We start from the raw sequence: 47,476 nt of genomic DNA on the forward strand, positions 1-47,476 counted from the left end.
ATTAATTGGATACAACACAAGAATTGATTATCTTGTTTTTAACGCGACTATCGTCGCATGGCTCCAATCGCTCCTGTTCTGTCCCGTCTATCTCATCATGTGCAATCAGCCGCGCTCGGGAGTGTTATTAACCTCCTGCGCAGTGTCGGTCCGCAATATGCCTCGACAGCTGGCGGCTGGCTAATGCGCAATGTGGGGATGAAGCTTCGTGCAACCCGCATTGCGGACCAGAATCTCCAGCTGGCTTTCCCTGACCTGTCGGCGACGGAACGGCAGCAGATTATTCGGGATGTGTGGACCAATCTGGGACGGAACGTGACAGAGTTGCCCCACCTTGCATCGTTTACCCGCACGGATAGCGGGCCGGGCTGGGAGGTTGAGGGCGAAGAGCATATCGATGCCCTGAAAGCGAACGGATCACAGGCTCTGTTCTTCTCAGGGCATCTGGGGAACTGGGAGCTCATTCTGCCCATCGCGACCAAGCTGGGTATGCCTGTTGCGGGCTTTTATCGCGCATCGTCCAATCCGGTCATTGATCTCCTGACGCAGAGAATGCGGCAGAAAGCTCTTGGTCCGACAGGAACCATGTTTCCCAAAGGCCCCAAGGGTGCCCGACAGGCCTTAACGCATCTGCAGAGCGGTGGCTCACTGGGTTTTCTGGTGGATCAGAAAATGAATGACGGGTTGGCCATTCCGTTTCTGGGACGGGATGCCATGACGGCGCCAGCGGTGGCGCAATTGGCCTTGCGCTTTAATTTGCCCATCATACCCGTCCATATCGTGCGACTGGGGAACGGGCGGTTCCGCATGGTGTGTGAAGCCCCGCTTCAGGCTGAACGAACGGGCGATCGTCATGCAGATATCCGGTCAATCTGCGTCGCCATGAACGAGACGCTGGAACGGTGGATCCGCGAAAGGCCAGGAGCATGGCTTTGGCTTCATCGCCGCTGGCCCAAAGAGCAGGTCGCTCTTCCCGCCGTCTGAAAAAAGCCCCGCGGCCGGATGGCAACGGGGCTTTTGTGTTTCAGGGGAGAGGATGTCCGCTGACAGGAGCCTGTGGGCTGCCAATCAGATCAAGGATCTGCTTTTCAAGTTTCGGAACATTGATGCGCAGGACAACTTCGTTCTTGCGTTCGCCCAGACCTGGCTCATAGCCCGGCGTCCAGGACACAACGTCACCATAGCCGGGGCCGAACTGGCTGTTCACATCTACGAACAGATCCTGCTTTTCCGTGATAATGCTCGGGTCCAGCCAGACGGATGCTGCAATTTCATCCCAGAGCGGGAAGCCGCTCAGATGCCACTTCATGACATGCCCGACCGGCGTGCCAGTCGCTTCCAGTTTCTTCAGGAATTCCGGCGTGAGCTCGGTATCCGTTGATGGATCGGCCGGGACCATCACGATGTGCTTCCATGGCGCGCGAAGGGCCGCACTTGCGCTTTCCGGGTCCAGACGGAAGTTGAATTCACGACGGGGACTGTTCAGGAATTCCCGCGCGAACTGGTGTGCCACAACGCCGGGCCGTGTCTGGCGCGGGTTGAGGCCACCGCCCATGTAAACGAGTTCTTTTGCGAGGCCCGCAAATTCAGGATCCAGCGTCTGGGCCAGTGCAATGTTGGTCATCGGACCCGTTGCAATGATGCTGACTTGTCCTGGATATTGGTGAACCATCCGAATGAGGAAGTCAGCCGCGCGCTCGGTTTCCGGCTTCTTGACCGGGTTGCCATATGGCAGATCCGGAACAACATCCGGGCCATGATAGTAGGGAAGTGGCTGCTCGGTCTTTTCGACCCATTTTTTCATCCACACCCCTTTCCAGATCAGCTTTCCGTAAAGGGCTTCCCAGCGGTCCGTCAGCTTTTCCGAGTTCAGGAACGGGTAGGTTGCGCCTGGAACAACGGGAATGTCTGCCCGGCCGGCCACTTCCACGCCACGTAGCGCGTCATTCGTCGCTTCTTTCTGCCAAACGTCACCCGTGACAGTCGTGATGCCAAGCACGCGGACATTGGGGGCCTTGATGATCATCCACTGGGCGATGCTGAAGCCGTCATCGTCGAAAATGACAAGGCGGGGGTCAGCTTTCGCCTGCGCAGAGGCTGCCAGCAGGCCACCAGCGACCAGTCCAAGCGCCAGCGTGCGGCGCAGGGCCTTTCGCGTTTTGCTAAAACGTTCCGGCTTCGGGACGGTGGGGTGAAGGGGCATGGGCAGAGGGTTCCATAGCTGGTGGCAGGCAAGGAAGTGACAATACCGCAAAGGAAATCATTGCACAGAGGCAACAGGACGTTCCATGCGAACGCAATTCTAGAACGCGAGTGGCCCGTTGTCCTTGACTTCCTTGATGACAAAAAACGTCCGTGCCTGTCGCACCCCCGGAAAGGCAATGAGCTTTTCTGCGTGAAGCCGATTGAAATCCGCCATGTCTTCCACGCGGATCTTCAGCAGATAATCGAAATCGCCCGCGACCAGATGACAATCCAGCACCATGGGCATGGTTTTCACAGCATCTTCCAGTTCTGCGAAGCTCTCGGGAGTGGACCGGTCCAGCACGACGCCGACCAGCGCGATCGTTCCCAGCCCGACTTTGACGGGATCAATCTCGGCGCGAACGCCACGGATATAACCGTCCTGAAACAGTCTCTGGGTGCGCCGATGACATGTCGCGGCGCTCACGTTCACACGCTCGGCCAGTTCGGCATTGGACATGCGCCCGTTACCTTGCAGAAGGCAAAGAATGTTCCGGTCGATCGCATCCAGATCTGGTGTGATGGAATCTTTCATTATTTCCTCAAATGATAAGAGAAACATCCATTAAAATTCTATTTTAAGACTAAAATATAGAAATTATTGCCTGAATTAGAAAGCACCTTCGAAGAATATTTCACTACTGCTTTCGGGTGTGAACACCTTGGGAGGCTGTCTGTGAACCTTGAGAAATTTGAGCGCTATCCGCTGACTTTTGGAAAAACGGCTATTGAGCATCTTCCACGTCTGAGCGAAGCCCTGGGTGGCAAAGTGCAGATCTATGCCAAGCGTGAAGATTGCAATTCGGGCATGGCGATGGGGGGCAACAAGCTCCGTAAGCTGGAATATATTGTTCCGGATATTTTGGCCTCTGGCGCAGATACGCTGGTCTCTATCGGCGGTGTGCAGTCCAATCATACCCGCATGGTCGCAGCGACTGCTGCCAAGCTGGGCATGAAATGCGTCGTCGTGCAGGAGAAGTGGGTGCCACATTACGACGCTGTTTATGACCGTGTCGGCAATATCCTCATGACGCGTCTTATGGGTGCTGAGTCCCGCATTGTGGAAGACGGCTTTGACATCGGTATCCGCCAGAGCTGGGAGGACGCCATCCAGTCCGTGAAAGATGTTGGCGGAAAGCCCTATGCCATTCCGGCTGGTGCATCCGTTCATCAATATGGCGGTGTCGGTTACGCTGCGTTTGCGGAAGAAGTCGCGGAGCAGGAAAAGGAACTCGGCTTCACGTTCGATTACATCATCGTCTGTGTCGTGACGGGCTCGACGCAGGCGGGAATGATCGTCGGATTTGCGGCGCAGGATCGTGCAGATCAGGTCATCGGTATTGATGCTTCCGGAACGCCCGAACAGACGCGCGAGCAGGTGCGGGAGATCGTGGACCGTACAGCCGAGCTAGTAGAGCTTGGTCGGACAGTGCGGGACGATGAGATCGTGATTCTTGAGGAGTACGCCTATCCCGCTTACGGGGTCCCATCCGAAGAAACGAACGAAGCCATTCGGCTGGCTGCGCGAACGGAAGCCATGATGACGGACCCTGTCTATGAAGGGAAATCCATGCAGGGCCTGATTGACCTGACCAAGAAGGGATATTTCCCGGATGGATCAAAGGTTCTGTACGTTCATCTGGGCGGCGCACCGGCCCTGAACGGCTACAGCTATTATTACCGCAACGGCTGATGCACCCGTAAAAAACGCCGCGTCCCAGTCCGGGGCGCGGCGTTTCGGGTTTTCGACGATAAAGCCGGATTTTAGCTGTTGTGACCGTTCAGTTCACGTAGCACATCTGCCGGACGCATTGGCAGATGGCGCAGACGCACACCAATGGCGTTGAACACAGCATTGCCGATAGCAGGCGCCACAACCGTCACACCCGGTTCACCAAGGCCCGTAGGCTTTTCGGTGTTCTGGACGAACTCGATGTCCATGTCCGGTACATCCGGAAGACGGACTGGCGTGTAAGTGTTGAGGTTGCTGTCCTTGATCGTACCGTTGACGATCTCGGTGCCTTCAAACAGCGCCATGCTCAGACCCCACAGAGCTGCACCCTCGGTCTGTGCCAGTGCGCCACCCGGATCAACGATCGTGCCAGCATCCAGAACCAGCCAGAGTTTCTGACAGGTGATGACGCCGGTCTTGCGATCAACGTGGACCTGTGCCGCTCCGGCCGTCCAGGTCGGCATACCGCGTTCCTGTCCGAAGCTTGTGGCGATGCCAATGCCGGTATCCGCCGGAAGCTGCGTCTTGCCGTAGTTGATCTTGTCGGCAAGGCGCTGAAGGGCAGCAGCCTGACGCTTTGCACCGCCGACAGCATTGGGGGCGGAGCCTTCGTTCCGTCCTGTTGCTGTGAACATGGACAGGCGAAATGCCAGCGGGTCCTGCTTCGTCTGGTGAGCCAGTTCGTCGAGGAAGGATTCAAGCGCCCAAGGCGTCCAGCCTGCGGACACGGACCGCAGCCAGCCCGGACGGAAAGTCTTGTTGGCCAGATCGTTCGTGATGGCACGGACGCGGGTTGGCCCGGTTTCATACCAGTGATCAGCGCCCGCAATCGCAAACGGATCGTAGGACTTGCCGTCTTCGCCCTTGGCCAGAAAGGCCGGTGCCATAACGAGTGTGGGCCAGCCTGCTGTTGCAGCGTAATCCATCGCCACAATCTTCTTCTGGTCTGCATCAAGGGCGACGCGAACCGTCTGAAGAGAGGGGGAACGAATGGAGTCAAACGCCATATCGTCCGAACGTGTCAGGATCAGCTTGACCGGTGCGCCACCAATGGCCTTGGACGCCAGAGCTGCCGGGATGGAATAGTCACCGTTCAGGCGGCGGCCAAACCCGCCGCCCAGCAGGTAAGTGCGCATGACAACCTGCTCTTCAGGCACCTGAAGCGCCTTGGAGAGCTGCGGCAGAACGAGGGACTGCCACTGGTTGCCGGTATGGATTTCCCACATGCCATCAATATGACGGGCCACCGCATTGACCGGCTCAAGCTGGTAATGCGCGACGGAGGCACAGGTGTAGCTGCGTTCGAAGGAGTGTGCCGGATGGGCAAATGCCTCGTCCACACCCTTATCGTTGAAGACGCGAGCGCCAGTGCTCTGATCTGCAATCAGCTTGCGGCCATGCTCGATGATGTCTGCTTCCGAGACATTGATCGTCGGACCGGGATTCCACTGAACCTTCAGGAGGTCCGCAGCCTTGATGGCGGCTGGATAGGTCTTGGCCAGAGCCACGACCCAGCCCGGAACGATGCCGGAAGGGTCATCCAGAATAACGTAGCGGAGGTAGCCCGGGATCTTTTTGGCTTCGCTGTCATCAACAGACTGAACCTTCGCAGCATAACGTGTCGGCGGCATTTTCGGGCGGCCATAGACCATCCCTTCGAGCTTCACGTCGATGCCGTAGATGGCCTTGCCAGTCGTTTTGTCCGGAATATCCAGAGCAGGAACCGGCTTGCTGATCAGGCGGCGCTCACTGGCGGGCTTGAGCGGCAGCTTGGCCATTTCGTCAGCCGTGAAGCTGCGCGTCGGCTTGGCCTTCGAGACGATCTCACCATAGGAGACGCTCTTGCTGCCAGCCGTGACCGTGCTGTTGCGGGCAACGCACTTGTCCGGCGTTGTACCGAGCAGCTTTGCGCCTTCTTCCAGCATGATCGTGCGGGCCGCGGCACCAGCCTGACGGAACGTGTCCCACGTATCCCAGACAGACCATGAGCCGCCGGTCACGAACTTGCCCGCCCATTTCGGAGCGGTGTCCACTTCCGTGATCTTGATGTGATCCCAGTCAGCTTCCATTTCGTCCGCAATAATGCGGGCGAGGGCGGTGCCGACGTGCTGACCCATCTCGGCACGGACAACGTTCACGTTGATGGAGCCGTCCGGCGCGATGGCGCACCACATGTTCGGCTCGAACGCGGCTTCCGGCGGCATGGCGGACGGGTATGTCTGCGCAGCTTCGGCCTTGCGGGCGAAACCGAACATCAGACCTGCGCCTGCTGCCGTCATCAGAAAACTGCGGCGAGACAGGCGTCCTGCGTCGGATCTCTTGGCGATCTGTTCGATCTTAGCCATTGGTGGCGCCTCCCTGCTGCGCGGCAGCTGCTTCCTTGATGGCCTTGCGGATGCGGACATACGTCATGCAACGGCAGAGACTGCCGCCCATGACGCCGTCAATCTCTTCATCCGTTGGCTTCGGATAATCTTTCAGAAGGCTTGCGGCCTGCATGATCTGGCCGGACTGGCAGTAGCCGCACTGCGGCACCTGCTGGTCACGCCAGGCAACCTGCACGACGTGATTGCCTTCCGGGTCCAGCCCCTCAATCGTGGTGATCGAGGCGCCTTCGATGGAAGACAGCGGGGTGATGCAGGACCGTGTGGCGCGCCCACCGACATGAACGGTGCAGGCACCGCATTCGCCGATGCCGCAGCCGAACTTGGTTCCGGTCAGGTTCAGTTCATCCCGCAAGACCCACAGCAGAGGGGTATCATCCGGTGCATCGACCGAAACGGGCTGTCCGTTGAGTTCAAATTTCGTGGTCATATTTCGTTTTCCCTGTCCTGCCCGGATCAGTGCGAGGCGTTAACGGGCGGTGCGGACAGCGTGGCGCGGGCAGCCGCGGCCTTCTTTTCCAGATCCGTCCAGGGGGGCAGAGTGGTGCGGGTGCGGCGGAGATACGCGGCGATGCGGGCCATGTCATGGTCCGAAAGGGCCGTGTAGAAGCTTGGCATGGCGATATTGTCCTGACCTTCGGCAGCGCCGATGCCATGCAGCATGACCTGGAACAGATTGTTCGGCTCATCCAGCCAAAGCGCGTTGTTCAGAGCCAGTTCCGGGCGGCCAGAGACCGGCATCGGGCCGGAATTGTAATGGCAGGCGCCACAGGCCCCCTGATACAGGCGAGCATCCGCATCCAGTGTCTGCGGGCCAGTCAGATCCTTGCCGGACATCTGCATGGCGCGAGCAATGGCAGCCTGATCGCCCTGAGAACGCTGGGCAGCCTTCGCGACGTCTGCATAATAATGAGCAATGGCATGCACATCGTCTTCCGGAATCTTGGACAGGAAGCGATGCGGCACTGGAGACATCGGGCCAGCAGCGGAGCCATGCAGCGGAGCGACGCCGAAGCGCAGGTACTGGAAGAACTCGTCTTCCGTCCAGACAACCGGCGTTGGGTTGTGTTCGTTCAGCGGTGGAGCAATCCAGCCATCAATGATGGCACCGTCATAAGCATGGCTTAGCTTCTCGGCACCCAGAAGGTTACGTGGCGTGTGACAGGCACCGCAATGGGCGTTGCCTTCGGCCAGATAGGCCCCACGGTTCCATTGTGCGTCGTGCTTCGGGTCGTTCTGGTAGCGGCCCGGTGTGAAGAACAGGAGCTTCCAGAAACCCTGACCGATCAGACGGATGTTGATCGGGAAGGGGACCGTGTTGTCACGCGGCTTCAGGTGTACGGCCGGACGCGTCATCAAATACGCATACAGGTCCGAGACGTCCTGATCGTTGACCTTTGTGAAATGGTCGAACGGGAACGCCGGGTAAAGCTGTGAGCCATCACGGGCAATGCCCTTGTTCATGGCACGCTTGAAGGCTTCCAACGACCAGTTGCCGAGACCCCATTCCGGGTCAGGCGTGATGTTGGATGAGAAGATGTCACCGAATGGGGTGGCCATCTTGAAGTCACCGGCCAATTCGGGGCCGGGGGTGCCATCCACGCGGGTGTGACATTCGGCACAGTATCCACCGGCGGCAACGATTTCGCCACGCTTGATGGCGTCTGCGGAAAAAGAGGCCGCAGCGGGAGGGGAGATGGGGGCGATTGCGGGGTACCACGCATAGGCGAGGAAACCGAGGCCGCCCACTGCACCGAGGCCCACAATACTGGCGGCTATCCGTTTGAGCATTCTTGTACTGTCCCGGCACTGTTTGAAAAACTGCCGTCCACAACGTGACGGATGATTGTTCCCCTCAATATGGCACGGGCGCCAGAAAGGGAAGATTGAGATAACTCAAAATTCGGCCTGCGCGTGGTCAAAGTGCAGTTTTCATCGGGGGTGGGTTTCAATGTCACACAAATGGGGAGGGTGTTCACTCAAATTTACGAGATGATGCGCCAATATTCATATTTCAAAATAGGGATTTTATTGGTCCTATATCGGTGTGTCATTGTCTGTTCACTCTTGAAAAAACGATTCGGCCTGATTGAATATTTTGTCACCCAGTGCCAAAATGAATGGGTTCTTCCAGGACTGTTCGCAATCCTGTCGCATGGAAAGAAAACGTGCCCTGTTTCCGAGGGCGTCTGTGCCGGAGTAGAGTAGGGCAGATCCTGTGTGTGAAAGGGCGGCTCATTTTCAATCGTCCGGCGTATGTCCGGAGCCTCGCGGGCGGGGCTCTTTTGCTGTCCATTGTGTTGGCCCTGTGCTGCGGCCGTTACCCGCTGTCTCCGCATCGTGTGGTGATGGTGCTTGGGCGGTTGCTTCACCTCTGGGGTGGGCATGATCCTGTTGCCGATGCTGTAGTTCAGCAGGTCCGGTTGCCGCGGGTTGTGGCCGGAATTCTGGTGGGAAGTGCGCTATCCTGCGGTGGTGCAACCTATCAGGCCGTCCTTCGAAATCCCCTTGTTTCGCCTGACCTTCTGGGTGTTTTAAGTGGCTCCGCGTTTGGAGCAGCACTCATGATTGTTTGGGGTGCGTCCCCTGCATGGATTCAGATCGGTGCGTTTGCTGGTGGTGTCGTGGCCGTGGGGTCTGGAATTTCCATTTCCCGTCTGTTGCCACAGGGCGGCCTCCTGACATTGCTGATGGGTGGCCTTGTGGCCAATGCCGTTTTCACAGCGCTCCTGTCTCTTGTGAAATACACTGCCGATCCGATGGATCAGTTGCCTGCTGTTGTGAACTGGCTACTGGGGACACTGTCCCAGACGGGATGGAAAGAGCTTTCCTGGCTGACTGTTCCAGTGCTTGTTCTGGTTTCCGTATTGGTTTTACTTGCCCCGTTACTGGATGTTCTTTCTCTTGGGGACGATGAAGCGCGGAGCTTGGGTGTTCCTGTTCAGATTATGCGGCCTTTCGTCATTCTCCTTGCGACATTGGCCTGTGCCATGACGATTTCCATGGCTGGCATTATTGGCTGGGTCGGGCTGTTGGTGCCTCACATTTCCAGAATGCTGGCGGGCGCAGAGCATCGGCGGATGATGCCGGTCTGTGCCTTGCTGGGAGCCGCCGGCGTTCTGCTGGCGGATACCGTGTCGCGCAGCCTGACCTCCGGAGAAGTGCCACTCGGGATCATGACGGAGCTTTTCGGTGCCCTTGCCTTCATTCTCGTGCTCCGTCGTCTCCGCGGGGACGCGACATGAGTGGGGATTTTCTGTCCTGCCAAGGTATTACGCTGAAACGATCGTCTCGATCGGTGGTGCTGAATGATGTCAGCTTGACGTTCCGGCGTGGTGAACTGATTGGACTTCTTGGCCTTAATGGTGCGGGCAAAAGCACCCTTTTGCGCATTCTAATGGGGTTGCTCAAACCGACGTCCGGTGAGGTGTATCTTGAAGGTACGCTGTTATCGTCTCTGCGGCCTTTAGACGTGGCGCGGCGTCTGGCGTATGTGCCTCAGGCACACGCGATGACGTTTCCTTATACGGTCCGGCGGATGGTTGAGCTGGGGCGTATTCCCCATCATGGCGTGGCAGGGCGCCTCGGAGCGGAAGACCGGCTCCGCGTTGATCAGGCCATGGGTCGTCTGGGCCTTTTGGCCTTGGCAGAGCGTCCGGTGACGGAGCTGTCTGGCGGCGAAAAGCAGCGTGTCGTGCTGGCGCGGGCCCTTGCGCAGGAAGCGGTCGGGCTTCTTCTTGATGAGCCAATGAGCGGGCTGGACTATGGTCATCAGCTTCGTTTGATGAGTCTGTTGGCAGAACTGGCCGCTGAAGGACATCTCATTCTCCTGGCGTCCCACCGACCGGAAGAATTCTTTTCTGCCGGTCATCGCGCTCTTATTTTAGAAGAAGCGCAAATTGTGGCGGACGGCCCACCCGAGCTTATTGTGACGGCTGAACGGATGTCCCGTCTTTATGGTGTTCCTCTGGCGCAGATTGATCATGCCGGAAAACGTTTTTTCCATCGTGAGGAGAGTGAATGATGAGACTGTCTCGACTGGCTGGAGGGCTCCTGGGTCTTTCGCTCATGGCCACCACAGCATTCGCTGCTCCTCCCACACGTCTGGTGGAGGGATGGTATGCCCATAACGCGACGCTCATTATGCTTGGCGCGCAGGACAAGATCATCGCGACGGTCGCCAAGCCATCAATCATGCCGTGGATGTTCCGTCTGGTGCCGTCTCTGTCCAAAGCTCAGCCTCTGGACCCGGGAAACCTGAACGGAGAAGAGCTTTTACGTCTCGCGCCGGATCTGGTGTTTGTCACGGCGTCGAGCCATTCCGTCGCGGCGCTCTCCAAGGTTGGTCTGCATGTTGTCCCTGAGGGCTTTGATCGTTTTATAGGGCTGCTAGAATGTGTGGATAGCACGGCCACCCTTCTTCAGACGCCCCTGGCGACGCAGCGTGCGCAGGCTTATCGTGTGGCTTTCCTCAAGGAAATTTCGCAGGCGGCAACTAACCCGCAAGGGCCCAAAGTCCTTCACGTTGAATCTCTGAAGCCTCTGCGCGTGGATGGAGATCAGAGTATTATCGATCAGTGGATCCGTTCTGCTGGTGGACGCAATGCGGCTGTGGGCGTGCATGGGAACAAACAGCCTGTCTCTGTCGAGCAGGTGCTCTCCTGGAACCCGGACATTATTATTGTGGGCGCCAATGCAGGGGATCCTGCCCAGCTTGCCAGCGATGGCGTCTGGTCTCAGCTCGCCGCTGTCAAAGCTGGCCGTGTTTACCGCAATCCGGCGGGAATTTTCCCGTGGGATCGGTACAGCCCTGAATTGCTCTTGCAGGTCGACTGGGCCCGTCAGATTGTTCAGACGGGTCATGTGGATGAAGCCGGAATGATTGCGAAGATGCAGCAGTTCTATCGTCAGTTTTACGGCATTACGCTCCGGACTGAGGATGCGCGTCGCATGCTTGCAGCTCTGCCGCCGGAGTGACACGATAAGGCAGAGTGATACGGTGAAAATCGTTTCAGATACTGATCCGTAACTGCAAGGAAGCCTTGAATGACCCGGACCACGCCTTTCCCTTATGGTTCTTTCTGGAAGAAAGTGTGTCTGGGGAGTGCTTTGCTGGCTGGCACGGTTTTCGGAGGCCTAGCACAGGCAGCACCTGCTCTGATGCCTGTGCCGCAATCCGTCTCGGCGTCCAATGGTGTGGCATCTCTTGCGGGAGGTGTCCGGATTGTCTGGGCCACCCCGCCGTCCCCCCTTTTGCAAAGAGCTGCAGCCCGTTTTGCTCAACGGCTTGGTGCTCTGACAGGCGCATCTTCTGCGCATGGTGGCCCATACGTTCTGCATATCAGTGCATCTTATGATCCGGCCTATCTCACGGTTAGGGCCAAAGAGCATTATGCTCTCACGACATCAGCGGATGGCGCCCATCTGGAAGCTGACGGACCGGCAGGCGTTGTGCATGGGCTGGCTACATTCCTGCAGCTTGTTCAGAAAACATCAGATGGAGTTGTGGTAGAACGGCTGCATATTGATGATGCTCCACGCTTTGCATGGCGTGGCCTTCTGTTGGATGTGTCCCGGCATTTCGCTTCTGTAGAGACCGTCAAACGTCAGCTTGATGCCATGGAGCTTATGAAGCTTAACGTGCTGCACTGGCATTTGAATGACGGGACCGGCTTCCGTGTGGAGAGCCGTGTTTTCCCGAAGCTGACGAGCGTTGGATCGCACGGGCAGTATTATACGCAGGCTGAGGTTCGAGACATTGTGGCGTATGCTGCGGATCGCGGTATCCGCGTTGTGCCTGAATTTGACGTGCCGGGTCATGCGCTTGCGGTGTTGCAGGCCTATCCGGAACTGGCGGCCCAGCCACTGCCGCAGGTCAACGCCATTGGTGAAAACCTGAACAACCCGGCGATGGACCCGACCAATCCCAAGACGCTGACATTCATTCGTGCGCTATATGCGGAAATGGAAACACTCTTTCCGGATCATTATTTCCATTCGGGTGGTGACGAGGTTCTGGGCACTCAGTGGACCAGTAATCCAAAAATTGCAGCCTATATGAAGGTGCACGGATACAAGGATGCACCAGCCCTTCAGGCAGCCTTCACGGCGCAGGTAGAAAAAATCCTGTCCAGCCAGGGCCGCGTCATGATGGGGTGGGACGAAGTCAGCGAAGCACCAATTCCCAAAAACGTTGTTGTGGAAGGGTGGCGCGGCTCAAAATGGACGGGTTCTGCCACACTGGCCGGGCATCCGGTTGTCGTGTCTTCGGGCTACTATCTGGATATGTTGACTCCGTCCCGGACGCATTACGCTATTGATCCGTATGACACCAAGGCCAATGGCATTACACCAGAAGAACTGGCGGAGACACACCCGAAGATCACCCCGCTGCTTCAGGCTTTCATTCAGGACCCGAATGCAGCGCCTTTGACCGATGGCCAGAAGAACATGGTTCTGGGTGCAGAAGGTGCACTCTGGACGGAAGTTGTCTCCGAAAACATGTTGGATGCCCGTTTGTGGCCTCGTACTGCAGCTCTGGCCGAGCGGTTCTGGTCTTCTGAAAACGTGCGGGATGTGGATGATCTGGAGCGCCGTCTGCCTGTGGTCATGGCAGAACTTCAATCAACAGGGTTGCAAGTCGCGCAGCATGAAAATGCGTTGAAGGAGGCTTTGGCACCTGCGCATACCGGTCCTCTTTCCACGCTTCTGAGCGTTACGGTTCCGGTGCGCAATTACGCCTTGAATCGTCTGGCGTCCAAAAGTGGCGATGCCATGTTGTCGGCTCCGGTCGCGATTGCCGATCCGGATGCTTTTGAGGCTATCCGCTTCAATGACATGGCGAGACGGTATGTCGCGGGTGAAAAGAGCCTGAAGAGTCCTTTGAAGGCCATGCTGGCAAGCTGGGCTGCCAATGATGAAGCTTTCGTCACGATTGCCGCAGATGTGCCTGCTCTGGAGGAGGTTACACCCGTATCTCATACGGTTGCAGCCCTCTCCAATGCGGGATTGAATGTTCTGAATGGAGCCTCAGGAACAGCCTGGCGTCTGGATGCGCAGCACCTGATCGCTGCACAGGAAGAACTGTTCCACAATTCATCCAATCATCTGTTGTCCCTGAGGCGCGAGCAGCCTCCCGGGGGGCTTCTGATCGCCATTCTTCCAGGGATCAAAGCGCTGGTTGCAAGCCAGAACTAATGTCCCATGGCGTGCCTTGCCTTCCTGTTTTGAGGGTGGGTCTGGCATAGAATATGCGTTTGAGGTGCAAGCGGTATCTGGCCTCAGATCAGTGTGTGTGTGTGATGGGGTGGATGAAACCCCATCTGTTGGCTCTTTTGTGGGCGCGTGGAAGTAGGCTGTGGCAGCCCATGCTGTCCTGCGTTCCTGAAAGCCGCAGCAGCATTTTCTGGCAGATCCAGAACAGACATGGTTGGTCAGTCTGGGCCTTTTTGTCTCAGACCCTTCCGAATCTGCTCGTAAATGGAAAGAAGAGCCGGTCCAGGGGATCAAATGCAGTCGCGGCGCATCTCAATACCAACTGCCTTGGCTTCCGTCTTGGTCATGTCACGTGTGGGACTAACCATAAAACCTATGACAAGCCTCATGAATGGTGGGTTTTCAGAAAGGGCTTAATGATCTTGCTCATATAAAGAACTCCTTATATGTAATCCCCATGGAGCAAGCGCTTACCATCTTTCAGGCCCTCGCAGAGAAGACCCGTCTGCGAATTCTGGCTCTTCTGCATGAAATGGAACTGTCCATCGGTGAGGTGGCGCAGGTTCTGGGGCAAAGCCAGCCTCGCGTCTCACGGCACGTAAAAATTCTTGCCGATGCTACTCTGATTGAACGTCGCAAGGAAGGAAGCTGGGTTTTTCTGACGTTGGGTGCCACGGACGTTCTGGAGCCTGTCTTCATGGCGCTTGATCGGTGGACAGTGCGTGAGCCTGCGGAAATCCACGCAGATCGTATTCGTTTACAGGCGATCCGAAACGTTCGTGCTACTGCTGCAGAAGACTGGTTTGAGACCCATGCGGCGGAGTGGGATGCACTGCGCTCGTTGCATGTTTCTGAACGGGAAGTCGAAGCGGCCATCGTGAAGAGGCTGTCCGTGTCTCCGGTTGGCAGGCTTGTGGATATCGGCACCGGAACCGGGCGCATGATGGAGTTGCTTGGAGCCGGAGCAAGCACAGTCATCGGGTTTGATCGCAGCCCGGCCATGCTGCGTCTTGCCCGCACGAAACTTGCGGCAGCGGGGCTGGAGCAGGCTGATCTGCGACAGGCAGATTTTCAGGTTCTACCTTTACCGGATCGCTCGGCCGATGTTGCGGTCATGCATCAGGTTCTGCACTACGCGCAGCATCCTGCGGCTGTGATTGCAGAAGCTGCACGCATTCTGGACGCCAAAGGTCGGTTGTTGGTTGTCGATTTTGCCTCCCATAACCGGGAGGAGCTTCGCACGCGGGACGCGCATGTCCGGCTTGGATTCACAGATGCGCAGATTGCCGCGTGGTTTCAGGCTGCCGGCTTAATCTTCGCAGAACCTGTCGCTCTTGCAGGCGAACTGACCGTCAAGCTCTGGCTTGGCCAACGCCCCGACTGATTTGAATTATTGAACAAGGAGCTGGCGTGATGCCTGCACAGACAGGGCCTCTGCCCGCAATTTCGTTCGAGTTTTTTCCAGCCAAGACAGAGAAATCTGCTGCCACTCTGCTTGACAATGCAAAGACACTCGCAGGATTCGGGCCGCAGTTTATGTCCGTCACGTATGGGGCAGGCGGTTCAACACGAGACCGCACCTTGGCCACCCTGAAGGAGATGGTTCGGGAAACCGGCGTGCCCATGGCAGGGCATCTGACCTGTGTAGGTGCATCCAAAGAAGACGTAAACGCAGTGGCGCATGCATATTGGGATGCGGGCGTGAAGCATATTGTAGCTCTGCGCGGCGATCCGCCACCCTCAGCGGGTGGGGTATATGAGCCTCACCCGGAGGGATATGCGGGTGCCGTGGATCTGGTTCGCGGGCTCAAGGATATTGCGCCTTTTGAAATCTCCGTTGCAGCCTATCCGGAGACGCATCCGGCAGCTCTGAGTCCTCAGGCAGACTTGGAGCATCTGCGTGCAAAGATTGACGCCGGTGCAGATCGGGCACTGACGCAGTTCTTCTTTGACGCGGAAACGTTTCTCAGGTTCCGGGACCGCGCTGCTGCAATTGGAATAGACCGGCCGGTCGTTCCTGGTATTCTGCCAGTGGGAAGTGCTGCGCAGGCTTGGAAATTTGCAGAGATGTGCGGCGCGAATGTTCCGCAGTGGATGCGCGATCTGTTCGATGGTCTGGATGAGACGCCGCAGACGCGTGCTCTTGTGGCAGCCACTGTTGCTGACCGCCTCTGCCAGACTCTCAAGGCTGAAGGGGTGGAGCAGTTCCATTTCTATACGTTGAATCATGCGGATACAGCGTCAGCCCTTTGCCGCCTTCTCGGGCGCCGTCCCGAGTAAGGAGGGGAGGGCTGGATTTCCTTTGCGAACAGGGTGACAAAAGGGGATGACAAGATTCCCGATCGTTCTTCTCGACTACGATGGTACGCTGGCGGAAACGCAGCCGGCCATTCTTCGCAGCCTGAAGGAAGCCTTCGAAGCCAGTGGCTACGAAGGTCCTTCATCAGACGTTCTGAAGCATCAGCTTTCAAAGGGTGGGACGCTTCAAACGCTGTTTCAGGCGATCGTTCCTGACAGTGACGCAGATGATGCACAGGCTTTTGTCCGTCATTATCGGACATATTATCCCAAGGCTGATCAGGAAGAGACCGTTCTGTTTGATGGGGTCAAGTCAGTACTTGATGACCTGAAGGCTGCAGGGGCGACGCTTGTCATTCTGAGCAACAAGCATGCTCCCACTGTCCATGCCAGCATTGAGCGCTTTGGTCTGGGTGGCTGGATCAGCAATGTGATGGGTTCCGAACCAGACTATCCTCATAAGCCAGATCCCCGCGTCATGACGGACCGTGTGCGCCCGTTATTCCCCGAAGTCCCCGCATCAGATTTCCTGATGGTCGGCGATACGGCTGCCGATCTCGGGTTTGCCCGCAATAGTGGGATTGCGTCCTGTTGGGCAAGTTACGGGCACGGGTCTGCCACCCAGTGCATCGACCTCAAACCGGATTTCCGGATCGACAGTATTGCCGAGTTGCTGAACGTCGCTCGCTGATGCGGTGTGGTTCAGTCCTTCCGGGCTGGACCAATACTGCCGCGGGTGACGAGTTCTGTTTCCAGAATGACGTTCTTGTTCTGCCCGCCGTCCTGCTGGGTCAGGAGCCGTACAGCTTCCATGCCTTTGCGTTCATGAGGCTGGCGAATTGTGCTGAGGTCCGCCAGGGCCGCGGCGGGAATGTCATCAAATCCAAAAATCGAAACGTCTTCAGGAATGCTGAGACCTGCGGCACGGATCGTCTGCATGGCGCCAATCGCGACGCGGTCACTCATCGCCAGAATGGCGGTTGGTGCATTCTGGCGATTCAGCAGGAAGCGCGCACCTTCCGCGCCGGACTCCTCAGAGTTGATCGGAATTTCCCAGGCCGGCACGTTTTCGGGGGCAATGCCGGCTTCCTGAAGAGCTGTTAGGTACCCCTCAAGACGCATGGCAATCGTGCTGTGGGCAATATTGGCACGACGCTTGGCCGTTAGGATACCAAAATAGTCGTCATGGGCTGTTTTGAGGGACAGGATACCGAAGCGACGGTGTCCTAGCTCAAGCAGGGTCTTTGCAGCGTTGTAGGCTGCCCCCCGGTCATCAATGCCAACATATGGCACGTTGTCCAGACGAGGCTGATCCACCACAACGAGCGGAACGTTTCGCTGTTGCGCCATCAGAACGCATCGACTGTCGGGGGCCACGGAATAGAGGATGTATCCGTCGACCGCAGCATTGCCGAGCGAAACAGGTGTATTCATGTTGCGAAGGCTGCTGCCTGCTGAAATCAGGGCGAGATCGGTTTCCATCTCGTCACAGCTTTTCGCGACGCCATTCAGAACTGCCAGAACAGCCGGATCAGAAAACGCGTATGGAAGATCTTCACTGAAAAGGAAGCCCAGAGCACCGGAATGCCCGGTTGCAAGCTGCTTCGCTGCTGGATCAGGGCCTGTATATCCCAGCTCCTGCGCAGCCGCGAAGATCTTTTCCCTCAGCGCAGCCGAGAGTTGACCCGGCCGGATATAAGCGTTCGAGACTGTCGTATGAGACACCCCGACCTGTGCCGCTACATCCTTGAGCGTAACCTTGCGACGACCGTACTGACGGGTTGTTTTCATATGTTATCCAATAATGAAAACGCTGCCTTCGTGCAATCCTGACTGAAGAACGCGAAGGCTCCTTTGTGCAGGTGCTTTAGGCAAATACTGGTCCGCCCACTCTCCGCCTATCTTCACAATTACGACAAGAGGGTAAGCGTCTCAGTTTTTGGGTTTTGTCGTAGCGGTATTTTTCTGGGGAGCAGGTTCAAACATCGCCCGGCATTTCGGGCTGAGCTGATCCATCTTCTTCCTCATGCAGGCCGTAATTTTGGCTTCGTTGGGGATGGCAAAAGTGCACAGACGGATGGCATCGCCTTGGCACGCCTGTTTCTGCTCATCGCGTGTCGCGGCTGACGCAGTGCCAGACAGGGTGGCAAAACCGGTGAGGCAGGCCAGAAGCATCAGGTAACGGGTCATGAACCTTCTCCTTATTCCGTATAAAAGCGTCTGATAAGCGGGACAGTTTCCGGCTGTTTTTATGTTGAAAAAGAGCCCAATGCGGTCCGCATTCTGATCACCGGGGGAGTGGGCGGACGATGCGGGCAAATCTTGCTCCTTCAAGCGAAGAGCGCTGCGTATTGGATTTTCGTAGTGGAGTGGTTGCAGTTGGTGAGACTGCCAGTCCGTCAGGACGAAGCGTCATGATGAGCATTCTGGCGCGCGCAGCATCTGGCGTATCCGCCATGCAATAGCTGATGGCGCGGGACTCTCGCTGGGACTCAATCAGTCCACTGCGGCGGAGTGTGCCAAGATGTTGGCTCAGGGTCGGTTGGCCTATGCCCGTCATGGTCTCGATCTCACTGACAGCATGGGAGCCATCCAGCAGGGCGGACAGAATCATGAGGCGTTGTGGCTGGGCGAGCAGGCGCAGCCATTCAGCGAGGTTTCGGCTTTCTTCAAGGGCAAGAAGAGTCATGGGCGCGGCTTTTTCGGCTGAAGGAACCAGTTCGGACCTGCTTTCTGAACTGCTTCCTGGGTCTGGAGAGGAGGCGCTATGGCAGCCTGGCCTGGCTGCCAGCCTTCAGGTGTCAGGACGTTGGAGCGATCAACTTCCTGCAGGGCAGAAAGCATACGCTGCAATTCTGCCACTGACCGGCCAACGCTGGCCGGATAACTCAGAATGGCGCGAATGATGCCCGTTGGATCGATGAAGAAGACGGAACGCACCGTGGCGCTGTCCTGTGCTTCCAGATCCATCATGCCATAAGCGCGGGCGACTTCCATGGATGGGTCTTCCACAATCGGAAAGGGAATGCGGACATTGAAACGATCTTCAATGGCCGTAATCCACGCCAGATGAGCGGGAAGGCTGTCTGCGGATAGCCCGAGGAGAACGCAGTTTCGCTCTCGGAAAAAGGTTTCTACCTTAGCAAAAGCAATAAACTCACTGGTGCATACGGGGGTAAAATCCGCTGGGTGTGCAAACAGCATGACCCACCGGCCTCTGAGTGAACTGAGAACGAATTCACCGTGGGTCGTGCGGGCCGTAAAGTCTGGGGCTTCGTCGCCAATGCGAAGGGGAAAAAAGGCGGAGTCTTCAGTGAGGGGGCCTGTCATGATGCTGTATCCAGCCTGTCCGGGTCTTGACTGTTGATAGTTTATGACTTTATTAAACACATAATTGTTTTCTTGGAAACTGTAACTCCAAAGGTGAAAACGTCATGCCTGATGCTGCCATTGAAGCTGCAACTGCCCAGATCGGACGTGTGCAGAGTGGTGAGGTTCCATCTCCTGTAGTTTGCACGTTCTTCGATGAAGCGACAAATACCGCCAGTCACGTTGTTCACTGCCCGGTCACCAGGCGTGCTGCGATCCTGGATAGTGTACTGGACTACGATGCCGCTGCGGGTCGGACGTCTAATGGCTCTGCACAGGCGATTGTGGATTATGTGCGTCGGGAAGGGCTATCTGTTGACTGGCAGCTGGAGACCCATGCGCACGCCGATCATCTGTCTGCAGCCCCGTGGTTACAGGAACAGCTGGGCGGCAAGTTGGGAATTGGCGCGAACATCGTGCGTGTCCAGAATGTGTTTGGAAAGATCTTCAACGCAGGCACCCGGTTTGCACGCGATGGATCTCAGTTTGACCACCTTTTCCATGATGGCGAGACCTTTTCCATTGGTGACCTGCCGGTCACGGTGTTGCACGTACCAGGCCATACACCTGCGGACATGGCGTTCGTAATTGGAAACTGTGCCTTCGTGGGCGACACGATTTTCATGCCGGATTTCGGGACAGCCCGCGCGGATTTCCCCGGTGGGGACGCGCGCCAGCTTTACCATTCCATTCGCCGTCTGCTGTCTCTTCCTCCGGAAACACGTCTGTTTCTGTGCCATGATTATAAGGCACCAGAGCGCGACGAGTACGCTTGGCTAACCACGGTGGCTCTGGAGCGTGAGCACAACATTCACGTTCATGATGGAGTGAGTGAGGAAGATTTCGTGGCGATGCGCACAACGCGGGACGCTACTCTTGCCATGCCGAAACTCCTGATGCCCTCAGTGCAGGTCAATATGCGCGGCGGTCACATGCCGGAGCCGGAAGCTGACGGCATCAGCTACATCAAGATACCCGTTAATCGCCTCTGAGCAGGTTGATCTACCAAGATATTTTTGTCGGAGAGCACGTCATGCCAACCACTTCTCTTACGGATCGCTACGCTGTTTCACCTCAGGTCACGCCGCAGGACGTTGCGGACCTCAAAGCGGAAGGATTTCGGAGCATTGTCTCGTTTCGCCCGGATGGTGAGGCGCCAGACCAGCCCGATGTCGCTGCTGTCGAGGCCGCAGCAAAGGCAGAAGGGTTGGCGTTTCTGGCCATTCCGGTGAAGGCCGGAACGGTGCCGAGTGATGCTCAGGTCTTGCAGGCTAGAGAAGCACTTGCGTCACTTCCCGCTCCAGTCGTTGGCTATTGTCGCTCGGGAACGCGCGCAGCACAGATCTGGGCGCTTGCGGAAGCTGGTACTCGTCCTGCTGCGGAGATTCTGGCGGAAGCCGCACGTGCCGGTATTGATCTGGGTGGACTGAAACCGCGTCTTGAGGCTGTGCCTGCTCCGACTATGGCTGCTCGTGAAGGCGCTCGGCATTTCCAGGTTCTGGTTATTGGTGGTGGTGCGGGCGGCCTTTCCGTTTCTGCCAGTCTGCTCAAACGGAACTCCACCCTCGCTCTTGGTATTGTCGAGCCTTCCGAAGAGCATTTTTATCAGCCGGGCTGGACGCTTGTAGGTGGCGGTGTTTTCAAGGCATCGCAGACACGTCGTCGGGAACAGGACCTGATTCCCAAAGGCGCCGTCTGGCTGAAAACGTCTGTTGAGCTTTTTCGACCCGAGGCGCGTGAGGTCGTGCTGAAGGACGGCACGGTTCTGTCCTATGATGCTCTGATTGTAGCGACAGGCATCTCCCTGAACTGGGATGCTATCCCTGGTCTCAGCGAAACGCTTGGCAAGAATGGAGTGACGTCCAACTATCGCTTTGATCTGGCACCTTACACGTGGCAGCTGGTTGAACAGCTCAAAAGCGGTAAGGCGATTTTCACGCAGCCGCCTATGCCGATCAAATGTGCAGGCGCTCCACAAAAGGCCATGTATCTGGCCAGTGACGCCTGGCGTCGTCGGGGGGTGTTGAAGAATATCTCCGTCGAATTCAATACGGCAACGCCGGGTCTGTTCGGGGTGAAAGAGTTTGTGTCGTCTTTGATGGATTATGTGCGGGATTACGGTATCGCACTTCATCTGGGTTCAAAGCTTGTTGAAGTGAATGGCCCTGCACGGACGGCTGTTTTTGAGCGGAAGACGGATGCTGGCGTGGAGCGCGTGGAGTGTATGTTTGACATGCTGCATGTCGTGCCGCCGCAGGTTTCTCCCAAGGTTGTGCGAGAGAGTGCCATTGCCGGGTCGGACGGTTTTGTTGAGGTGAATCCGGAAACGCTCCAGCATGTCCGGTATCCGCAGGTCTTTGCTCTTGGTGACGTGATTGGAGCATCCTGCGCCAAGACGGCGGCAGCTGTGCGTGTGCAGGCTCCCGTTGTTGCTACAAACGTTCTGGCATTCCTGCAGCGTAAGAACCCGGTGTCTGGATATGACGGATATGGTGCATGCCCATTGACCGTTGAGAACGGCAAGATTGTTCTTGCTGAGTTCGCCTATGGTGGGAAGTTGGCGCCGACGCTGCCGAAGTGGCTGCTCAATGGCCAGAAAGCGACCCGGCTGGCTTGGTGGCTTAAAAAATACATCATGCCGGCTCTTTACTGGAAAGGCATGCTCAAGGGGCATGAGCTCTTTGTGGCTCCGAAGGCTCTGAAGTCCGGCAAAAAGTAAGTATTGGCTGCTTTGATGCAAATCGCGCTTGAACTGTTCTGTGGCGTCATTATCGGCTTTACGCTGGGATTGATCGGCGGCGGTGGCTCTATTTTGGCTGTTCCGCTAATGGTCTATGTCGTGGGAGTGAAAAACCCCCACGTCGCGATCGGGACGAGTGCGATGGCAGTCGCCGTCAATGCGCTGGCAGGGCTTGTAAGCCATGCCCGGCAGAAAACCGTCAAGTGGCGCTGCGCAGCAGTTTTCGCGCCATTTGGTGTGGTGGGAGCCTTGGTTGGCGCCGCGCTGGGCAAGGCTGTTGACGGGCAAAAGCTGCTGCTTTGCTTTGCGGTGCTGATGATTGTCGTGGGTATTCTGATGCTGCGGGGACGGCGGAATCCGGGCATCGCTGGGGCAGCCTGTAACCGCGACAATATGCCCAAGGTCATGGCAAGCGGAACGGTAACGGGACTCCTGTCGGGCTTTTTTGGCATCGGCGGCGGGTTTCTCATTGTCCCCTCGCTGGTTGCCTGCACGAGAATGCCAATTTTGAATGCAATCGGAACATCGTTGGTTGCAGTGGCCGCTTTTGGGGCAAGTACTGCCCTGAGTTATATGTTGTCGGGGTATGTTGACTGGACGATGGGCGCGCTTTTCGTTCTGGGGGGTGTACTTGGTAGTACGCTTGGAACCTCTGCGGCCCGACGCCTGGCTGGAGCAGGGGGTGCGCTTACGACGTTTTTTGCTGGTGTGATCTTCGTAGTGGCCACGTATATGATCTGGCGAAGTCTTACCGCTCTTTGATCTATGAACCGGCTTGTTTCGTGAAACGTTTGTCTGCGAGACTTTCGAAAGAATTTCGCATCTAAATTCATTATAATTCCGTCTGCGGAAAATATTACATCCTGGGTAGGTAGACGGGGGCTGTTTGAAAAAGAACTCTCGCTCAACATGCATACTTCATTGTGTTGGCTCCGGAGGCATCAATGAAAAGGGGAGTGCTGAAAAAGCAGTTTGCCAACATCTCATTGGTGAAACAGTATTTTTCCGTGTTCCATTCCTAAATCGTTATGACATACTGAGATGGAATGTCAGGTGAGTGGGAGAATGAATGGTGACGGATGTTGGTCAGCGGTTGCGGCTTGTTCGTGTTGCAAAAAATCTTTCCCAGCGCGAATTGGCCAAGCGCACCGGTGTCACCAATTCCACAATTTCACTGATTGAGTCGGGGGACATGAACCCTTCGATCGGGACGCTGAAACGCGTTCTGGACGGCATTCCTGTCACACTCGGAGATTTCTTCAGCTTCGAGACGGAAGGGCAGGAAAAATACTTTTATTCCGCCGAAGACCTGACTGAGATCGGGCAGAGCGGCATCTCCCTGCGACAGGTTGGGGGAAACCTGTTTGGTCGCTCGCTTCAGGTCTTGCACGAGCGTTATGAGCCTGGGGCCGATACAGGTGTTGCCTATGCACACGACGGCGAGGAAGCTGGTGTTGTTATTCGTGGTCAGGTCGAGGTGACGGTAGAAAACCAGTCACATATTCTCGGTCCGGGAGACGCGTACTATTTTGATAGTCGCAAACCCCATCGCTTCCGCTGTATTAGCGAGGAAGCCTGTGAAGTGATCAGTTCGTGTACGCCGCCAACCTTCTAATTGATCGGCCCAGTCCGCTCAGCGTCGTGTGTGTCATGCTGTGAGAGGGCGTTTTTCCCTGAAGCCATCGCGAAGATAATGCTGGAGCGCGCCGATCGTATAGTGCTGCTTTACGTCGGGATGGGCTGCCAGATAAGCGTCGGTGTTCCACACCGTCGTCTTCACCTCTGGACCTTCAACAAAAGTAATCGGTGTTGAGCCAACGCCTACGAAGACACGCACGCTGTCATCATACAGATGCATATACTCTTCAGGCGTCACCAGAAGTGCCTCAACAGCATGAGCGCCTTCGGCGTGAGGTTGGGTCAGGTAGGCGCGTAGGGCAGCGTCATCATTCACATCGACAAGCCCGGAAACCTTGTTTTTCAGGCGTTCTCTCCAGTCGGTGTAGGGAAGATGATGGTTATGCAAATAGGTGAAGAGGGTGCTTTTGAACTCATCCCGAACCGCTGATCGTGGTTCATGTTGCCCATCATCACAGATGGAAATTGTCTTGGCCGCTACAAATCCCTTGTGAAAGTGCCTGATAGGAGCATACCAGCCGGGCCGGCCTGGGACATTGAAAAGGGATGTATCAATTCTGAGCGCGCAATCCGTACCCTTTAGCGCGTCAAAAGCTTCATGAATGGCAGTCTTGTCCAAAGAGAGGCCATCTTCGGTAAAGACAGCAAGCAGTTCATCGCAATCCACGGGCAAAGCGAAATCATAATTGTAAAGCCCGTCCCATCCCTGGATGATCCGGGTTAGATGGCCACCTTTCCGATGAAAATCATGAGGCTGGTTCAGATCCCGTCGGACTGTGACGCCTTGCTTTTCAACGGTGTCGAGAATGGAAAGTGTCTGCGGATCGACTGAGCCGTTATCAAGGATGGTGAGGTTTTCGAAACCAAAGAGCCATGCGTAATGCGTGATCCATCGCGCCAGGGCTGTACCTTCGTCCCGCTGCATCATCACAACCCGCACGATAGCCATGTTTCACTCTTCCCAATGTTTCCAGAATTGCAATGCAGACGGGTCGGGCGCCTGATCGCAAAGTCCGGCTCGCGTTGGCAGAAATCTATAAAGAGGTTGGACACACTTCGCTATACTGTCCCAACCAGACAGAAATGAGGTGGCCTTAACTTTCCCGGTCACTGCTCACAATTTCATGAGGGGTGTTTTTTAGGAGAAACGCACCAATCTTAAGGCTTGTGGAAAGCCTCTCGGTTTCGTTAAGGCTAGAGACAAGACCTTATTCAATCAGGGAGGCAGGGCATGTCCCAGTCATCATCTTTAGCGGTAAAGGAAGCTTTTCCGCCGCATCTGGCAGATATGAGGGTCAGTCGCTCACCGGGCAGGCCAATCAATCTTCTGCTGAAGGATACGATTCTTTCAGCGATTGCCGCGGTCCTGACAGAAGAAGGGTATCAGGGCCTCACGATCGGAAAAGTGGCCAAAGAGGCCGGTGTTTCTACTGCTACGGTCTATCGTCGCTGGCCTACCAAGCAGGCCATGTTCTTTGATGCCATTCGTCAATGGAGGTTCAGCCTCACGCCTGAAATCGATACAGGCAGTTTTCTGGGAGATGTTGATCAACTGATCGAAGCGCGTATCCGCTTTCTGGCAACGCCGCTGGGCCGGACATACGGTACGTTGCTGGGTGAAGCCGTGCATAATCCGGAGTTCGGGACTGTGCTACGCGAAGTCAGTATTGAGCCGGCCCGACAGCAAATGCATCGCTTTCTTGAGCGCGCAAAAAAGCGCGACGAAGAAGCTTTCTGTTATCCGGCGGATACGGTTCTGGATGTGATTCTCAGCACTATCCACTTTCGTGCCATGGATACGTTGTGGAGCCAGAGCATTGAAACCGAAGTCAATATCCGGGATCTCAAGGCTCTGGTCCGTTGCCTGATTGGAACGCGCCAATAGGCGGGTTCCAAGCGGAGCGTTTCAGAAGCCACAGGAGACGCGGCCGCCGATGAAGCGTGGTGTGCCGGGAATGTAGAAATACGTTGTTGTCGCCATTCCTCCGCTTTCGAAATACTGGCGGTTCAGAATGTTCGAGGCGTAAATCGTTGCTTCCCAGTGCCCGGATGAGGGGCGAAGGGTCGCATGGGCGCCGAGTAGGAAGTAGGGAGGCAGGCGATAGAAGCCGGTTCCTCCTACGGCAATGGCCTGACTGCCGCGATAAGACCAATCCGGGCCAATATCCAACCCCAGGTGGTCAGTCAGTGCCTGCCGCCACTCTGCCTGTCCGTTCAGGGTGAGTTTTGGCTGGCCGTTATCAACGCCAGCGAAGTTATTGTTAATGGCTTTCCAGACACCGGTCTTGGCATAATAGGCGTTTGTGGCAGCCCGATTGACGTTCGGAAAATCCTGATAATTGCCACGCTGCCAGCCAATGTTCTGCGTGACAAAAACATGCCGAACCGGGTGTATTTCCAGGGTACCTTCAAAGCCCCAGCTTTCGGATTTTAGGACATTGGTGATCTCGCTGAGTGGGCCGTAATTCGGGATCATCACGGTCCCGACAACCTGCTGTCCGTGGAAATCATTATAGAATGCCGCGCCATTCAGGCGGAGCTTTCCCGGGATTGGATCACTTTTGAAGCCAACCTCGTGGGTCAGGACCGTTTCCGGGCCAAACGGATCGAGCTGCGCCTGAATCTGGGTATTATTGGCGCTGAACCCGCCGGGTTTGAACCCTTTGCTCAGCTTGTAATACACCGTCGTGCTCTGCAACATCTGCCAAGATACGCCGACCTGGCCTGCGAACTGAGCCGAGGCAGTGCTTTCAGGCTGGAAGATATGTGTCGAGCCACCAAAAATTTCTGATTTCAGACCTGTGAGTGCGCGGTCGTCGATTTCATGCAGAAGGCCACCAAAAAGCGTGACGTTATGCGGAAGACGATAGCTGATGTGACCGAACTCGGATGTACTTTCCTGATTCATGCCGAAATTGGTGGACATCATATAGCTGCGGGCTGAGTAGTCTGTGTAATCGAACAGGAAGCGCTGTTTCATCCGGCTGCGTTGATAAAATGCTCCAACAACCCATTGCAAACGGCTGTTCGGGTCGTTTGAAGACAGGCGCAGTTCCTGTGTAAAGGCATTCGCACTGATCGTTCGATATGTATCGGCCTGCGAAGCGGCTGTGCCGTCCTGATCCGTATATTCCCCTTGCCGTTCTGTCTCAAAGGCACTGACGGACGTAATTTTTCCAAAGCCGAGATCACGGTCAATATGCAGATCCCAGCCCCAGAACTGATTGTGTTCACTTGGTTTGAGGCTACGGGGGCGCCCGATCAGATCGGCAAACTGAGGTCGTAGAGACCACTCTGCCTGCTGGTGTTCCAGTGAGGGTAGTCCCTGAGAGCCAATCAGGCGGTGCACCGGAACGCCTGCGACGACTTCGCTATTGTCCTGCACAAAGTGACCTGACAGCATGATTGTGGTCCGGCTGTCAGGGCGCCAGCGCAGCTTTCCACGTAAAGCCCAGGAATCTGCATCGCCCAGATGAGTACCCGTCAGGGGATTGGTCTGCCACCCACCGCCCTGTCGTGTCTGACCCGCAAGTCGGAAATCGAGTCCTTTCGCCAGCGGGCCTGACACATAGGCCTCGCTTCGGCTACGGGCATAGGAGGCGATATCTTCGCTGGCGCCGTAATGCCAACTGCTTGTCGGGTCCGCCGTACGGAAGCGCACTTCACCGCCAGTGTCCGACTGGCCATGTGTCGTGCCGACCGGGCCTGGTGTGACGGTCGCGTCTGCCAGATCGAACATCAGGCCGCTGGCCATGGTCGAGAACGCGAAAGGGACGTCATCGAAATACGCCAGAACGGTTGGGATGTTGTTCTGCGTGAAGTCATTAAAGCCTGCGCCACGAAGGTAGAAATTCGTGGAAGCCGTTCCGTTAATGGACTGAATGGTCAGGTTGGGTGCCACGCGCTCGACGTCGCGCAACGTCACGACACCACGCTCGATCAGGCGTTCCGCAGTCAGGCGGGTATCGGCATCCGGCTGTTTCTGGGCAGATTGAAATGCAAAATCCGTTCTCTTGATGCTGACTTTAATGGTTTCGTCCGCATGAGCTTCAAGAGATTTCGGAGCAGCGTGACGCTGTTTCTTATCGTGTTGAACAGGAGGCGCTGCCGCGAGAACTGAAGACGCTCCCAGGAGACTGACGCCAAGAAAAAGAACCCTGCGAAACGCCATGGAAAAAGATGCTCTTCTGAAAGGAAAATGCCGGGCAGCGGCAGAATTGTGGCTTTTATATCTCACCGGGATGCCAGAGCAAACAATCAGGAGGAAAAAGGTCCGCTTCTGCTTGATCTGTTATGATATAACATAATAGAGAGTTGGCGCTGAAAATACCTTTCGTCTGTTGAGGACCTCATGCTGCCTTTTGTGTCTGCCCGATCTTTCCTTGTGCTTCTTGGATGCACGACGGCTCTGTGTGGCGCTGCTCATGCTCAGGAAACAACGGCTGGAACGACAGGTACCGATACGGAAACCTCTCGTTCCAGTTTCGGTCATTCTGACAACCAGCACGGAACGACCGTGACGGAAACGAGCCGGACGGGTGAAGACGATCTTGTCGTCAATGCTCATCTGGAACGGGCCCGGGACGCTCTTCAGTCTTCCACAGGGGCCACGACCTATCGTTTCAGCCGTCAGGACATCGAGATTAATCCGGGTGGCGATAACGCGCCCCTGACGTCTGTTCTTCTTCAGGCACCAGGCGTCGCGCAGGACAGTTACGGTCAGATCCATATCCGTGGCGACCATAACGAAGTCCAATTCCGTCTGGATGGTGTGGCGCTGCCTGAAGGCATGAGTGTTTTCGGTCAGGCGCTCATGACCCGCTTTGCACATTCCATGTCCCTCACGACGGGCGCGCTTCCCAGCGAGTACGGATTTCTTCAGGCCGGTGTGATCGATATCAACACCAAGAATGGCTATTCCGATGCGGGCGGCAGTGTCTCCATTTATGGCGGCGCCCGGGACTATTTCTTTCCGTCACTGCAATATGGTGGCCACAAGGGGAAGTGGGACTGGTTTGCTACCGCTGACTATATTCACAACCGTGTTGGCATTGAAAACACGACCCCCAGCTTCAATGCGATCCACGATCTGACGAACCAGTACCACTTCCTGGGGCATGCTCGGTACACGGTTGATGAAAATACCCGGATCAGTCTAACCGCCGGGGTTTCGAATGCTGAGTATCAGCTTCCGAATAATCCGGGCCAGCAGCGCCAGTTTGCCAATCCGTCCTATACGGGTAGCACTCTGTCCCAGAACCAGTATGGAAACGGCGATAGTAACAGCCTGAGCGAGCACCAGAAGGAAATCACGGATTTCGGCATACTTTCCTTGCAGAAGGATATGGGGCGTCTCAGTTTCCAGACGTCCGCCGTGCTGAGATACAGCTCTCTGCGATACTCACCTGATCCGCTAGGCGATCTGGTGTATAATGGCATTGCACAGCGTGCTGCCCGATCCGTCTTCTCAACCGGAACACAGACGGATGCAACCTGGCAGGCTGCAAGAAATCATACCGTTCGTTTCGGTTATCAGATCTATGTTGAGCGTAATACGTCCAAGTCTGACTCAACAGTTTATACGCAAACTGGTGAGGACGAGGACGGCAACGCTGTTTACTCCGGCGATACGGCGAACATCCATGATGGCTCCGGCCGTACGGGTTGGATGTACGGGCTGTACGCTCAGGATGAATGGCGTCCGATCAAGAACCTGACCATCAATTATGGTCTGCGTTTTGATGGTGTGGATGAATACACACATTCAAAGCAGGTCAGCCCGCGTATCAATATCGTTTACAAGCCCTGGCACGGTGGAACCTTCCATGCGGGCTATTCCCGTTACTTCACGCCGCCGCCGTTTGAACTCGTGACCGGAACGGCTTTGTATAAATACACGGGAACCTCTGCTGAGCCTGCCAATTACAAGAACAGCACGGTCAAGTCTGAGCGCGATCACTACTTTGACGCCGGTTTCTCTCAAACGATCCTGCCAGGCTGGCACGCTTCGTTTGATGCCTATGTCAAACTGGCGAAGAACATGATTGATGAGGGGCAGTTTGGCTCGCCTGTTATTCTGTCAGTGTTCAATTACCGTCGTGGACAGGTGCACGGATACGAGTTCTCCACGGATTACACGCGTGGCGCCTTCAGTGTTTATGGCAATTTCTCCTGGTCACGTGCCATCGGTAAGGACGTGGTGTCGGGTGAGTGGAATTTCGATCCTGAAGATCTGTCTTACATCAAGAACCGCTGGGTGCATCTTGATCATGACCAACGTTGGACGGCGTCTGCGGGGACAAGCTACACGGCTTTCTACAGAACCGGCCACCCGCTGCGCCTGTCTGCGACAATGGTTTATGGAAGTGGTCTGAGAGCTGATGGCGCGACGCCGAATGGTGCTTCTGTGCCGCAGTATGCGACATTCAATCTGTCTCTGGTTCAGTCCTTCAAGGATCTGTTCCACGTTCCATTCCTGAAGCAGACGCAGCTTCGTCTGGATGTCACCAATCTGTTCGACAGGACGTACCTGCTGCGTGATGGCAGCGGCATTGGCGTGGGTGCGCCACAGTATGGCCTGCGTCGTACCATCCTGACCGGCATTGATCAGCGGTTCTAATTTTAGGGACTGTCTGAAGTTGAAGACGGGGGCGGTTGCGAAAGCAGCTTGCCCCCGTTTTTGATATCGAGAGGTGGGACGACCTATTCTGCGACGTCCATTTCAGGGACGATCGACTCACTTTTGATCCAGGGCGGTCCATCCATGTTGAGAACATGTGGAATCTGGGACAGTGGAACCGCCTTTGAAAAATGCCATCCTTGCAAAAAGTCACATCCCATCAGGCGCAGTTCTTCGGCTTGCTCGGCCGTTTCCACGCCTTCGGCCACAACGACACGGTTCATGCTGTGAACAATATCGATAACGCCGCGGATAATGGCCGTATCAATGCCGCGCTCCGTAACGCCTGACGTAAAGACCCGGTCAATCTTGATATGATCGAACGTCACGGTGCGTAGATGGGTCAGCGACGCAAATCCGGTACCAAAGTCATCTAATGAGATCTGAACACCAGCACGATGGAGTTTCTTGAGTTCATCCAGAATATGTTGATTGTGCTGACCAAAGAGAATTTTCTCTGTGATCTCAATGGTCAGTTTTTCAGCCGGAACACCATGTTTTTTCATTTCACGGAAAAGCCGTTCCGTGAAATTGTGATCCCGAAAATCATCTGACGTTACGTTGATGGAAATGCGGTCAAACGGGATTTTGTGCTGCAGAAGATACCGGATATCCGTGAGTGCCTGCCGCAAGACGAAATTTCCGATTGCGATGCTCAGTTCTGCATCGTCAAAAGCATCATAAAAATACTGTGGGCTCAGCAGTCCGCGCTCTGGATGATCCCAGCGCAGGAGAGCTTCGAAAGAGGGCGGGCTGTCCTGATTTAAGGGGAGAACAAGCTGATAGAAAAGTTTGAATTGCTTTTTCTTGAGAGCGGCCTGCATGGCTGTTCTCAGTCGAGAGCGGCGCTCGGTTTTCTCTTTCATGAAGGGCGCGTATTTTTTGATTCTGTTGCGACCGTCCGCCTTGGCTTCATACAGCGCAAGGTCTGCACAGCGCAGAATTTCGCGTTTTCGACTGTCGTTCAGCTTGGAGACCGCATAGCCCAGACTGGCACTACAAAGATGCGTCAGACTTCCGCTACGAAACCGAAAGCGCATAGCCTCAAGAATTTTCTGGAGCTTGAGTTCAAATGTCTGCGGGTCGTTTGACACCATGATGATGGCAAATTCGTCGCCACCAATACGGGCAATGAAACAGTCGGGAGATTGGAAAGTCTTCAGGCGCCCTGCAATTTTCTTTAGCAGGCGATCACCGGATTCATGGCCAGATGTATCATTGATGATTTTGAACGTATCGATATCGAGCAGGCACAGACAGAAATGCCGGTTGTCTGGATGTTCCTGTGCGAAAAGCACTTTCAGGTACTGTGAGAATGATGTGCGGTTGGAAATATTCGTGAGGAAGTCAGTATTGACGGCTTCCTGCAATTTCAGCCGGTTGGCTGTCAGGCGTTGTTCGGCACGTTTGCGGGCAGTGATGTCAAAGCGGATCGCCACATAATTAATGACCTTCCCTTTTTCATTGCATCGGGGAACAATTGTTGTATCGACCCAGTATAATTTTCCATTTTTCTTTCTATTGCAGATTTCGCCATGCCAGACGCCCCCCTGTGCAATGGTTCTGTACATTTTCTGAAAGAAATTGGAATCATGAACGCCCGAGTGAAGCATTCGATGGTCTTGTCCGATCAGTTCAGCCCTGGAATAGCCACTGATCTCGACAAATTTTTCATTAACTGAGAGAATTTTTCCTTTAGTATTCGTTACGGCGACAATAGCCGAGCAATCAAGAGCATGGAGAACAAAGGAATCATGAGAACTTTCGGACCATGCCTGAAGTGATTCAAGATAAGTTCCGAAATTCTGTTCCTGATAGGTGTTCACTAAGTCTGTCCCGCTTGGCCATAGGTCCGAGTGTCGCGAGAAAACACTAAAAAAATACTAACAAGGTGCTTTTGAGTGGGTATATCTGAAAGATAATATCACAAAAAGACCTTTTTTAAGCCAAAAGCGTCAAGGCAGAATCTTTTTGTTCGGTAGAAAAGGCCGTCAGGAAAATACAAAAAATCCTAAGGGCGCAGTATTTCATGGATTTGCTGAATTTATCCTCAGCCGGGGATACACCGTGAAGGGTGTCAGATCTGTCGCCCGGCTGCGACGTCTCTCGCCGAACGACAGAATGAAGGGTTGGGAAATACCCAGTACGCTTAAAGAGAGCCTTCCCAGCCGCCCCCTAGAGCGCGGTAAAGATGCGTCATTGAAACGGAGACGCCTGCACGGGCTTCTGACAGGGCGCTTCGCGTCGAGAGAAGCGCACTCTGTGCTGTCAGGACATTCAGGAAGTCCCCGGCACCCTGGCTATACTGAAGTTGGGCAATGTGAACAGCTGTTTCGTTCTCGGTGACGCTTTCTTCCAGCCGCTTCTGACGCTCCTGAGCTGTGCTCAGATCCGTCATGGCATCATCGATTTCTTCCCATGCATGCAGGATTGTCTTTTGAAGCGCGATGGCGGCTTCTTTCTGCTGCGCTTTCCGAAGATGAAGCTGTCCTGTAAGGCGGCCGCCTTCAAAGAGCGGTAGCGTCATGGTTGGGCCGAAGCCATACTGACGCGATGCCCAGGACCCAAGTCCGCTGAACTGGAGTGCCTGAATATCCAAACTGCCGGATAGCGTTACACGGGGGTAGAAGTCTGCAATAGCCACGCCAATACTTGCCGTTGCAGCATGCAGACGTTCCCTTGCCGCGCGGATATCTGGTCTCCGGTCCGCGAGTTGAGACGGCAGGCCCGTTGGAATGTTGGTTGGCACGGGTGGAATAATGCCGGGCTTATTCAATGTGCTGGCCAGCGCTCCCGGTTCGCGTGCGACAAGGAAGCTGAGGGCATTGATGAGATGCACGCTCTGGCTTTTTAAGGGCGGCAACCGCGCTTCGAAGCTGTGCATCTGTCCGCGGGAATAGGCGACGTCCAGTTTGGTAGCGGTTCCCTGTGTAAAGCGCAGTGTTGTCAGGTCCACGCTGTGACGGGCAATTTCGATGCTCTGCTGGGTAATGGCAATCTGTGCCTGCACATTGCGGAGCGCAATATAGTCCTGTGCTGTCTCGGCCATCAGGGAGACCAGGACATTGCGCTGCATGTCTTCTGTTGCATGCATGGCAGCTGTGGCTGCTTCAACCTGCCTTCTGACATGTCCCCAGAAATCGACTTCCCAAGAGGCACTTAAGCCATACTGAGGCAGGTTAAAGGCTGGATTTCCTTTGGCGCCGTCGGCAGCGGCAGGGCCAAACCCCTGTGCACCACTGGCAATATCGCCAGGGCTAGCCTGTTCAGTTGTTCCTAGTAGCCCCAGAATACCGTTGGTGCTGGCGCGTTCCCGTGCGTAGGAGGCTGCGCCATCCAGGCGCGGCATTTGCGCGGCACTCGCAATCCGGCGCTCTGCTTGGCTTTCAGCCAGGTTCAGCGCGGCTGTCCGCAGGTCCAGATTGCTGCGAACAACGTCTGCTTCAAGTTGCGTGAGCACCGGATCGTTGTAGAGGTGCCACCACTGCGGATCGAGAGTGGCTTCTGTCGGGCGGTCTGTCGCTGGGGCAACACTCTCATGGTAGTGCGCGGGCGAGTTGTCAGTGGGCTTATGATAGTCCGGTCCGACCGTACAGGCGCTCAACGCTGTAACAGACAGAAGGATAGCCATTCGCGGCGATAGGGAAAAGCGCATGGACTGTCTCACTGCCAGGCGTAACGGTTGTCACGGGCATGTAGGCCTTCCGGCTGCGAGGCCGTATCCACTTCCGCTTCAACAGACATGCCGACGCGAACCTTAGCTGCCAGTGGTTGCCCTGCATCGAATGTCAGTTTGACGGGAACCCGCTGGACGACCTTCGTGAAGTTGCCTGTCGCATTATCTGGCTGAATCGCAGCGAAGGCTACGCCCGTTGCTGGGGCCAGACTGTCTACATGGGCGTGGAGCGGATGACCGGGGAAGGTATCAACCCAGATGGTGGCCCGCTGACCTGTCTGCATTTTGGTCAACTGGGTTTCCTGGAAATTGGCCAGCACATAGGCCTTCTGAACCGGAACTACAGCGAGTAGACCTGTGCCCGGATGCACATAAGCACCAACGCGCACGCCACGCTCACCGACAATGCCGTCTACCGGTGCTGGAATGGTGCAGTAGGACAGGTTCAGCTCTGCCTGATGTTCGGTACTTTGTGCTTTGAGAAGGGCGCCCTGTGCACGCTGGATCTGTGCCTGAAGAACCGGGATCTGCTGTCGGGCACTGTCAACGCCAGCCTTGTCGCGGGCGAGGGCTGCCATGGCTTCCCGAAGATGAGCATCGGCACCCTGTTGTTGCTCGAGCGTACTGGCCCCACCCGCAGAAAGATTGTGATAGCGAGTGGCGTTCTGCTGCGCGAAGGCCAGACTGGCTTCGTCAGCTTTAACAGTATCCGAAGCGGCGGCAATCAGGCTGTCCTGACGGGCCAACATGGCCTGAAGGTTGCTCACATCGCCTTCTGCGGCTGCTACGTCACCCCTGGCGGCGGCAAGGGCTGCGCGATAGTCATCGTCTTCGATATGGGCGAGTTCTTCGCCAGCGTGAACGTTTTCATTATCTTCCGCCAGCACGCGGTCGATCCGGCCCGAAACCTTGGGAGCAACGGTCGTGAAGTCTGCCGTGACATAGGCATCGTTGGTTTTCTGGTGAACGCCGTCACCCACGAAGAAACGATCGGCGCTCCAGGCCAGTCCGGTCAGAATCACGACTGCACAACCGGCGAGAAGAAGAGGCTTTCCATAAATCATGTCTGAGAGATCCGGATCTTAATGTGCGGGGGCGGTCACGGGAGCCGCCGGAACAGGAGTGGGGGTTGCTGCAGGTTTTGGTGCCGGGCCTTTGCCGGGTGGATAGACGCGTTTCGGAAGAATGAAATTCAAAACAACGTAGACGGCGCACACCACCGCAACGACGAGGTAGATATCGGCCAGAGCAAGCACGACAGACTGCTCGTGCAGGTAGTCATGGAAGATTTCCAACGCATTGCGGGAGACATGCGCTGTATCTGGCGAGGTGTTCTGGATCGCGTTTTCGATCGGGTTTCCCATGCCGGCTAGGGCCGTCGCATTATTGCCAGAGCGGTCCAGCAGCATGTTGGAATGATACTGCTCGCGCCGCCGTAGCAGGACTGCGAACAGGGCCGCAGCAACGGCATTGGCCATACCCTTGAGCATGTTCACCATGCCGGAAATGAATGGTCCGTCCGCCGGTCCGAGGGACATGGTTGCCAGCATCAGAACGGGAATGACCACCATGGGCTGCCCCACAATCTGGAGACCCTGCAGAAGATAAAAATTATCTCGCACCCAGTCCGGCGTGAGCCAGGTTCCGAGGAACGCCGCCAGCCCGAGACAGCTCATGCCAATGCCGAGCAGATAGCGGCAATCTACCGAGCGCATGTTGCAGAGGGCTGCCGTCAGCGGAAGCATGATAAGCTGTGGCAGAGCGACCATCAGCGCGATAGGCGCCGTCTGGGATGGGCGGTATCCGCGAACTTCCGCCAGATAGGTGGACGGAACTTCCATCATCAGACCACAGATGACCAGAACGCCGACAAGGGTAAGCATGGCCATCGCGATGTTACGGTTCTTCCAGTACTGAAGTCGGAAAAACGGGCTGTGATGGTGCCATTCGTGGAACAAGAAGCCCACAAACAGCGCTCCGCCCCAGAACGTCAGATGAGAAATGATTGGAGAGCGGAACCAGTCCAGCCTGTCTCCCTGATAAAGGACTGTGACGACGCATAAAATGGACGGCACACCGATGAAGAAGCCGCGCCAGTTGAACTTCATGAAGCGTTCGAGATGCACCGGGTCTTTGGGAAGGCCATAAGCCATCATGGCAATGGCAATGGCGCTGAGAGGAATGACCTCCCAGTACAGCCAGTGCCAGCCGAAATGCTCAAACCACAGGGCTTCCAGTGGGCCACCCAGATTCGGGCCGAAGGTCGCGCTCATGGCGTATCCACCCACACCGAACACCTTGATAGGCGGCGGCAGGTATTTGAGCATCACGGTCATGAGGACGGGCGGCAGACACCCTGCACTGAGACCCTGTGCAGCGCGCAGGAAACACAGGGAAATCATGTCCGGCATGAACGGCAGCGGAATGGACAGCAGGGCAAGCACTGCCGTCATGAAGATCGAAAACCGGTAGATCGAGAATGTCATGTAGAACCATGGCGTGAAGGCCATGGCGGCAATGTTGAAGGCTTCGTAGGTCGAGATGAACCACGTGCCTTCGTCATGACCGATATGCATGGCGCCGCGAATGTCTGACAGGCCGATTTCGGTAATGTGCTCATTGAATCCGGCAACATGCACAGCCAGCAACATGCCAAGGCACCCTATAATGGTCCGCATTCCGAACGGCGGTATGTAGGAGGGTTGTTCGGGTGCTGCTGCGGTGGGTGAAGGTAAAGCCATAAGGTGCTCTCGTGATGCCAGAGAGCTTCTATCGGCGATGCGCAGGTGGAGAAAAACCCACACTTCAGGCAGATGAGGATTCCACTTTCTGGAAGTGTTTCTCTTAAGCCTTTCATTTCTGTATGTTGGACTGCGTTATTCCTGTTTGATGCGGCTGGAACAGGGCGCTCACGATTAGGGGAGATAAGTGTATGGCAAACCGGAAGTCAGGAGGCCGCCGCTACGACCTGGATCTGTTGCGTTATCTCCAGGTGCTGGTGGAAGAGCAGAGCGTCTCGCTCGCCGCGCGTAGATTACAGGTCAGTGAGCCTGCCATGAGCCGACATCTGGCGCGTCTGCGAAGTGTTTTTAACGACCCCATCCTTGTCATGTCCGGTCGGCGCATGGTTGCAACGGCTTTCGCCAACCGTATCCGGGACCGTGTTCAGGGACTGGTGAGGGATGCGGATGATCTGCTCAATGAAGGGGCGGAGCTGAATCTGAAGGCGATGTCTCCAAAGTTCACCATTCGCGCCAATGATATTGTTGTGGGTGCTTTCGGGCCTGCAATTCTTCTGGCCCTTCGGAAGGATTGCCCAGAATGTCGCATTGTTTTCTCTCCGGAGTCTGAAGAGACCGCCAGCGAAGCCCTGCGTGGAAGCCACATAGATCTCTATATTGGGGCGACTGACGATCTGCGTCCGGAAATCATGCGCAAGGCCCTGTTCGACACGTCGTTCAGTGCCCTCGTCCGGGCAGGGCATCCGATCCTTAAGGGAAAAATCACCCCTCATGCACTTGTGGCTTACGATCATGTCAGTGTGTCGCGGAAAGGGCGTGCGTTTGGCCCGATCGATCTCATCCTGAAGGAGCGATATGCTCTCTCACGTCGCATCGCGATGGTGGTTCCGACGTATTATTCGCTTATCGAATCACTGCGTGGAACAGACATGATCCTTCCTTTACCGCGGATCGTTATTGACTGTCTGCCATTGGCGGAGATGGGTCTTGAAACGTTTGATTTTCCTTTTGTACTTCCACCAGTCCACGCGTTTCAGGCCTGGCATCCACGACTGGACATGGATCAGCTTCATCGATGGATGCGGGATACGGTTTCACAGGCCATTCGTGGGGAAATGGGACGCCTGGGAGTCAGGTGAAATGTTATGTCATGGCCTAGTTAATGAGAATCAGTTGCATTAACAACTCTTCTGAGGAAGATAGCGCCAGTTTCAGTGTGCTGAACCTGGGCTTTGCCTGACCATGAGAGACCTCTGAATTCCTGGAGACGATGTACCCATCGTGACGGAAGGGAGTGCCATCCCCGGGCCAGCTGCCTGTTTCTGTTTCGGCACATTGTCAGGTCCATGAGTTCAGGTGATTCCATGCCGTCGAAAAACGAACATTTTAGCCCGCACGCTCTGACAGAGGGCCAGGTTTTCACTGAGGCAGCTCATTCTTCCTCTGGGAAGTGGCAGAAACTGGTGCTTCTGGCTTTAGGCGCGGGTCTCGGTGTGACGGAAACCGGAGAAGCAGACGCGCAGGATGCCGGAGTTACGAATGATACGGCGTCTGTCAGTCTGCCTGCCGTCAAGGTTCACGGACAGACCGAAACGGCCACACCCGAACCCACGAATACGAACAACACGACACTGGATATCGGGCGTATGCCGGATACCGTGCGGGAGACGCCCCAGATCATCAGCGTTGTGCCCAAGGCTCTGATCGAACAGCAGCGTCTGTTCACTCTGGATCAGGCGTTGGCCAATGTTCCCGGTATTACGATGTCTACGGGGGAGGGCAATGGCGGCATGAATGGCAACCAGTTCCGCATTCGTGGTCAGCAGGCGCGTGGCGATATTTACGAAGACGGTCTGCGTGATTTTGGAACGTATGTTCGTGACACGTTCAATACGGAAAGTGTTGAAGTGGTTAAAGGACCGAGTGGTGAATATTTCGGTGCCGGTAACGTTGGTGGCGTGATCAACCAGACGCTGAAAAAGGCGCATCTGGGAAACCATTATGCTTTTGATCAGTCGATTGGCAGCGGCATGCAGTATCGCGGTGCGGCAGACGTCAATTACCAGCTGGGCAAGCATACAGCCCTTCGTGTGAATGGCATGTATAACAAGCAGGATGTGGCAGACCGGAACAATGTGCGGTCAGATCGTTATGGTGTGGCGGCTGATCTTGGTTTTGGTTTAGGAACGAAAACCACCTATCACCTGAACTATCAGTGGCTCGGCAGCCGCGGAATGCCGGATTATGGCGTGCCAATGATCCTGACGGGCAATACGTATTCGCCCATTACAGAACACGGGCTGAATCGCGATACGACATATACGCGCAGCTTTGATCGCGACAATTCTAATATTCACATGGTCACCTCAAAGTTTGCGACCGAAATTGCCCGGTGGCTGACGCTGAGCAACGACACGCGCTTCAGCCATTATCATCGTGAATATGCCGCGACGACCCCAAGTGCGTGTTCCGGCGCATGTGCTTCGAGTTTTCTATCTGGTGGAAATCCTACTCTGCCCTACGGCGCAGGCGGCGGCGTTGCCTACCAGCAGGACGGTTGGGGCATTCAGAATGTCATGATGGGGCGTTCGAAATTCAATACAGGCTTCCTGAAGCATGACATCCGGGCAGGTGTGGATATCAATTACACCAAGGATGACCGTAGCATGGGAACTTACGTCAACAGATCAAACAATCAGACAATCCGTAGCCCTTACTATTCCTCTCCCTCAACATACATCACGTGGCCATCAACCGGCCGGCGCATGACGGATTTTCGGGATCTGGGCCTGTTCTTTGCAGACAAGATCCATCTGACCGACAAATTGTCCGTATTCGGAACGTTCCGGTGGGATAGCTATCAGAGCAAGTTCTGGAGTGCGACGACGTCTGCCGCGGGAACGCAATCCCAATCTTCGAACAAGTTCAGCCCGTCTGCGAGCGTGATGTATGACATCACCAAGGATGCCACCGTTTATTTCACGTTCGCGCGCTCGTATAAGCCGGTTGGGACGGATGCTTCGTCTATTGTGACGAATAATGCCGGGAGCGCGGATGTCGCGAATAACGGGCGTGACCTCAAGCCACAGCGTAGTGATCTGTTTGAAGTTGGAAGTAAGCTCGACTTCTTTAACAAGCGCCTTGGCGTAACGGGCGCCCTGTTCCAGATCAATCAGAACAATTCCTACACCTATGATGACGATGGCAACATCATCACAGGCTTCCAGGATGCGGGAACCGGCCGTCGCATTCGTGGTGCCGAACTGAGCGCAACTGGAAAGATTACCCAGAACTGGGATCTTTATGCGACGTACGCTTACATGGGCGGCAAGGTGACGCATAGCGCTACGCTGCACGGCAATCAGGCGCCCCAGCTTCCGCACAATTCGTTCTCGGTGTGGAGCACCTATAACCTGTCCCATCTGGTGTTGAGAGCGGGGCAGGGCACTCTGAAGGCTGGTGGCGGTGCCCAGTACAGTTCAGGCTACTGGGCTAACGAAGCCAATACAGCGCGGATGCCTTACAACTTCTCGCTGAATGGCATCGTGTCCTACGACTACGGTCGTTACCATGCGCAGTTTAATGCCAACAATCTGACCAACCATCTGAACTATGGTTCGGCTTTCAACACAGGGCGTGCCGTTCCCATGTCGGGGCGGACGTTCATGGGAAGCTTTGGCCTAAATTTCTGAGGTTAGTCACGACAAAAGTAGTTTCAGCCCTTCCGGCTTCTGGCCGGGAGGGCTTTCTGCTGAATTAACGGTAGATAAATATGGCTTCGTGCGAGCAGTCAGTCGGATTTTGTGCTGAACGGGAAATACCGGCCATCACCTGTCCTCCTCAGGTGCAGGCTCAGCTTCTTCTTGGCCAGATGCATGTGGATACAGGACGGTTTGCAGACGCTTTCCCATACTTTGAAGCGGCTGCGCGAAGTGGTCATCCTACGGCATTGAACATGCTGGGACGCGCCTATGAGCGCGGTTGGGGCGTCGTCCGGAATACAGGGCAGGCAGCTTTATATTTTGAAGAAGCGGCACAGCTCGGGGATGCGTGGGCCATGTTTAACTTGGCCGATCTTCTGTTACTCGGCGATGGGGTTCCCAAAGACCGTGCGCGAGCATATCGGCTGTATGTATTTTCTGCTGAAAAAGGAAATGCAAAAGCGCTCAATATGCTTGGTTTGCTTCATGAGGAAGGGATTGCCGGAACGCCCGACCTGGAAGGTGCAAAAATCTTTTTTCAAGCAGCGGCTGAGGGGGGAGATTGCTGGGCCGAGATTAATCTTTCACGTCTTGCGCTCGCTCATCAGGATATCGCAGCGGCAGCCTCCTGTCTTCAACGAGCTTTGAAGACAGGGCTGCCAGATGTTTGTCGAGCAATCATTGCTGCTGTCCAACCTTATGCTGATCCTGCTTTGAAAAGCATTGGTGCACAGGCTGTGCGTCAATTGGGTCTCGTGAAACGGCTCAGCGCTGTTCCGGCATAAATCTCACCCGGCGAAAGATCATACCGGGTGCTGGTTCATTCGTTTTAAGGGAGGGCTGACGACTTCAGAGCTCAGCCCATTGCCGCAGAAGGTTGTGATAGGTTGAGGTCAGACCCAGAACCGCTGGGTGATCATCGGGAAGCGCCTTGCGGGTCTCGATGATGGAGCGGTCAAAATCGTACATAAGAGCGCGTTTTGTATCGTCGCGGATCATGGATTGCGACCAGAAGAACGATGCCCAGCGGCTACCGCGCGTAATGCGGTTAACGCTGTGCAGGCTGGTAGACGGATAGACCACCATGTCACCCGCAGGCAGTTTGACGTTCTGGTTGCCGTACGTGTCCTGAATGACGAGTTCTCCGCCGTCGTAATCTTCTGGAGAAGACAGGAACAGTGTGGAGGAAACATCTGTCCGGATGCGGAAGCCAGCGCCTGGAATAGGGCGGATGGCATTATCAACATGTGCGTTGAAATGCATTCCGGTGTCGTATCGGTTGAAAAGCGGGGGATAAACTCGCAAGGGCAGGGCAGCACTATTGAAAGTTGGATTGCGCCCTAAAGCCCTCAGAACAATTTCGCCCAGTTCACGGCACACATCTGAATCCTGCGGAATCTGAAGGTTCAGTTTTGCCTTTGCAGACTGTTCTCCCGCTGTGACACGTCCGTCTGTCCACTGCGCCGTCTCAAGCTGGTCGCGGCAATAGCGTACCTCTTCAGGAGACAGGACGTTCGGGATGTGGATCAACATGGGTGTGTTCTTCCTTGGACGGCTCTCGGGGCTTTTTTCAAAGCGGTTAAGAATCTTGCTTGTAATTAAGAATGACTCTCATTATCGTCCCTTAAAGGTCTTTGCGGGTTTCTGCAATCCATGTGGTGCGTGTCGCCCGGACTGCGCGAGACAGATGTCGGTTTTCTGCAAGGATATGGTGTTCCAACCTCGAGACAGGAGGGCGCATAGAGTCGCCCCGACAGGCCTATTTGATGTCTCTTACGTTCTCTCCCTGGCAGATGTTTCTGGGCGCCGGGCCGGTTGTCCGATGTGTCATGACACTTCTGGCAGCGGCATCCGTCGTCACGTGGACGATCTTCATTGCCAAAACTGTTGAGCTGATTCGTCTGCGGGCGCAGCTCAAAAAATCAGAAACGGCTCTGGAAGACGCAGACACACTGCATCTGGGAGAAGAATGGACGCGCGATGGTGCGGGTATCGCTCATGCTATGGTTCTGGCCGCAGAAGCGGAGCGCCGTCGCTCGGAAGATATTCCTGCCGATCGCGAAGGCATTAAAGAGCGGATTGTCCTGCATCTTGAGCGTCTGGAAGCTGCTGAAGGCCGCCGCCTGATGAGAGGGACCGGCGTGCTCGCCACGATTGGTGCGACATCTCCCTTCATTGGCCTGTTCGGAACGGTATGGGGCATCATGTCGTCCTTTACGGGTATTGCCGCCGCTCATGCGACCAGTCTGGCCGTTGTTGCTCCTGGTATTGCAGAAGCCCTTCTGGCCACGGCGCTTGGTCTGGTTGCGGCCATCCCTGCTGTTGTGATTTACAATCATCTGGCCCGTCAGACGGCGGCCTGTCGCGCCAGCGTCGCGGATCTGACGTCAATTGTGATGCGTCTGGTCTCTCGTGATCTGGCCCGTGCGGCGCTTGCAGCAAGCGGCAATGTCGTCCGCTTCATGGCTGCTGCGGAGTAATCGCAGGAATGGCCATTCATATTCGTCATGCCGATGAGGCGGTGCTGGAAGCCCATGAAATCAACGTGACGCCGTTTATCGACGTCATGCTGGTTCTGCTCGTGATCTTCATGGTTGCTGCACCTCTGACGACGGTCAACGTCCCGGTTGATCTGCCATCTTCAACCGAAACGCCTGCTCCCCGCCCGGATGAACCGGTGCTCCTGACCGTCAAGGCTGACCATACGCTGGCTCTGGGCGAAGATGCCGTCAGTTCGGATCAGCTTATTGATGCACTCGGCAAAGCCAGTAAGGGAAACAAGGAAGAGCGCATTTTTCTGCGGGCGGACAAGACCGTCGATTATGGAACGCTGATGGACGTAATGGGGCAGCTTCGGAAGGCTGGTTTCCTCAAGGTCGCGCTTGTCACGCTTCAGGGGCAGGAGGCTGGGGAAGGACCGTGAGTTCTTCACACGCGTCTCTCCCCACGACCTTCCGGGACTGGTATCAGTCGTATCAGCAGACCGAAGACCAGCGCAGCGTCCGTGTCTGGGGTTTGTCTGGTGCTGCCATGACTGTTCTGACAGGCATCGCACTCTGGTGGGCCGTGACACATGCGCCGCCACAGGTTGCGGCCCCAAGTGCAGCTCCCCCGCCTGCTATCGCGATTGACATGTCCCCCATGCCGACACCTGCGCCGGCTCCTCCTCAGGATGTTGATCCGGGCCCACAGCAGATGGTCACGCCGCCGGAACCGCAGCTGGATACGCCTCAACAGGTGGATGCCCCGCCGTCTCCGGCACCGCATCCGCCTGTGCCAGTTCCAAAGGTGGAGAAGGTCAAGGTTCACAAGAAAACAGTAAAGAGCCCGCCTCAGCCCGTGAAACCGGTCCCGATGCAGGCTCCTGTTGCCGACAAGATGACAGCGCCACCTGCTGCCGATAGTACACCCTCCCAGAGCAGTAGCGCAGCGTCTGCCTCTCACGCGAGTCACCCCAGCAACGCACCCGTGACCTGGCAGGGCGATATTTTGGCGCGTTTGGAACGTTTCAAGCGTTACCCCGCAGAAGCTCTGGCGCAGCATCAAGAAGGAACTCCTGTGCTGTTTTTCGTCATGGATCGGCGTGGGCATGTTTTGTCTGCAAAAATCCGGAAAAGTGGTGGTTTTGCATTGCTGGATGAAGAAACACTGGCAGTTGTCCGGCGTGCAGAACCGTTCCCGCCGCCGCCGGAAGAGATTGCAGGGACGACAGTTTCTCTCACTGTTCCTATCGAATTTTCCGTCGAGGACCAGTAAAGGGAAAAGCTGAAGGAATGCTCCAGTCAGATCGTGGCTGGAGATGACATCGAGGCTGGACGTCTCCAGTTTCCGTAAGCGTTAACGTCAATCAACGCACAGAACCGAACAGCCCCTGCGCTGTGCCGGGCCTGTGCGTCTGTCGTCATGCAGTCCTCAGACCCGTTGCTCAGGGTTAATTCAAGGATGAGAAGATGACCGTTACTGACACCACAACCATTGCTCCCCCGGAAATCCGTCGCGTCATGCACGAGCTGAAACGCCGTGACCTGACCGTTGTGGGCGTCGGGCGCGTAACGCCACACATGATCCGCATCACGCTTCAGGATGACAGCCTTCGGGATTTTCCAAGCCTGTCGCCAGATGATCACATCAAGATTTTTGTTCCGCAGGGGAATGGTGACATGGCCCGTCGGGATTACACGCCGCGCGTGTTTGACCGCGCTGCTGGGACGCTGGTTCTGGATTTTGTAGACCATGATGGCGGACCGGCGGCGGACTGGGCCCGGAGCGCCAAGCCCGGTGATCATCTCGCCATTGGTGGCCCCAAAGGATCGCGCGTCATTACGGGAGATATTCGCAACTGGCTTCTGATTGGGGATGAAACCGCACTTCCAGCTATTGGCAGGCGCGTCGAGGAACTGGATGCCGGAACGCCTGTCACCACACTTGCTGCGGTGACAGATGCTTCAGAGGAACAGCCCTTCGAAACGAAGGCGCCCTACACACCTGTCTGGGTCCATCGTCCAAGCGAACAGGCGCATCAGGCCGAGCCATTCCTGCGTGCCCTGAAAACCATTCAGATCGTGCCGCAGACATTTATCTGGGTGGCTGCGGAAGCATCCGTTGCACGCTCTATCCGAAGTGTTTTGGAAAACGAGCGTGGAATTTCGCCGCAGTGGATCAAGGCGTCCGGGTACTGGACGAAGGGCTGAAAATGGAAAAAGCCGCGTGTGTTGAACATGCGGCTTTTTGTGCGGGCGTGCGTTACTGAAAGGGGAGGTAGCGGAAGTCGAAGAAGATCTGGCTCATACTGGTGTGCGGATCGCCGCCGATGCCTTTCCAGATATCCCGCCGTGCATAAGCGAGCTGAGTGCCACCTTCAACGGTACCAAAGCGACCTTTGAAGAACCTCCACCAGGCACCGATCGTCGCTTCTGAAACGCCGCGTGTATTGGCGGAACAGGAGAGGGACGAGAGCTCCTGGAGGCAGCCCGCATTTGAGTACAGCGGGTTGCCGTAGCCGTAAGACGACCCTTCACTGTTGAAATAAGCATGTCCCACGCGCTGTGTGCCAAAATATCCATACACATCAATATGCGGGTTGGGATGTGCAATCAGGCCTGCCTGGGCTTGAAGACCGAAGAGGGGTACCGGGTCGCCCTTGGCATTCAGTGTTGCATCCGGAAGCAGCACTGAACCGTAGCGGTTGATGCCCCATCCCGCGAGACCGGCCGCACGGAACTCCAGCTTGCCTGAAATGATTGGCAGGATCAGCGATCCCCCGGCGCCACCTGCAATGGCGGTGTTGTTGTGGCCTGTATGATTGATGGTCACGCGATCATGCGGGAAATGCAGGATGCCTTCGACTTCGTAATGGCCCCAGCTGGGATCGTAAGCCAGTTTGCCAATCAGGTCTGGCGCGATTTCGTTTGAGAAATTCGCCGTATCATTCGTCAGGCCAACGCCATTTTCGCCAATCGTGGCCGTGTTGCCGTTTGGCAGCGAGACCGTGCCGTTGGTGTTCGTGAAGCCGGTGGTGTCATACAGGGTTGCAGGATTTTCGATGGAAAAACCTGCCCAGAGGCGGTGGTCCATGAAATCCTTGACGACGCGCACTTGCCACTGGCGAGCCCATGTCTGACCCGCCAGCATGGAGGCTTCAATGGTTTCTGGAAGGCTCTCCTGACGGGCCACGATACCAATACGGCCGGGCGTCAGAAGGCTCCAAGCCTGTCCGCCAAGGAAATGCCAGCCAGCTTTGTTATCATCATAGGCTAGATAGGCCTGACGCATCCGGAACGCATAGCTGTTGCTTTCATACGGATCTGTCGTCACCGCACCAGCACCAAAATCGGATTCAAAGAAGCCCGAAATGGTCGCTTCGGAATTGATGTTGCCGCGTGCCAGAAGAGAGAGGCGGCTATAGCGGGCGCTCCCTTCGAAATTGTTGGTATGATACCGCGGTTCATTCGGATACGGCATGTCTTGCCAGTAATTGAATGTCCCGGACGCCACATGGCGGTTCTCAAGAACGGCCGCCATGTCCACAAAGCCACCCAGCATGAGCGTGACAGGGCCAAGGTGAAACACGCCATGGTCGCCCACGGCGCCTGCGGACTGCGCGCCGATTGTTTCACGCGGATGTGGACCGACGCCGTTTTCAGCAAAGCGCACCATGACATCTTCCGTTCGCTTCCCGACCACGGCCAGTTCAGATCCGGCACCTGACTCTGTCACCCCTTGGTCGCGACGATCTCGTGCAACGCGGTCTCTTTCCTCAGGTGAGGGTAAAATGTGTGAAGCCCGTTTCCCGGGAGAACTGGCATGTGATGCGAGTGTCTCCCCCGCAGCAAGTTCCGTTGGATGTAGGGACGAATGCAGATGTGCCAGATGAGGCGCTGCTCCCTGAAGAGCAGATCCCAACGGTGTGCTCCGCGCGACTGTTGTCGTGTTCGTCGTTGTCTTGTCTGCGGGGTGAACGATGTGATGGTGCTTGGCCATCTCTGAGCGGAGCATGACAAGATCACGATTAATCTCTTCCTGTTCCTGCTGAACATGCGCCTGCGCTTCTTGGAGGCGGTGCATTTCCTGTTCCATGCGAGACATCACATCATCATCTGCGTAGGCCTGCGAAGGTGCTGCGAGCAGACCGAACGCTGTGCCCATCATCAGGAAGCCGCGGATGGACAAAACAGAGCGGCAGGCCATGTGCAGGGGGAAACGGGACAAGTACGCTCTCCATGTCAAAAGATGTCTGGTCTATGACACGAAATCGTGATCGCAGGAGTTAAAAAAGGTTTCAGACTTCAGGAGAAATTCAGAGCCGAACGACGATTTTTAGGAAGGGGTAGTCTTGAGATGCCTGAACGATAAGCTCGGTCTCATGCAGGGGGCACAAACAGAAAATTCCAGCTCTGAGACCGTACAGAGTACGATCAAAGCTGGATATCTGCGTCATTTCATTTTGAGAAATGTGCCTGCAAGCTTTTGAAAAACTTGGTGTCCCGTACGGGATTCGAACCCGTGTTGCCGCCGTGAAAGGGCAGTGTCCTAGGCCTCTAGACGAACGGGACTGGAGGC

The 47,476-nt window shown here is 55.8% G+C and carries 39 protein-coding genes and 1 tRNA gene; 22 read left to right on the forward strand and 18 right to left on the reverse strand.

Going from position 1 to position 47,476, the window contains the following annotated elements; translation table 11 throughout:
* Positions 1-57: 57 nt before the first annotated feature.
* Entirely contained in the window at positions 58-984 is a 927-nt protein-coding gene (locus ABF979_RS07180) for a lysophospholipid acyltransferase family protein (RefSeq protein ID WP_415558783.1), read from the forward strand.
* A 40-nt stretch (positions 985-1,024) separates the two neighbouring features.
* Here ABF979_RS07180 and ABF979_RS07185 read toward each other — a convergent pair whose 3' ends face one another.
* Positions 1,025-2,203, reverse strand: coding sequence for a nucleoside hydrolase (locus ABF979_RS07185; protein WP_211499857.1), 1,179 nt, complete (start codon positions 2,201-2,203; stop codon positions 1,025-1,027).
* A gap of 99 nt (positions 2,204-2,302) precedes the next feature.
* Entirely contained in the window at positions 2,303-2,779 is a 477-nt protein-coding gene (locus tag ABF979_RS07190; RefSeq protein WP_415558784.1) for an Lrp/AsnC family transcriptional regulator, read from the reverse strand.
* Positions 2,780-2,920: 141 nt separating this feature from the next.
* On the opposite strand from ABF979_RS07190, the gene ABF979_RS07195 reads away from it, so the two are divergent.
* Positions 2,921-3,937 (forward strand): 1-aminocyclopropane-1-carboxylate deaminase, encoded by a 1,017-nt coding sequence (locus ABF979_RS07195; RefSeq protein ID WP_415558786.1) that lies wholly within the window; start codon positions 2,921-2,923, stop codon positions 3,935-3,937.
* Positions 3,938-4,008: 71 nt separating this feature from the next.
* On the opposite strand, the gene ABF979_RS07200 is transcribed toward ABF979_RS07195, so the two are convergent.
* From ABF979_RS07200 to ABF979_RS07210, 3 genes are read right to left on the reverse strand one after another with little or no spacing between them, the layout of a single operon-like run.
* Positions 4,009-6,321, reverse strand: coding sequence for a molybdopterin cofactor-binding domain-containing protein (locus ABF979_RS07200; protein ID WP_415558787.1), 2,313 nt, complete (start codon positions 6,319-6,321; stop codon positions 4,009-4,011).
* Positions 6,314-6,790, reverse strand: coding sequence for a (2Fe-2S)-binding protein (locus tag ABF979_RS07205; RefSeq protein ID WP_046900117.1), 477 nt, complete (start codon positions 6,788-6,790; stop codon positions 6,314-6,316). Before ABF979_RS07205 ends, ABF979_RS07200 begins: the two co-directional genes overlap by 8 nt.
* A gap of 26 nt (positions 6,791-6,816) precedes the next feature.
* The gene (locus ABF979_RS07210; protein WP_415558789.1) at positions 6,817-8,151 is read right to left on the reverse strand and encodes a c-type cytochrome; all 1,335 of its coding nucleotides are present in this window, start codon (positions 8,149-8,151) and stop codon (positions 6,817-6,819) included.
* A gap of 431 nt (positions 8,152-8,582) precedes the next feature.
* Here ABF979_RS07210 and ABF979_RS07215 point away from each other — a divergent pair, with 431 nt between their 5' ends.
* The 7 genes from ABF979_RS07215 (at position 8,583) to ABF979_RS07245 (ending at position 16,564) form a co-directional block, all read left to right on the forward strand.
* Positions 8,583-9,605, forward strand: coding sequence for a FecCD family ABC transporter permease (locus ABF979_RS07215; protein ID WP_415558832.1), 1,023 nt, complete (start codon positions 8,583-8,585; stop codon positions 9,603-9,605).
* Positions 9,602-10,384: an ABC transporter ATP-binding protein gene (locus tag ABF979_RS07220; protein WP_415558791.1), complete on the forward strand. Its 783-nt coding sequence runs from the start codon at positions 9,602-9,604 to the stop codon at positions 10,382-10,384. The genes ABF979_RS07215 and ABF979_RS07220 overlap by 4 nt, the downstream gene beginning before the upstream one ends.
* On the forward strand, positions 10,381-11,337 hold the full coding sequence (locus ABF979_RS07225; RefSeq protein WP_099210903.1) for an ABC transporter substrate-binding protein: 957 nt from the start codon (positions 10,381-10,383) through the stop codon (positions 11,335-11,337). The genes ABF979_RS07220 and ABF979_RS07225 overlap by 4 nt, the downstream gene beginning before the upstream one ends.
* A gap of 69 nt (positions 11,338-11,406) precedes the next feature.
* A complete protein-coding gene (locus ABF979_RS07230) occupies positions 11,407-13,557 on the forward strand; it encodes a beta-N-acetylhexosaminidase (RefSeq protein ID WP_415558792.1) in 2,151 nt (716 codons plus the stop codon).
* Positions 13,558-14,032: 475 nt separating this feature from the next.
* Positions 14,033-14,959 carry an ArsR/SmtB family transcription factor gene (locus ABF979_RS07235; protein ID WP_415558794.1) on the forward strand — a complete coding sequence of 309 codons (927 nt, stop codon included), beginning with the start codon at positions 14,033-14,035 and terminating at the stop codon, positions 14,957-14,959.
* Between the two features lie 29 nt (positions 14,960-14,988).
* Positions 14,989-15,855 carry a methylenetetrahydrofolate reductase [NAD(P)H] gene (metF, locus tag ABF979_RS07240; RefSeq protein WP_415558795.1) on the forward strand — a complete coding sequence of 289 codons (867 nt, stop codon included), beginning with the start codon at positions 14,989-14,991 and terminating at the stop codon, positions 15,853-15,855.
* Between the two features lie 46 nt (positions 15,856-15,901).
* Positions 15,902-16,564: an HAD family hydrolase gene (locus ABF979_RS07245; RefSeq protein ID WP_415558797.1), complete on the forward strand. Its 663-nt coding sequence runs from the start codon at positions 15,902-15,904 to the stop codon at positions 16,562-16,564.
* An 11-nt stretch (positions 16,565-16,575) separates the two neighbouring features.
* Here the strand turns inward: ABF979_RS07245 and ABF979_RS07250 are convergent, their stop codons facing one another.
* The 4 genes from ABF979_RS07250 to ABF979_RS07265 all read right to left on the reverse strand — a co-directional run bounded on the left by ABF979_RS07250 (position 16,576) and on the right by ABF979_RS07265 (position 19,203).
* On the reverse strand, positions 16,576-17,664 hold the full coding sequence (locus ABF979_RS07250) for a LacI family DNA-binding transcriptional regulator (RefSeq protein ID WP_415558799.1): 1,089 nt from the start codon (positions 17,662-17,664) through the stop codon (positions 16,576-16,578).
* A gap of 141 nt (positions 17,665-17,805) precedes the next feature.
* Positions 17,806-18,063: a hypothetical protein gene (locus tag ABF979_RS07255; RefSeq protein WP_415558801.1), complete on the reverse strand. Its 258-nt coding sequence runs from the start codon at positions 18,061-18,063 to the stop codon at positions 17,806-17,808.
* A gap of 97 nt (positions 18,064-18,160) precedes the next feature.
* On the reverse strand, positions 18,161-18,562 hold the full coding sequence (locus ABF979_RS07260) for an ArsR/SmtB family transcription factor (protein ID WP_202206288.1): 402 nt from the start codon (positions 18,560-18,562) through the stop codon (positions 18,161-18,163).
* Positions 18,559-19,203: a peroxiredoxin gene (locus ABF979_RS07265; RefSeq protein WP_202206289.1), complete on the reverse strand. Its 645-nt coding sequence runs from the start codon at positions 19,201-19,203 to the stop codon at positions 18,559-18,561. Before ABF979_RS07265 ends, ABF979_RS07260 begins: the two co-directional genes overlap by 4 nt.
* A 104-nt stretch (positions 19,204-19,307) precedes the next feature.
* Here ABF979_RS07265 and ABF979_RS07270 point away from each other — a divergent pair, with 104 nt between their 5' ends.
* The 4 genes from ABF979_RS07270 to ABF979_RS07285 all read left to right on the forward strand — a co-directional run bounded on the left by ABF979_RS07270 (position 19,308) and on the right by ABF979_RS07285 (position 23,597).
* Positions 19,308-20,234, forward strand: coding sequence for an MBL fold metallo-hydrolase (locus ABF979_RS07270; protein WP_415558803.1), 927 nt, complete (start codon positions 19,308-19,310; stop codon positions 20,232-20,234).
* Positions 20,235-20,275: 41 nt separating this feature from the next.
* On the forward strand, positions 20,276-21,961 hold the full coding sequence (locus ABF979_RS07275; RefSeq protein WP_415558805.1) for a TIGR01244 family sulfur transferase: 1,686 nt from the start codon (positions 20,276-20,278) through the stop codon (positions 21,959-21,961).
* Between the two features lie 15 nt (positions 21,962-21,976).
* Positions 21,977-22,744, forward strand: a complete 768-nt coding sequence (locus ABF979_RS07280; RefSeq protein WP_202206292.1) for a sulfite exporter TauE/SafE family protein — start codon at positions 21,977-21,979, stop codon at positions 22,742-22,744.
* Between the two features lie 307 nt (positions 22,745-23,051).
* Positions 23,052-23,597 (forward strand): cupin domain-containing protein, encoded by a 546-nt coding sequence (locus ABF979_RS07285; protein ID WP_202206293.1) that lies wholly within the window; start codon positions 23,052-23,054, stop codon positions 23,595-23,597.
* Positions 23,598-23,630: 33 nt separating this feature from the next.
* Here ABF979_RS07285 and ABF979_RS07290 read toward each other — a convergent pair whose 3' ends face one another.
* Positions 23,631-24,569 (reverse strand): glycosyltransferase family 2 protein, encoded by a 939-nt coding sequence (locus ABF979_RS07290; protein ID WP_415558807.1) that lies wholly within the window; start codon positions 24,567-24,569, stop codon positions 23,631-23,633.
* 282 nt (positions 24,570-24,851) lie between these two features.
* Here ABF979_RS07290 and ABF979_RS07295 point away from each other — a divergent pair, with 282 nt between their 5' ends.
* Positions 24,852-25,505, forward strand: coding sequence for a TetR/AcrR family transcriptional regulator (locus tag ABF979_RS07295; protein WP_415558809.1), 654 nt, complete (start codon positions 24,852-24,854; stop codon positions 25,503-25,505).
* A gap of 21 nt (positions 25,506-25,526) precedes the next feature.
* Here ABF979_RS07295 and ABF979_RS07300 read toward each other — a convergent pair whose 3' ends face one another.
* Entirely contained in the window at positions 25,527-27,791 is a 2,265-nt protein-coding gene (locus tag ABF979_RS07300) for a TonB-dependent receptor (protein WP_415558811.1), read from the reverse strand.
* 180 nt (positions 27,792-27,971) lie between these two features.
* Between ABF979_RS07300 and ABF979_RS07305 the strand changes: the two genes are divergently transcribed.
* Positions 27,972-30,239, forward strand: a complete 2,268-nt coding sequence (locus ABF979_RS07305; protein WP_415558813.1) for a TonB-dependent receptor — start codon at positions 27,972-27,974, stop codon at positions 30,237-30,239.
* 83 nt (positions 30,240-30,322) lie between these two features.
* On the opposite strand, the gene ABF979_RS07310 is transcribed toward ABF979_RS07305, so the two are convergent.
* The 4 genes from ABF979_RS07310 to ABF979_RS07325 all read right to left on the reverse strand — a co-directional run bounded on the left by ABF979_RS07310 (position 30,323) and on the right by ABF979_RS07325 (position 36,716).
* A complete protein-coding gene (locus ABF979_RS07310; RefSeq protein WP_202206298.1) occupies positions 30,323-32,125 on the reverse strand; it encodes a GGDEF domain-containing phosphodiesterase in 1,803 nt (600 codons plus the stop codon).
* A gap of 323 nt (positions 32,126-32,448) precedes the next feature.
* Complete coding sequence (locus tag ABF979_RS07315) at positions 32,449-33,930, reverse strand: efflux transporter outer membrane subunit (protein ID WP_415558834.1); 1,482 nt, start codon at positions 33,928-33,930, stop codon at positions 32,449-32,451.
* Between the two features lie 32 nt (positions 33,931-33,962).
* A complete protein-coding gene (locus ABF979_RS07320) occupies positions 33,963-35,039 on the reverse strand; it encodes an HlyD family secretion protein (protein ID WP_415558815.1) in 1,077 nt (358 codons plus the stop codon).
* 18 nt (positions 35,040-35,057) lie between these two features.
* Complete coding sequence (locus ABF979_RS07325; protein WP_415558817.1) at positions 35,058-36,716, reverse strand: MFS transporter; 1,659 nt, start codon at positions 36,714-36,716, stop codon at positions 35,058-35,060.
* Positions 36,717-36,907: 191 nt separating this feature from the next.
* Here ABF979_RS07325 and ABF979_RS07330 point away from each other — a divergent pair, with 191 nt between their 5' ends.
* The 3 genes from ABF979_RS07330 to ABF979_RS07340 all read left to right on the forward strand — a co-directional run bounded on the left by ABF979_RS07330 (position 36,908) and on the right by ABF979_RS07340 (position 41,202).
* Complete coding sequence (locus ABF979_RS07330; protein ID WP_415558819.1) at positions 36,908-37,855, forward strand: LysR family transcriptional regulator; 948 nt, start codon at positions 36,908-36,910, stop codon at positions 37,853-37,855.
* Positions 37,856-38,080: 225 nt separating this feature from the next.
* Positions 38,081-40,408 carry a TonB-dependent receptor gene (locus tag ABF979_RS07335; RefSeq protein WP_215749202.1) on the forward strand — a complete coding sequence of 776 codons (2,328 nt, stop codon included), beginning with the start codon at positions 38,081-38,083 and terminating at the stop codon, positions 40,406-40,408.
* Positions 40,409-40,488: 80 nt separating this feature from the next.
* Complete coding sequence (locus tag ABF979_RS07340; RefSeq protein WP_215749200.1) at positions 40,489-41,202, forward strand: tetratricopeptide repeat protein; 714 nt, start codon at positions 40,489-40,491, stop codon at positions 41,200-41,202.
* 64 nt (positions 41,203-41,266) lie between these two features.
* On the opposite strand, the gene ABF979_RS07345 is transcribed toward ABF979_RS07340, so the two are convergent.
* Positions 41,267-41,950, reverse strand: a complete 684-nt coding sequence (locus ABF979_RS07345) for a Fe2+-dependent dioxygenase (protein WP_202206305.1) — start codon at positions 41,948-41,950, stop codon at positions 41,267-41,269.
* Positions 41,951-42,183: 233 nt separating this feature from the next.
* Between ABF979_RS07345 and exbB the strand changes: the two genes are divergently transcribed.
* The 4 genes from exbB to ABF979_RS07365 all read left to right on the forward strand — a co-directional run bounded on the left by exbB (position 42,184) and on the right by ABF979_RS07365 (position 45,108).
* Positions 42,184-42,897, forward strand: a complete 714-nt coding sequence (gene exbB, locus ABF979_RS07350) for a tonB-system energizer ExbB (RefSeq protein WP_415558822.1) — start codon at positions 42,184-42,186, stop codon at positions 42,895-42,897.
* A gap of 8 nt (positions 42,898-42,905) precedes the next feature.
* Complete coding sequence (gene exbD, locus ABF979_RS07355) at positions 42,906-43,340, forward strand: TonB system transport protein ExbD (RefSeq protein ID WP_415558824.1); 435 nt, start codon at positions 42,906-42,908, stop codon at positions 43,338-43,340.
* Positions 43,337-44,173, forward strand: coding sequence for an energy transducer TonB (locus tag ABF979_RS07360; protein ID WP_415558826.1), 837 nt, complete (start codon positions 43,337-43,339; stop codon positions 44,171-44,173). Before exbD ends, ABF979_RS07360 begins: the two co-directional genes overlap by 4 nt.
* 194 nt (positions 44,174-44,367) lie before the next feature.
* A complete protein-coding gene (locus ABF979_RS07365) occupies positions 44,368-45,108 on the forward strand; it encodes a siderophore-interacting protein (RefSeq protein ID WP_415558828.1) in 741 nt (246 codons plus the stop codon).
* A 52-nt stretch (positions 45,109-45,160) separates the two neighbouring features.
* Here ABF979_RS07365 and ABF979_RS07370 read toward each other — a convergent pair whose 3' ends face one another.
* Positions 45,161-47,104, reverse strand: a complete 1,944-nt coding sequence (locus ABF979_RS07370) for a hypothetical protein (RefSeq protein ID WP_415558835.1) — start codon at positions 47,102-47,104, stop codon at positions 45,161-45,163.
* Positions 47,105-47,393: 289 nt separating this feature from the next.
* Positions 47,394-47,469, reverse strand: a tRNA-Glu gene (locus tag ABF979_RS07375).
* Between the last annotated feature and the right edge of the window lie 7 nt (positions 47,470-47,476).

This window comes from Gluconobacter sp. (assembly GCF_047723935.1).
GTDB lineage: Bacteria > Pseudomonadota > Alphaproteobacteria > Acetobacterales > Acetobacteraceae > Gluconobacter.

Bases quoted from the DNA above. Each gene is read 5' to 3' on its own strand.
- ABF979_RS07250 (WP_415558799.1), bottom strand. From the start codon at position 17,664: ATGAAAACAACCCGTCAGTACGGTCGTCGCAAGGTTACGCTCAAGGAT.
- ABF979_RS07280 (WP_202206292.1), top strand. From the start codon at position 21,977: ATGCAAATCGCGCTTGAACTGTTCTGTGGCGTCATTATCGGCTTTACG.
- ABF979_RS07255 (WP_415558801.1), bottom strand. From the start codon at position 18,063: ATGACCCGTTACCTGATGCTTCTGGCCTGCCTCACCGGTTTTGCCACC.
- ABF979_RS07275 (WP_415558805.1), top strand. From the start codon at position 20,276: ATGCCAACCACTTCTCTTACGGATCGCTACGCTGTTTCACCTCAGGTC.
- ABF979_RS07270 (WP_415558803.1), top strand. From the start codon at position 19,308: ATGCCTGATGCTGCCATTGAAGCTGCAACTGCCCAGATCGGACGTGTG.
- ABF979_RS07285 (WP_202206293.1), top strand. From the start codon at position 23,052: ATGGTGACGGATGTTGGTCAGCGGTTGCGGCTTGTTCGTGTTGCAAAA.
- ABF979_RS07245 (WP_415558797.1), top strand. From the start codon at position 15,902: ATGACAAGATTCCCGATCGTTCTTCTCGACTACGATGGTACGCTGGCG.
- ABF979_RS07220 (WP_415558791.1), top strand. From the start codon at position 9,602: ATGAGTGGGGATTTTCTGTCCTGCCAAGGTATTACGCTGAAACGATCG.
- ABF979_RS07305 (WP_415558813.1), top strand. From the start codon at position 27,972: ATGCTGCCTTTTGTGTCTGCCCGATCTTTCCTTGTGCTTCTTGGATGC.
- exbB (WP_415558822.1), top strand. From the start codon at position 42,184: ATGTCTCTTACGTTCTCTCCCTGGCAGATGTTTCTGGGCGCCGGGCCG.
- ABF979_RS07225 (WP_099210903.1), top strand. From the start codon at position 10,381: ATGATGAGACTGTCTCGACTGGCTGGAGGGCTCCTGGGTCTTTCGCTC.
- ABF979_RS07325 (WP_415558817.1), bottom strand. From the start codon at position 36,716: ATGGCTTTACCTTCACCCACCGCAGCAGCACCCGAACAACCCTCCTAC.
- ABF979_RS07200 (WP_415558787.1), bottom strand. From the start codon at position 6,321: ATGGCTAAGATCGAACAGATCGCCAAGAGATCCGACGCAGGACGCCTG.
- ABF979_RS07330 (WP_415558819.1), top strand. From the start codon at position 36,908: ATGGCAAACCGGAAGTCAGGAGGCCGCCGCTACGACCTGGATCTGTTG.
- ABF979_RS07365 (WP_415558828.1), top strand. From the start codon at position 44,368: ATGACCGTTACTGACACCACAACCATTGCTCCCCCGGAAATCCGTCGC.
- ABF979_RS07370 (WP_415558835.1), bottom strand. From the start codon at position 47,104: ATGGCCTGCCGCTCTGTTTTGTCCATCCGCGGCTTCCTGATGATGGGC.
- ABF979_RS07265 (WP_202206289.1), bottom strand. From the start codon at position 19,203: ATGACAGGCCCCCTCACTGAAGACTCCGCCTTTTTTCCCCTTCGCATT.
- ABF979_RS07260 (WP_202206288.1), bottom strand. From the start codon at position 18,562: ATGACTCTTCTTGCCCTTGAAGAAAGCCGAAACCTCGCTGAATGGCTG.
- ABF979_RS07295 (WP_415558809.1), top strand. From the start codon at position 24,852: ATGTCCCAGTCATCATCTTTAGCGGTAAAGGAAGCTTTTCCGCCGCAT.
- metF (WP_415558795.1), top strand. From the start codon at position 14,989: ATGCCTGCACAGACAGGGCCTCTGCCCGCAATTTCGTTCGAGTTTTTT.
- ABF979_RS07185 (WP_211499857.1), bottom strand. From the start codon at position 2,203: ATGCCCCTTCACCCCACCGTCCCGAAGCCGGAACGTTTTAGCAAAACG.
- ABF979_RS07180 (WP_415558783.1), top strand. From the start codon at position 58: ATGGCTCCAATCGCTCCTGTTCTGTCCCGTCTATCTCATCATGTGCAA.
- exbD (WP_415558824.1), top strand. From the start codon at position 42,906: ATGGCCATTCATATTCGTCATGCCGATGAGGCGGTGCTGGAAGCCCAT.
- ABF979_RS07315 (WP_415558834.1), bottom strand. From the start codon at position 33,930: ATGGCTATCCTTCTGTCTGTTACAGCGTTGAGCGCCTGTACGGTCGGA.
- ABF979_RS07205 (WP_046900117.1), bottom strand. From the start codon at position 6,790: ATGACCACGAAATTTGAACTCAACGGACAGCCCGTTTCGGTCGATGCA.
- ABF979_RS07235 (WP_415558794.1), top strand. From the start codon at position 14,033: ATGGAGCAAGCGCTTACCATCTTTCAGGCCCTCGCAGAGAAGACCCGT.
- ABF979_RS07190 (WP_415558784.1), bottom strand. From the start codon at position 2,779: ATGAAAGATTCCATCACACCAGATCTGGATGCGATCGACCGGAACATT.
- ABF979_RS07230 (WP_415558792.1), top strand. From the start codon at position 11,407: ATGACCCGGACCACGCCTTTCCCTTATGGTTCTTTCTGGAAGAAAGTG.
- ABF979_RS07345 (WP_202206305.1), bottom strand. From the start codon at position 41,950: ATGTTGATCCACATCCCGAACGTCCTGTCTCCTGAAGAGGTACGCTAT.
- ABF979_RS07320 (WP_415558815.1), bottom strand. From the start codon at position 35,039: ATGATTTATGGAAAGCCTCTTCTTCTCGCCGGTTGTGCAGTCGTGATT.
- ABF979_RS07210 (WP_415558789.1), bottom strand. From the start codon at position 8,151: ATGCTCAAACGGATAGCCGCCAGTATTGTGGGCCTCGGTGCAGTGGGC.
- ABF979_RS07300 (WP_415558811.1), bottom strand. From the start codon at position 27,791: ATGGCGTTTCGCAGGGTTCTTTTTCTTGGCGTCAGTCTCCTGGGAGCG.
- ABF979_RS07290 (WP_415558807.1), bottom strand. From the start codon at position 24,569: ATGGCTATCGTGCGGGTTGTGATGATGCAGCGGGACGAAGGTACAGCC.
- ABF979_RS07340 (WP_215749200.1), top strand. From the start codon at position 40,489: ATGGCTTCGTGCGAGCAGTCAGTCGGATTTTGTGCTGAACGGGAAATA.
- ABF979_RS07335 (WP_215749202.1), top strand. From the start codon at position 38,081: ATGCCGTCGAAAAACGAACATTTTAGCCCGCACGCTCTGACAGAGGGC.